Genomic DNA, 57,096 nt, shown 5'->3' with positions numbered 1-57,096 from the left:
TTAGCAGAAAGAGGCCCGAGCCGACCTGCAGGAGGAAGACGCGATGGCCGGGCTCACCTTGGGTTCCCACCGTGAAGTGGGTCACTGAACCAAAATCGATCAATTCGCTCAAACTGGTGCTCCTCCAATCATCACTCCGGTGTTGAGAGAGTCCAAGTTTATGCCCGACTCCCCGATAACAATGACCGTCATCGATGCGGTAGCGACGGAGATGCGATGCATCTGGTCGAGATGCATGCCCAGAGCTTCGGTGGCAAGGATCTTGATGGGATCGGCATGGGTGAATCCAACCACGGTCTCTCCGCTGTGCTGGCGGCGAATCTCGTTCACGAGATCGAGCATACGGTCGAGGACCTCCCGGATAGACTCGCCGCCGGGGAAGCGAAAGTTCCCAGCTTGAGCCATGAGGTCACGCCAGGCGGGTTTGCGGTAGAGTTTGGTCAACGTCGCTCCCGTCCACTCGCCGAAGTCACATTCGATCAGCCGTTCCTCGACGACGAGTGGTTGGTCGAGGTGTCTGATCAGTGGTTCCGCCGTCTCGCGAGCTCGTTCGAGTGGTGATGCGAGAACGACATCAACCGCCCCGTACCTTGGGCCGAGTTGCTCGCTGACCGCGTTGGCCTGTTGGAGGCCATGTGTGGATAGGTGGAGACCCTCGGCCCTGCCGGGGAGGATTTTGCCGGTGGTCGGAGTGGTGCCGTGGCGGACCAGAATGAGTCGAGTGGGGGTGGTAGCCAGGTTCCTAGAGCCTTTCGACGATCATTGCCATGCCCTGCCCGCCCCCAACGCACATGGTCTCAAGGCCATAGCGGCCCTTCGTGCTGGCGAGACCATTCAGCAGGGTCGTCATGATGCGAGCACCGGTCATGCCGAATGGGTGACCTAGCGCGATCGCCCCACCGTGTGGATTGAGTTGATCCTCAATCGAGATGTGGGTCTCGCGCGCCACCGGTAGCACCTGAGCGGCGAAGGCCTCGTTCAATTCGACGATGTCCATCTGCTCGATGGTGAGACCGGTGAGCGCGAGGACTTTTTTGATCGCCTCGATAGGCCCAACGCCCATGATCTCTGGTGCGATTCCGGTTACCGCACTCCCAACGATGCGAGCAAGCGGAGTGAGCCCGAGCTCATTGGCGAGTCGGTCTGACATCACCACCACGCCGGCGGCACCGTCGTTGAGAGGACACGAGTTGCCCGCAGTGACGGTTCCCTCTGGCAAGAAGACGGGCTTGAGTTCGGCGAGTTTTTCGATGGTGGTATTCGGACGAGGGCCATCGTCCTGGCTGATCACGCTCTGATCCGCTCGCGTGACTGGCAGGATCTCTCTTGCGAAAAAGCCGGAGTTGATGGCGGCACTCGCGCGATCCTGAGAGAGCTTTGCGTACGCATCCATCGCCTCGCGAGTGACTCCAAACTGCTTTGCAACGTTCTCGGCGGTGAGGCCCATGGGGATGTACATCTCGTCGATGTAGTCGGCGCGGGTCGTATCGGTAAAGCGCGGGTTCATGTCCTCGGGATCGAACCCTTTGAGTGAACACCGGGTCGTGCTCTCGACACCGCCGGCGACAAAAACGTCTCCCTCCCCGGCTTTGATCGCATGGAAGGCCATTCGGATCGCCTGGAGCGAGGAGGCACAGAAACGGTTGACGGTGGTTCCTGGCACGCTCTCAGGGAGACCTCCAAGCCCGGCGACGTTGCGCCCGAGGTTCATGCTCTGTTCCCCGTGCTGGAGAGCGGCGCCCCAGATCACGTCGTCGACGCGACTCGGATCAAGTGATGGCAGTCTCCGCATCAGCTCGGCGATCACGAGACCCGAGAGGTCATCGGGTCGTTCGTTGATCAACGAACCTTTAAAGGCCCGGCCAATAGGGGTACGCACAGCGGCAACAATGACGGCTTCGGACATTTTCGATTCTCCTTTGTGTAATTTCTTTGACGTACAAAGCTAGGTAGCTACCTCCAAAGTGACCCCAATGTAGCAAAGCGTGACTGTCGTAGTCATCGTCATCGGCGTCGTGGAGCTAGCGTGATGGGGCCATCGCCTCGCAGAGGCGCAGGATGCGTGTGGCATGCCCGGTGGCCTTGACCGCATAGAGGGCATGAGCGATCGTGAGATCTGGGTTGAGGATGAAGGTGGATCGAATGACGCCAACGACTTTGCGACCGTAGTTCATCTTTTCTCCGTAGGCACCCCAAGCGGCCATGACACCCTTGCTGGGGTCAGAGAGAAGATCGAACCCCAGATGAAAGCGTTCAGCAAAGTTCAAGTGACTCTCGACGGTGTCGGGAGAGATGCCGACGAGCTCAATGTTGAGCTCCCTCAGCCGATCACCCATCTCATTGAGGTCGGTTGCCTCAAGGGTACATCCGGGCGTCATGTCCTTGGGGTAGAAGTAGACGATACTGACCTTGCCAGCGAGTGACTCAAGGCATCGCTGTGTTGAGTACTGGTTTGGTAGACAAAATGACGGTGCCTTGTCGCCCGAGGCAAGTCTCACGGAGTCGGTCATTCCTCCAGGCTAGCGCATATCGAGCCACTCCGGTAGTCGGGGACCGGGTGTGGTGATGCGTCCCGCAATCTGGTGACCGAGATGAGCCATGTGGACCGGCCGCGATGCTCGGAGCCGTACTTGGTCCATCGTTCGTCAGAATCTGTTATACTCGCGGGCATGGTCTTCGTCTCCTGGATCAGCGGCATGGTGATGGTGGGGCTCGCCGTCGCTGTGATCCTGGGCATCGATAATCGTCGTAAGAGAACGAGCTATGCCCAAGTTTTGCGCGAGTATCCCCCCGCTCAACAACGTCGATGGCGCAAAACGGTGAAGCAACTGCATCGCCAGGGTGTTCTCGATGCAGCACCGCTGCCGCAGCCAGGGTTGACGATCGATGAAGTGCCGACGACCTTTCTCCTCGCGGAGAAGATGCGACTGGAGTCTTTGCGGCGAATGCAGCCGGTGATGATGGTCGTCCTTGGGGTCGAAATGCTAGGCCTCATGCTGGTAGTGTCTGGATCCAATGGCGACCGAACGCTAGCGATCGTCGGCCCGCTCATGGGCTTGTCGTTCTCCTGTCTTTGGGCGCTATGGCGGTGGCATCAGTTGCGCCGCACCTCTCCGGGGGTCGCGAGAGGAAGAGTGCCAAGGCTGATCAGATCCTACGAGTATGCGCTTGCGTTGCGCAACAGATGAGTGCGTATCGAGGGCGTGACACGATGACGGCAGGCGGCCGCGCGAGCTGCATGGGTGTCGGGAGTCTGTTCACCGCGTAACAGGCGTGATGGTGAGTAGCTGACCTCGCGCGGGCGCGTCTACTTTTTTCTTCCACACCAGCAAGTGCCTTCGTCGGGGGCTCTGTGGGGAGCCTACCTCGATCAGGGGAGTCTCCACCCTGGAGGTAGGCTAGAGGGAGAACAAACGGAGGTTATCTATGTCCCTAACGCCACTCGAGCCGGTAAAGTCGGTTTTGGTCATTACCGCTCACCCAGACGACGTCGATTTCGGTATCGCTGGTACGATTGCGGCATGGCGCAAACAAGGTACGGAGATCGCCTACTGTATCGTCACCGACGGTGATGCGGGCGGTTTCGATCCGAGTATCGCTCGTTCGGAGATACCTGCGATTCGTCGACGTGAACAGCGGGCTGCCGCGAAGGTGGTCGGCGTCGACACGGTTGAATTTCTCGGCTATCACGATGGATCGCTCGAGGTGTCGATGCCGTTGCGACACGACATCACCGCGATGATCCGACAGTTTCGGCCCGAACGGGTGCTCTGCCAATCTCCGACGCGCAATTTTGCTCGCATCGGTTCATCACACCCCGACCATCTCGCGGCTGGTGAAGCGGCGCTCTGCGCGGTCTATCCGGATGCTCGTAACCCTTTTACCCATCGTGACCTCTTAGAACAGGGCCTTGAGGCGCATACGGTGCTCGATGTGGCGCTGATGGCGTACCCTGACCCGACGCACTACGTGGATGTGACCGATACCTTCGATGCCAAGCTTGAGGCAATTGAACAACACAAGAGTCAGCTACCCGATCCCGAGGGGATGCGTACGATGGTTCGAGGCTGGCTCGCCATGGGTGCTGCCACCGCGGGTCTCGCGGAGGGGCGCTTGGCGGAGCTATTCTTTCTGGTAAAGACTGCGTAATTACAAGGGGGTAGGGGTCAATGGTGACACAACTCGGTTCTGATCTTCTCGCGCACATTGGATCGACTCCGCTGGTGCAGGTAGAGGAGGGGATTTTTGCCAAGCTTGAGTATCTCAATCCATCGGGCTCGATCAAGGCACGCATCGCGAAGTACATGATCGAGCGGGCAGAGGAACAAGGCCTGTTGGAGCCCGGGATGACCATCGTCGAAGCTTCAAGCGGGAACACCGGTAACGCGCTCAGTATGGTGGCGGCGGTCAAAGGCTACAAGATGCTGGTGATCATGCCAGAGGGTCTTAGCAGTGAGCGAGTAGCGATATCTAAGGCTTTTGGAGCTCAGGTCCGTGAGATCGGGGACTTTCATGTCAACAATGCACTCGAGGAGGCGCGACTGCTTGGAGCGCAACCGGGGTTTTTTTGCCCAGGGCAGTTCGACTCTGAGCTCAATGTAGAGGAGAATCGAGAGATTTTTGGACCTGAGATCCTTGCCGATCTCGGTGACGGACGCCTACCAGACGCCTTTGTCATGGGTGTTGGCACGGGTGGTACCTTGATCGGAGTCGGGCAATGCCTGCATGCCGCCAATCCAGCCTGTTGGGTGGTCGGCATGGAGCCCGATGAGTCGTGCACAATCCTCTGTGGCGAGGTTCATCACCACAAGATCGAGGGTATCGCCGATGGTTTTGTCCCCGGCATCTTTGCGCGCCACCATGATGAGGTGAACGAGTTGGTGGCGGTGACCAGTTTGGATGCCATCACGGAGATGTATGCACTTGCGCAGCGGGGTTATTTGGTTGGTCCGAGTTCTGGTGCCAATCTCGTGGCGGCCAGACGGTTGAAGGAGCGCCATCCCGAGTTTGGAACGATCGTCACAGTCCTCTGCGATGAGGGTGAGAAGTACTTGAGCGAGTACTACCTAGGTCAGTAGCGTCCACCATCATTGATGTGATTGTGGCGAGGATGAGAAGAGGGCGGTGCTGTTGCACCGCCCTCTTCTCCTTGATCGGTTGTGGGCTCGAAGTCCTCGGTCTCCCAACGGGCCAAGGACTTCTCCCGATTAGCTAGTCGGCGAGACTCGCTTCACCATTTTGGACTCCGCGACGGAGCTCAGCTGCCCGGGCGAAGGCCTGCTCAGTGTCCTCGCTGTTACGACCCGAGGCAACGGCCCAGGTGTAGAAGACAATGGCGACGATGATATCGACGACGATGTCATAGGGGTAGTGGATGAATCCCTTGTTATGGTTGAATGGAGCTCCAAACCGTGCCGCACCAAAATAGGCGATGGCGAGCATGGAGAGGAGATAGACCGGCAACCAGATGCCGGACTTCCAGTCCTCACGCGTGATTTTTTCGACAGGCGCTCCCACGGCAGAGGCGATGAGGTAGATAGCGGTTCCACCGAGAATACCGACGACGAGCTTCCAATCGACTCCCCAACCTGACCAGTAGATGATGAGGGTGCCACCGATGAAGGCTAGCAGGCCAAAGACTTTGGCTCCACCCAACCGGAAGGGACGGTGCTTGTCGTTGTGGTACTTGCGGAAGACCGCGAGCGAGACTGGACCCATCACGTAAGTGAAGGCAGTCGCCGAGGAGATGACCCCCACTAGGCTCTGCCAGCTTGGGAAGGGCAGCAAGAAGATAATGGCAAAGAGCACGGTGATGGACATGGCCCAGATTGGGACGCCGAAACGTTCGGAGACGCTACGGAACTTGTTGCCGAGGTAGTTATTACGAGCGGAGCCGAGCACCACGCGTCCACCAGAGGAGAGGTAGACCAATCCGGTTCCTGACGGTGAGAGCACGGCATCGGCGTAGAGGATCGATGCAAGCCATCCCAGGCCAATGATGGTCGCTACCTGGGCGAATGGTGAGGTGTAGGCTAACGCAGCCCAACCCTTGGCAATCGCGTTCGGTGGAAGAGCGGCGATGAACACCACCTGGACGAGGGTGTAGACCAGCGCCCCAAGCAGGATCGCGGTGAGGATGGCACGTGGTACGTCGCGCTGTGGATTCTTTGCCTCACCAGCCATATCGACCGCCTGCCGGAAGCCGAGCAAGGAGAAGATGATGCCTCCGGAGGAGATGGCGATGAAGACACCAGCGGTACCATAGGGCATGAAGCCCGATCCATGGGCCGTGGTCGCCGTGTAGTTGCCCCAGTGCTTTGCGACGAAGAGAATCACGATGATCGTCAGTGTCGGTGTGATGAACTTGAGGAACGTAACCACGCTATTGATCTTGGCAAAGACCTTGACCCCGTAGATATTGATCGCGTAGAAGATGAGGAGAATGATGGCCTCGACGACGAAGTCTAAGGTCTTGTTGTTCTGAAACGAGGTGATGTAGTGCTCGGCGTACTGGACGACCGCTTCTGCCTCGATAGCCGGTACTGCCGCGTATCCCAGGAATGCACCCCAGCTCATGATGAAGCCGACGAGCGAACCGTGGGAGAAGTGCGGAAATCTCGTGATTCCACCGGCCTCGGGCAACATGCCAGAGAGCTCGGCGTAGACGAGCGCGATGAAGGTGACGATGATCGCTGCGATGATCCACGCCAAGATGGCGGCTGGACCAGCGTAGTTTGCTGCGTAGAGCACACCGAAGAGCCACCCAGACCCGATGATCGCACCGAGCCCAGCGAAGCTGAGGTCGATATACGACATCTCGCGTCGTAAGCGCCCTCCTTCGGTAGTTTTGTTTATTTGCATTGAGTAGGTCCCCCTGACTTCCCATTTTGTTGTCTCTGGCCTTGTCGTTAGCCCTCGAAGCCATTGTGGACTTCGATTGTGCTAAACCTAGTACCATTCGAAGGGAGAGGTCGACAGTTTTGTTAAATTTGTGACGTTTCCAGGTTGGTGGGCTCCGGTTAGGAGTCGAGATGCCAGGCGCTGCGGCACCCAACGGCGCTAGTCGATCCTTTCAGGAGTAGGCATCGGTAGGTCGGTAGCCGCTGGGGATCGAAACTGCCGCTCGAAGACACTTGCGTAGAGTCCTTGCTGACTCAGTAAGTCCTGGTGCGAACCGACCTCAGCGACCCGGCCGTGATCGAGGACCACGATCGTATCGGCGTCCAAAACCGTGGAGAGTCGGTGGGCGATGACGAGCGACGTCCTGCCTCGCAGGGTACGTTGAATTGCCCCCTGGATGAGCGCCTCGTTGGTGGAGTCCAGGCTCGAGGTGGCTTCATCGAGGACGACGACTCTCGGGTCCTTCAACAGGACTCGGGCGATCGACAGGCGTTGCTTCTCGCCACCTGAGAGCCGATAACCCCGTTCGCCTACCAGCGTGTCGAGCCCTTGGGGAAGACGGTCGATGAGTTCGGCTAGTTGGCTCGCTTCGACCGCGTGAAGGAGATCTTGGGTGGTCGCGTGGATGTTGGCATACAAGAGGTTAGAGCGTACGGTGTCATGGAAGAGAAAAGGGTCCTGGGAGACGACACCGACGAGTGCTCGTAACTCCTCCAGATCGAGCTGGCGTAGATCAACACCGTCGAGGGTGATTGACCCATCGATTGGGTCATAGAGTCGAGTGATCAGGTTCGTCACGGTGGTTTTGCCAGCGCCTGAGTGTCCCACGAGCGCTGTCATCGTCCCTTCGGCCAGGGTGATGGTGATGTCAGACAGCGCATACTCCTCAGTGGCGGCCTTGGTCAATGTCGGGTTCTTGGCAAGACTCGCCAACGGGGTTGCGCTTGGGTAGCGAAAACTGACATGGTCGAAGACGATGCGTCCCCTTGGATGGGCAAGATGGATGGGATGGGTCGGGTTCTGCACCTCGGGCGTGAGGTCGAGCACCTCGTAGACCCGGTCAAAGCTCACAAGCGCCTGAAGAAGGTTGACACGGGCCGAGGAGAGATCGGTGAGGGGCGCGAAGAGCTTCGTCACGTACTGTGCTAAGGCCACCAGAGCACCAAGCGTGAGCGCATGGTGTAACGCCTCGTCTCCACCGATGGCGTACACCGCTATCGTCCCGATGCCACCCATGAGTGCCAAGGTGCTATAGTACAGCCGTCCAAAAAGTGCAAAACGGATGCCAGCCTCTCGGACATCGGCTGCCTGGGTCCGAAATTGCTGCGATTCCCGGTTCCGATTGCCGAATAATGAGACCAGTAACGATCCAGAGACGTTGAAACGTTCCTGTTCGAAGGCGGTCATCTCCGCATTCGCCTGCATCTGAACCCGTGCATACTGGGTGAGACGCTTGCCGAGTAGGCGATCGAGGAGGATCAGTACGGGTACGATCAGCAATGCGAGAGCGGTCACCTCTGGTGAGAGTTCGAACATGAAAAAGAGCGTAAACACGAGGGTGGCGACGTCCGAGACCAGCGAACCGAGTGTGCCAACAACCTGCTGTGAGGCTACGACATCGTTGTTCACCCGCGAGATGATCGAGCCGGTCTGCGAATGGGTGAAGAAGCTGAGGGAGAGAGTTTGCATGTGCTCAAAGAGACGGATTCTCAACCGGTAAATAATCCCCTCTCCGATCACGGACTGAAGGTAGCGGCTCAGCACTCCGACTCCCGTCTGGGCGAGCGTTAGGGCGCCGAGGATGACCGTGTAGATGATCAACAGGTGCAGTGAACCTCGGGGGATGGCATTGTTGATGAGGTCTTTAAAGAGCAGAGGGGTGAGGGAACCAAAGAGTGCGCCGAGCAGAATCGCCACAAGGTAGGCGACGATGCCAAAGCGAAACTCCTTAGTCACCTGCCACGCACGACCGAGTGTCCTGCTATCGATATCCTTCGCTGATACAGGATTTGAAGTCCTGTTCCGAAGGCCGCGCATCGTATTCACCGGCGTCGTCTGATTGTCTGCACACCAAAAAGGCTAGTAGCCTTGGGCGAGGTTTGTGAAAAGAAGGGATATTCATGGACAAGGACAGCTTCTACGAGGTAGTCTTCGGGCGTCGGGACGTCCGGGGGCAGTTCAATGGGGAGGCGATGGATCCCAAGGTGCTCGGGCGGATCTTGACGGCAGCGCATAGCGCACCGAGCGTTGGGATGTCACAACCCTGGGATTTTGTCTTGGTCGAGGCGGACGAGACTCGCCAGGCCTTCCATGCTCATGTTGAGAATGAACGGGCTATTTTCGCGGCGAGTCTTGACGGCGATTCGCAAGCGCGTTTCCGTGGAATCAAGATCGAAGGGATCCTCGATGCCAGCCTCGGTATCGTGGTAACCTACGATCCAGAGCGTGGCTCTCCTCACGTCCTTGGGCGCCATGCGATCGCTGATGCGGGACTCTACTCTGTGTGCCTAGCGATTGAGAACCTTTGGCTTGCTGCAACTGCGGAGAGGATTGGCGTCGGGTGGGTCTCCTTCTATCGCGAGGAGTTTCTCGCCGATCTTGTTGGGCTCCCTGCTGGCGTGCGGCCAATCGCTTGGCTCTGTATTGGTCCGGTCACGCACTTTGAACAGGTGCCTGACCTCGAAAGACTGGATTGGCAGGCGCGACGTCCCCTGTTGCCTTACGTGCATGTCGATCGATTTGGCAGCCAGTCAGGTTCTGAACGTCTTGCTGCGGTGCCCCGAGATGGGGCCGACTGAGACGCAGATACTCCGAAGAGCAGGCTCGCACCATCGGCGTAGCCACCGTTCACTCAACGATCCCGATGACAGTACTATGGTTGTTAAAACTTCAGACTTTCCAGGAGGGCCTGAAGCATCTCCCCTCGCTCAAGGTTGTCAGCGACGTGCGCCACCGCCTCCGTAATGGTTGCATCGAGCGGTTGCCCCAGAAAGATACTGCGCGAGAGGTTGTTCAAGCGATCCTGTACCTGCTGCTGTGCGAGTACCGAAGCGAGGTCAGAGGTAGCAACATTGGAGAGTAATTCGCGGGTGTTGATGATCCCACTGTCGAGCTCCAGACGGTAAAGCCGATCTGCGAAGCTCTCAAGGTCGTCCACCGTGTGTTCCTGATCGACGAGCAGCGAGAGGTAGAGCGCCAGCGCTCGTCCGGGAACAAGGAGGTCGGTTGCTTGGGTATCGAGCTCCGACTCGGACATCCAAGCTCGTCGCTCTTGCCAACTCGTAGGCAGGTCATCGCGTAGGCTTAATTGGTGTGCCACCGTCTTGACATCGGCGACCAGTGAACTGAGATTATCGGCGTCGAAGAGACCTTCTGGCTCACCGACGACGAGCCGCAGTTCGAGGGCAGAGGTGCAAACCAGATCCTGGAACCCGAGATAGGCCGACATCCGTGCGTCAAAAGAGGTTCCAGTGGACCACAAGAGCCGACGCACGGTCGTACGAGCATCCGTGAGCAGGAGTGCCAAGTAGACGTATTCGGCGGCCTTCACGATCGAGATGTTTGCGGCCGCAGCGATGGCTTGGACACCAAAGACTCCGACATGGTTGACGATGACGTTGGCGATCGTGGTAGCGATCAGCTCGCGCCGCAGTGGGTGCCGAAGCGAGAGCTGTTTGATGCGCTGTCGAACCGGCAATGGGAAGTACTCCTCATAGAGGCCATCGGTTAACGGATGGTCTAACAGGGAACTCTCCATGAGTTGTTGGTTGAGGTCCAACTTTACATACGAGATGATGATGGACAACTCGGCCCTTGTCAACTTCCTCGTCGGTGGATTGGCCGCGATGACCGAAGGATCGGGTAGGTGTTCAACCGCTGGAGCAAGGCCCGCGGACTGCACAAGATGACCAAGTAGTCGGGTGATCTCGCCCCAGGAATGGTCGTAGCGCGCCTCAGCGGCTGAGAGTGCCCAGTTCTGGTAGACGTTATCGGCAAGCACCTGCGTCTCAACTTCAGAGACACATTGGGTTAGTATCTCGTTGCGCTGGTCGACGGTGAGCGCACCCTCATGCACGAGCGCATCCAATGCGATCTTGATGTTCACCTCGTGGTCGGAGGTATCGACGCCAGCGGAGTTGTCGATGGAGTCGGTGTTACACCGACCGCCGCTCAGACAGTATTCGATGCGACCGAGTTGGGTCATCCCGAGGTTGCCGCCTTCACCGATGACTCGAGCACGGACCTCATTGCCGTTGACACGGACTGCATCATTTGCCTTGTCGGCGACCTCTACATTGGCCTCCGATGTGGCTTTGACATAGGTGCCGATGCCTCCGTTGAAGAGGAGATCGACCGGCGCTTGGAGGATATGCCTGATGAGCTGATTGGGCTCGTAGGTGGCTACTGGTATTCCAAAGGCCTCTGCGGCCTGGGCTGATATTTTGATACCTTTGACGTTGCGCGGATAGACACCGCCGCCGGTGGAGATGGCGGATTCAGGGTAGTCCTCCCACGTGGTGCCAGCCCCCTGTGAAAAGATGGCGGAGCGTGCCTGCCACGAGACCTCTGGCTCTGGATCGGGGTCGAGGAAGATATGGCGGTGATCGAATGCTGCGATGAGCTTGAGCTGGTGGGAACGTAGTGTCCCGTTGCCAAAGACATCACCAGAGAGATCGCCAACCCCTACGACTCGAATCGGAGTCCGTGCGATGTCGATGCCGACGGCGTCGAAGAGATGCTCTACCGAGACCCAGGCGCCCTTGGCGGTGATGCCCATTTCTTTGTGGTCAAAGCCATGAGAACCACCCGAGGCAAAGGCATCTCCGAGCCAGTAGCCATGAGCTACGGCGATTTCGTTCGCGATATCGGAGAAGGTCGCCGTTCCCTTATCGGCGGCGACGACGAGATAGTGGTCAGGCCCATCGTGGCATACCGTGTCCTGGGGAGGAACGATTTTGCCGGCCACAAGGTTGTCGGTCAGCGAGAGCAACGTCTCCATGAAGATGCGATACGAACGCTCGATCTTGGCGGCATTACGACTCTTCGGATCGAGGTCTTTCACGATAAAGCCACCCTTGGACCCGACTGGCACGATGACCGCGTTCTTCACCGTTTGCGCCTTCATGAGACCTAAGATCTCGGTCCTAAAGTCCTCCATGCGGTCAGAAAATCTGATACCACCTCGTGCCACCGGTCCACCACGCAGGTGCACGGCCTCGGTGGTCTCGTTCCGTAGATAGATTTCGTAGCGTGGCTTTGGATCAGGAAGGAAGCTGAGGTGTCGGGGGTCGATCTTGAAGGCTACGGCTTTGCGTTCTGCTTGGAAGAGGTTGGTGCGAAGCATCGCACGAATGAGTTCCTCCATGCCTCGCAAGACTTTGTCCTGATCGAGCGAACTCACATTGCTCAATTCTTCCTCCAGTGAGGCGATCAAACGTTCACTGGACTCGTCGCGGTCAAGCTCGGAGATCTCGGGGTCAAAGCGGGTGTAGAACAGACGCACCAATGTGCGCGCGAGCGTCGGCTGATTTACCAGAGCCTGTTGGCAGTAGGTTTCGGAATATCCCAAGTTGGTGAGCCTCATGTAGCTCGCTAGCGCCCTTGTGACCGCGATCTCATCTGGTTTGAGTTCAGCGGTAATGGCAAGCTGATTGAGCTGATCGTTTTCTTCATCGCCGCGCCAAATAGCAGCCAGCGACTGCTCTACCCGTTCGCGGACCCGTCCATGGCCAAGACGTTGCAGTGCCTCATCGCTTTCGACGACAAGACCTAGATCGATGATCCAGAGCTCTCGGTTCCCGGTCCGGCCTCGGTATGGCTGTTCATCCGAGACCTTCAGCCCGAAATTCTCGATGACCGGTAATATCTGCGACAGCGAGAGTCGACTCCCTATCAGAATTAAGTGGAGTCGTAGCTCTCCATTGACATCGACGAGGAGCCGCGTCGACAGTCGGCGATCGGACTCTAAGAGTTCAGCGATGGCGGTGAGGTCGGAGATGATGAAATCGTCGTTTTCTTCCTGTTGATAGCTCTCCTCGACGGATTCAGCGACCAGGTCTAAGGCACCGAGTACGCGCGGCAATACGTCTTGGTCAACCTCCTGGCGAAGTTTCGTGCGGATTCTTGTCCTCCACGGGGTCGTGATTCGGTCAAGCTCTTCGGCGAGCTTGTCGAGCCCCTCAGGAGTCATTGAGCCAAGAAGGATGTACTCTAAGACGAGGCGGCGTTCGGAGAAGAACCGGCCGATTTGCTTCGGGACGCCGTCACAGAAGTTCGCGAGCGTGTCGTCGATGCGATCCTCAATGCCAAACTCGACTCTGTCACCTGGAACCAAGACGAGCAGGCGACGCGGACCTGTCGGTGTTTGGCTCAAGAAGACCTGGGTGCGTGAGACCTCTTCGACCAAGAGGCCCGCTCGCGCGAGTTCAAGAAAGTCGTTCATCGGTAACGCCAGCACCGTGTCGATGTTGAGCGAGGTGACAAAGTCCTGCAGGACACGGTAGGAGTGACTTGTGGGGAGGAGATTCAGTCGCTTGCGGGCGGTTTCGAGACGGTCAGCGACCTCTGGGACGGCGAGCCCAATAGACCCAGTTCGTTGGGGGCGGAAAATCCCGACAAAATCAACCTCTCCTTCAGGCGCCTTGAAGGAGACGGCGCGGAGCTGCGAAAAGTCGAGAATCTCGGATCGTGCCGGAAGCACCTGGATGTGATAGTTCGTGCCGATATTACGTGGCCAGTGGCGATCGATGGCGACGTCCTCACGGGTAATGCCGAGGTCAAGCCGTTGCCCTTTCTTTGGACGTCGAATCTCGGCAAATGGTAAAAAGTGAGAAAAGGCAGAGCTGCTGATGGGAATCTCAGTCTTGCCGTTGATAGGAAACTCCTGCTCCTCGATGAGGTGAAGGAGATCAGAGAGCATACGATCCCGGTCTCTGTTGAAGTGGTGGAGTTGTTGATAGCGTTTGGCCAGCGTGCGCAAAAGTTGCTCGGCCTCAACCTTGGTCACCGTCATCGGGATCTGGGCGGCGAAAAACGAGACGAGCTCGGTTGACTGTGCTGAGGCAACGTTGCACCCACAACGGGCGAGATCGGCGCGCTCGAGGATGGGGTGAATCGTGGTGAGCCGATCGGATTTCTCACGGATGGTCTGAAGGAAGGTGTCGACAAGGAACTCCATGTCGTTACTGACGATGGAGATCATGGTGCCTGGGGCGCGCATCGTCGAAAAGACGGATTCGAGCTCAGAGACTCCCTCAGGTCGACAGCGTATGCGCAGGACATCTGACCCACGGACAATCTCCATCACACACATATCCTCGGCCGTAACGGTGTCCAAGGTATGGAGCTGGGCCGTGAGGGCCGCGATGACAAAATCGGTAGAAAAGGCCGTCTCTTCCTCGGGATCGATGTGTGCGGTGAACGAGCGAGCGAATCCGAGAAAAGCTTTGCGTTTCTCAGGCGAACCCAATTGAGATTCGAGTTCTCGTAGACGTTCCTTCAATCCGCTAAAGACCGGATTTTTTCCAAGCTTCTTCGTTGTAAGTGTCAACTTCGACTCCTTTGTCGAGTAGATCTCCCTCTAATTTAGCGCGTTCTAGACTGAGATCGTCACGTTCAAGAGTTCTGGACTTGTTCTTTGAGGTTGTGGTGGGCCTGTCTGCCGTAGTGTTTCGGCACAAAATCTCGAAGACTTGATGCCGATGCTGGGCGTGTGCGCGCTAACGGTGTTAGGTTGGGGGGGAGGAAGGACTGTAAGTTATGCGTCGATCCGTCTACTGGGCCTTGGCGTGGCCGTTCTATCTTGCCCTCGCTCTGCTCTTCGTTGTGCTAGTCGCACTCCTTGGTCTCGATCTTCTCAGATTTGCGTATCAGCGGATTGGCATCGCGCCCGGTTGGCTGCTGCTCATTCTTGTCGCGACGATTCTCGGGAGTTTTATCAATATTCCGGTGGCGAGACTTCAAAACCCGATCGAGGAACCGGTGGAGCGTTCGATCAGTTTCCTCGGTATCCGCTATGTCATCCCGACTCCGCCCCGCCCAAGCGAGACCTCGATTGCGGTCAATGTAGGTGGCGCGGTTATCCCAACGGTCCTTTCGATCTACTTAGCCGTGCACGACCATCTCGAGCTGCTGGCGCTCATCGGGGTCGTTATTGCAGCAGTCGTGGTCCGATTCGTTGCTCGTCCTATCCGTGGCGTAGGTATCGCGGTCCCGATCCTCCTGCCAGCCCTAATGGCGGTCATCCTGGCCTCGTTGCTAACGATTCACTACCTCGCCGCACTGGCCTACATCATCGGTGTGATGGGTGTTCTTATCGGCGCTGACCTCTCGAATCTCAGCAAGACGAGGACGCTTGGCGCATCCATCGTCTCCATAGGCGGCGCGGGGACCTTTGATGGGATCTTCTTGACGGGGCTCCTGGCGGTGCTCTTGGCTTCGATCTAATGGGTGCGCTAGCACTGACCTCCTAGCCGACACCCTGTGTGTCTATTGCCCTTGGCTCAGGGAATACCCTGGTACGCCGTTAAAGGCGTAGAGCCCCTCCGTCTTGATGAACGGGAGCCCTGCTGTGTCGAGTCGATTCAGCTGGTCGATCAGATCCGCTGTCGTGATGGTAGCTCCAGGCACACGAGCCTGGAACCGACAGCGCCAGTGATCGACGCAAAACGTCTCAGCAGCTCCATTTGGATAGACTTTTTGTCCACGATTGCTGATCATGACCAACGTGAGGTTCGGGTTGAGGTGCGCTTCGATCTGCTGTCCAAGCTGGTTCACGTCACCCCGATACTCCAGAAAAATATCGATTCCCTCAAGCGTCTTGATCTCTATTGGACGTTCCTTGAGCTTGACGATGATCGGCTCCTCTGATGCTGGGTAGTGAGCGGCGGGGAGTCGCTCCGGCGTCTGGCCCAGTCGCTCGATGACGGCATCTGCGAAGGCATCGGTGCCCACCTTCTTTGCCGATACCCCATCGGTATAGATGTCAGGGGTGTGAATGCCGTCTTCGATCGTGCAGAGCCATGCGTTATGGACCCGAGTCGCGATTGACCCGAGCCCCAGATGTACCAGCATCAGCACGGCGCCCATTAGAAGACCAGAGGGGTTGGCGATGTTTTGGCCAGCTAGTGGGGGTGCCGAGCCATGAATAGCCTCGAACATGGCGATCTCATCGCCGATATTGGCGCTACCGGCCAGCCCGACGGAGCCGGTGATCTCGGCGGCTACGTCAGATAAAATGTCGCCGTAGAGGTTTGGCAGGACGAGGACATCGAACTGCTCGGGTGCGGTGGCAAGTTTCGCCGTGCCAATATCGATGATCCAGTGCTCGGCCTCTATCTCCGGATACTCGGCCGCCACCTCGTCGAAGATCTTGTGGAAGGTGCCGTCAGAGAGCTTCATGATGTTGTCTTTGGTGAAGCTTGTCACCTTGTGGCGATGGTAACGGCGCGCGTATTCGAAGGCATAGCGAATAATGCGTTCGCTGCCGGGTCGAGTGATGAGTTTGAGGGTTTGAAACACATCTTGGGTCTGACGATGCTCGATGCCGCCATAGAGGTCCTCTTCATTTTCACGGACGATGACGAGATCCATTCCCGGATGTTGGGTGGGTATAAAAGGAGAGTAGGAGATGCAGGGTCGAATGTTGGCGTAGAGGCCAAAAGTTTTGCGAATGGTGACGTTGACGCTTTTGAATCCACCACCTTGTGGAGTCGTGATCGGCGCCTTTAGGAGAACCTTGGTGCGCCGCAGCGAATCCCATGCCTTTGGTTCGATCCCAGACGTAATCCCTTGGTCAAAGACCTGTGCTCCAACCTTGATCCGTTCGATCTCGAGATCCGCCCCCGCCTCGGCGAGAATCCGCAGGGTCGCCTCCATGATCTCTGGGCCGATCCCGTCCCCTTGAGCCACAGTGATGCGTCTTCTACTTTCAATGGTCACGTCCGCTCCTCGCCAACTCGTTGATCCATCGCCAAGACCGGTCTATTCGGGTATCTCAAGAGAGAGCGGTCATTGTCGCGACAAACAGATTGTAGACGACAGTGTCATGGGCCACCAAATGGGAGCATCTCGATGCCTGATGACTGGCTCGCGCGAGGTGGCTGAGGAGCATCCCAGACGGGTGCGGACCCAGATCCTGGGGCCAAGATGGATCTTGCCGCGAACCATGGGTGGTCAATTGCGATGCCCGACCGCACATGTCCCTAGATCAGCCTGGGCGGTGCTGGAACGAATGCACTGTCAGATATGTATGGATCGTAGTGTCCGAAACCACTCAGGCTGATCCTCCCTAACGTCTCGCACCCACAGTTGTCACCCCCCTTGGGGTGCCGTAACGTGGGCTCACGCCAGAGGTGAGGTCGGTGAGTGCGCTCATTCCAGGTGTCTTGTGATAGTCGTGCTGACGCAGTGAAGGTATCGATTACGGGAGGGCGGATCGATTGAATTGGGTCCGTGTTAGCCTTAGCGGGAGGATCCAAGCTTGACGAATCTCATCAGATCGGAGACAGGTATGAACACGGAACAGCTTGAACAGATGACCCATGGCGCTGGCTTTATAGCCGCGCTCGATCAAAGTGGTGGAAGTACGCCTGGCGCCCTCGAGCTCTATGGCATTCCTCGCGAGTCCTACGATTCGGATGAACAGATGCTATCGCTGATGCACGCCATGCGGACGAGAATCGTCACCAATCCGAGTTTCGGCGGTGATCATATCCTCGGAGCTATCCTCTTTGAGGACACGCTCGATCGACAGTTTGCAGGGGTCGATGCCGCGACCTACCTGTGGGACCACAAGCAGGTGGTTCCCTTCGTGAAGGTCGATAAGGGTCTGGCACCTGAGGCCAATGGGGCTCGCTGTATGAACCCGATGCCCGGCTTGAATGCCCTGTTGGACAAGGCGATCACAAAGGGAGTCTTCGGGACAAAAATGCGGTCGTTTATCCAGTTGGGGGATCCTGTTGGCGTACAGGCGGTGGTGGATCAGCAGTTCGAGATCGCCACGAGCATTCTTGCCAAGGGCCTCATCCCTATTCTTGAGCCCGAGATCGATATCACTAGCCCGGACAAGCAAGTGGCCGAGAGCCTGCTTCGAGACGCTCTTCTGAAGGGACTTGATGCGTTAGATGATGATCAGTTGGTCATGCTCAAGCTTACGCTACCCGAGCGTGATGATTACTATGCCTCACTGATAGAGCATCCTAAGGTGGTGCGCGTCGTGGCGCTCTCTGGAGGGTACACCCGCCAACAGGCGATCGAACGACTCGTCCACAACCATAAGATGATCGCGAGTTTCTCACGAGCACTTACCGAGGGCCTCCACGTCGACATGAGTGACGAGGCGTTTACTGCGGAACTCAAGAGCGCGATTGAACAGATTTACACTGCCTCGATTAGCTAAAAAGTTCCTTGTGTCTCGTGATGGTCACTTGCCGCCTCGGTAATCGATCACCTCGACTTGGTCTCCTCGTCCGATGATCGCTGTAGTCACCATCTCTGGGGGAAAGAGACCGTGTTCGATGAGGCCAGGGGTGCCAGAAAGTCGAGCAGCTGTCTCTCTTGGATTCACCAGTGGTCCATGGTAATCGGCGATGATGCCGCCATCAGGGCTAGATGGCACCGCTCTGAGGGTGACGTCGCCCAAACGGCGAAGAGTCGAGCCAAGACCAAAGGCGAGCAGCTCGATCGGGATCGGGCCTTTGAGCACAGCAACCGGTTTCGTCGAATCAGCGATCACGATAAAGCGATTGGCGGTGATGGCAACGAGTTTTTCGCGAGTGTGGGCGGCTCCTCCTCCTTTGACAAGCCAGCCATCTGGGGTGATTTGATCGGTGCCGTCGATTGCTAGATCGAGGATGGCGAGCTCTGTGAATGGTGCCACATCGATGCCGAGCTGTTGCGCGAGATCGGCGGTATGAGGGGAGGTCGCAACGCAGCGGATGTTGCGATGGCGGCGTGCGAGTGCCGGCAAGAGAAAAGCGACGGTTGAACCCGTCCCAAGACCAACGGTCATACCGTCTTCGACAAGATCTGCAGCGGCCTCAGCTGCAAGCTGCTTTTCTCGGTCTACCTGATTGCTTGTACGCACCATTGGCCTCCCAAGAAGATCACTTCCATCGCTCAACATGACCTAGGCACGATTCTATCATGCACCTAGCTGATGTGAAGTTTCCATCGTTTGGCCTGTACTAGAGTAACCCTTTCTCCGTGCACCCCGTAGGAATACAGAGCATCGTGGCTGTTCACTTTTCCCAGCGAGCAGTGATCCAATGAGTCGATGGCCATGCATGGGCGACCTTGGTCGGCGGCGATAATGGTCGCGTGGTTTGTCTCCCATCGCCTGGTCCCCCGTCTTACAGCACCGGGCGCTTCTAGATGCTTGCGTGTAGAGATCACTTGATGGGCGAGCATGCCCTGGACGCATAGAAGGTGCGGATAGGTCGCAGATGGATTCAATGACGGGATTGCTTTCGGGCAAGTGAGTTGGCGACGGGGTGCACTATCGAACGGGAATGGCCTCCTCGTCGGTCGTGATAGAGCTCATCAAGCATGTGCGAGGTGCGCTGACTCAGCGGCACCTCCATTGGGAGACCATAGGCACTCCAGCTGCACGTTCTCCGTGCAACTGAGTATCGCCAGGAATGATTTCTACGAAGACCTGACCGCTTGCGAGCCGTGTGCGGAGCAGCCCAACTACACGTCCGATAGCGGGTGAGTTATTGTGAGCAGAACGATCTGGCCCACGGCCTCGCGAGGGCGATGCTGGCGACGTCGCGAATTGTGCGGCGACGGGTGACAAGATTTGCCCAACAAGAGTCTTCATGGCAGATGAGCGACGTTGGCCGCCGCGTCGTTGAGTCGGAGCCGACCCCACGACGATAAAGGCGGGTGCTGGGCTCACCTGCGTGAGCATGATGGGATGGTTGCTGTTGGGCAGAGGCGAATGGCGACGCGAACAATCATGCATGGTCGAGGACGGTGGCCCGCAACTAGGCGGCAGGTTCGTATCTTGCCTAAAGGATGATAGGCAGGCGGGCTACTCGTAGTATTTCGGTCGGACACGACGAGTGGAGGTGAAGGGACTCGAACCCTCGGCCTCTACATTGCGAACGTAGCGCTCTACCAGCTGAGCTACACCCCCGCGTGCACCAGTCTATCCGGTTCTCAGGCGATCGCTCGCTCTGATGTGGTGCCACGAGAACTCGCCAAGCCCTGTCGTGACGTGGCATAGGTCGGACGAGCACGAGTCGCATTGTGGCTTGCTCTCGCAAGGGTGAGGAAAACCGCTATTGAAACCAGGCTGATGGTGGTGAGCAGCAACCCGATCGGCGCTGCGACGACGATCAACAAAAGCCCAATAAGCAGTGAACCACCAAGAGAAGCAAGCGTTCTCTGCCTTCGACGATACGGCGGTACTGAAGCAGCCGTCGAGGGGCGTGTCGGACGATCTGTGCTTCTTTGCTGAACAAGCGGCCGACTCTGGATGCCGGTCTCAAGCGCCCACAGCTGTTGGCGAAAGGTCACAATAGATCGGAGGTAGTCTTTGCGCCTTCGAGCGCTGAAGAAAGGTTGCATTAGCACCAAGGACCAACCGACGATGAGAATCGCCACTACTCCAGCCTGCATACGCTCATTTCCCCTCTTCGCGTCGCCAACTACCTGACTTCCCTCCGGTTTTCTCCCACAGTGCGAGTTCACCGATGACCATCGACCGATCGTATGACTTGCACATATCGTAGATCGTCAAGGCGGCAATCGATGCTGCAGTGAGAGCCTCCATCTCTACACCAGTTCGATCCACCGTCTCAACCTGGGCCTCGACTTCAACGAAGGTGTCCCCCAGGGTGAAGTTAATGTAGACCGATCCAATCAAAAGAGGATGACATAGCGGTATGAGATCTGGCGTACGTTTCGATGCCTGGATGCCGGCGATTCGCGCAGCTCCGAGCACATCGCCTTTGTTGACGGCGTTGTTTGCCACCAGCGCTGTGGTCTCTGGCTTCATAAAAACCTTACAGCGCGCAAGTGCGCGCCGGTGTGTTGGCTCTTTGGGGGTGACATCAACCATTCTTGCCCGACCCAGTGGGTCGAGGTGGGTGAACTCTCGATCTGCCATCCCTACACTTTAGGTGACTCTCTCACCGCGTGGCGGCAGTTTTTTGATTACCCGCCGATTTGACTCATGGATTTTCGTGGTCGGATGAAGTTCACCCGGCCAATGGAGTGTCCGGCCCACTTTGTGGCGATGATTGCCTCGATCTCGGTGGTGAGTTGTTCCGGGGTGGCATTGTCTCGGACAAGGCCGCGGAGGTCGTGCTCATCGAGGGCGAAGAGGCAGGTTCGAATCTTTCCCTCAGCGCTCAAGCGCACACGGTCACAGTCGCCGCAAAATGGTTTCGTGACGGAAGGAATGATTCCGAATGATCCCTTACCATCTCTGTACCGGTAGGTCGTAGCGGGAGCATGGGTCCGCTCGATCGGATCGACAGGGTAGACGCTCGCGATCTGGGCAAGAATCTCGTCGGCGGTAAGCACGTCCGCCCGTTCCCAGGCATTTGCCCCGTCGAGTGGCATAAATTCAATAAACCGTACTTGTAGGTCATGTTCGCGGCCAAAGGCGGCAAAATCAACGATCTCGTCGTCATTGATGCCCTTCATCGCGACCACATTGAGCTTCAGCGGGTGAAAGCCCGCAGACTGTGCGGCTTCGATGCCTTCGAGTACTCGTTCAAATTGGGGACGTTTGGTGATTTGGAGAAAGCGATCCGCTCGAAGGGTGTCGAGGGAGATATTGATGCGGTCAAGACCGGCATCACGCAACGGTTCAGCGATCAACGGGAGTGTCACTCCATTGGTCGTCATAGAGAGGTTGACCTTGCTCCCTTCGTGGGTGGTTAATGAGGCGAGCATTGCAACAAGACGTGGCAACTGTGCTCGAACCGTTGGTTCCCCACCGGTGAGCCTGATGGAGTCGATATAGAAGCGCTCTACGAAAATTCGACTGATCGCCGTGATCTCCTCGAAGGTCAGCAGTTCACTGCGCGGAAGCCACTCGATTCCCTCCGCCGGTAAACAATAGGTGCAGCGGAAATTGCACCGGTCAGTGATGGAGATGCGAAGGTCTCGAATCTCACGACCGTAGCTATCTATCAAGTGCTTCCGAGGATCCATACTCTAGTAGCGTAGTGACAGTGGGCAATGGTGAAACCTTTAGGTTGGGTACATGACCCCGCTGGTATGTCTTCTGACTGGCGGACGCTCGCGTCGGATGGGGAAGGATAAGGCTGGCTTATATCGTGATTGCGCGACACAGGCGATCTGGCTCTCACTGTTGGTCAGGCAAGCGGTTGGTCCTCGGGTGATTGAAGTGGGCGGTACGTGGACACACGGGGATGCGTATCTCGATGCAGGCCTCGGGCCAGCTTTCGCGCTCCACGAGGCAGCACGAGCAGGGGCACTTGGGCACTCCGGAACAGTTATCGTGCTCCCAATCGATCTCTATCGTCTCGAGGCAACGGGTCTTCGCTGGTTTGTGCGCGAAAGCCTGCGTATGCCAAGCGTGCTCGTTGTTGACCAGACCCCAAGTTGGGTAACTTTTGGGGCGCCTGTGGAGATCTTGCTACGCAGACCACAAGATGGGTCGTTGCGCGCACTGACGTCACAACTACGACCTCTTCGGGTTCCGCTGCCGCTGGAGGAACAGTTTCGTGATAGTGACTATCCATGGGAGCTGCCTACGACCGTTTCAGCACCTTAGACCGCTTCTACAAGATCTGTATAGCGTCTCAGGGCCGCATCCTCGCACGCCGCTGAGTGCAGAAGATGTCGTTCGAAGAGCAAGCCCACCACCATCGTTCGTTTGGCTCGATCGCCGTTGGGGAGCAAGAGATCGAGAAGGTGGCCAAACTGCTCAGCGCCTCGCTCCCTAGCGTCGACCATACAGATCATGAGTGCCGTGATCCATAGTGCCGCCGATGGTCGGTCAAAGATGGAGAGCTTCCACATCAGATCACGAGAGGGATCTGCCAGTTCGGCCTCTACCTCCAACGGTATATAGGTCACCTCCTGGAGCAGATCCGCCTTCGAGCTAAAGTAGTGATAGATCAACGCAGGGTCCACACCAGCGGCTTTTGCGACACTACGAATCGTTAGGCTGCTAGCTCCGTCGTTGACGAGAACATCCATAGCTGCTCGCAGGATCTGCTCTCTGCGTTCGCGCCAGGTTTCTTGAACATTTCCCATGATCTGATCCACCTTTGCAAGTTGCAAGAAGGTATCGGAGCGATTTGTCGATTCTAAACTTTCTCGCGCGTGCGCGTGATCCTCAGGTAGTGGGAACAGAGGTCAACGAGACGAGATAATGGACAAATTGCGATCGGGAGATACTCTCGTCGGCGAGGACAGATAGCTCAGTTGGAGACTGTTCGGAGGCGATGGCAAGTCCACACGTCGGCATGTCGAACTCTTGGAGTGCCTTCATGGCCGGGATATCACCTACATCGTCACCCGCGTACAACACAGCGGAATGGCCTCCAGCTAGTCGACGCAGTACCGTTCCTTTGTCGGAGCGATCACCGACGCTCACTTCCACCACAGATTTTCCAAAGTCGAGGGCGACGTCGTACTCACGCTCTTGTCGACGACTCCAGGCCAGGACCTCAGATGCTCGATCGGGAGCGCGACGATAATGCAGCGCGAGCGAACTCGGCTTTTCCTCCACCAAAATGGCGGTGGGCAACTCTTGGCGAGCACGTCTAACGAGCGCTTCGAGCAGCGTTTGGTCCGTTGGTTCCAGCGTTTCTGGACGGCCGTAGTTGCCGATGAGATGGATCCCAATACCAGCGAATTGCTCCTCAAGATAGTCAGTTGGACGACCGGAGATGATGATAACGTTTGTTTGGTTGCTCAGCCTCTCTAGAGGTTGACGCAGCTGGACATCAAGGCGGGCTTGGCCAGGCGTTGACACGATGGGAGCAAGCGTTCCATCGAAGTCGAAGACAAGCAGGGCAGTCGTGGGGTGCTGGAGATAGACCTGGCGAAACTCAGCGAAGAGCACGGTTGATGGTCTCCAACCACCTTGTCCACGTATTCTGGTTGGTCCATGATCGGACAGGGTCAAGATCGCCACCCTCGAGCGCTCGGTCGAGTGCTCCCGCCGTGCCAGCGATGTCGAGCGGGTTGATGAGTTCAAGCCATTGGCCAACGTGCTCGGCGGCGCCAGCTTCGGTAGAGAGCACAATTTGTGCAGTCGGCTTGGCGACGAGAGCGGCTTCAAAGACGACGAGATTGAGGCCGTCGCGCAGCGGGTTGACCAAGAGGGTATCAAAAAGCTGGTAACTTGCAAGGCTTCTGGCGGGATGGTCGGAGAGGTCGAGGTAAATGGGGTTCCAGCCTTGATGAAACCAGCGTTCATTGACCTCTTTGACGAGCGTCTCGAGTTCAACGGTCAAACGGCGATACTTGGGAATGGTGCTTCGCGATGGGTAGGCAAAGAGGAGGGCTCGGAAATTGCCGCGTGTCTTCGGGTTCTGGCGCAGCATGCTGTCGATGGCGTAGACGCCCCGTAGGAGGTTTTTCGACGGTTCAATTCGGTCGACTCTCAGGATTGTGGGGAGCCCCATGGCAAGCGGTTCGAGCCGATCACGCTCATAGGCGACCCCTTCGTCGGAGAGTGAGTTCACCATGCCAAGCGTGTCGGCCGGGAGGGGAGCCACTACCGTTGGGGGCAGCCGGAACCCGCGGTGGCCGAAGGAATCGATAAAAAATTGCTCCCAATGATGAGCATGGAGACCGATCACGTTAGCGGCAGCGAAGTTACGGAGCAGTTCGTCGCGGATGATTGACGGGATGAGTTCGGATTCTGCCGCCGTGCAGATTGGAGTATGAAAGAACAGAACGATCGAACCACTGAATCCGCGATCGCGTAAGAGTTGGGGCATCAGCATCAGGTGATAATCGTTAATAATGATTGTGGTAGCGGTCAGATCAAGTTTCGATACTGCGTTGGCCATCTGGTCATTGAAACGACGATACTGATCGTAGGCGTCAAAAAAGGCCTGGTCAAAGATTGGCTCGAAGCTGAGGTCAAAGAGCCCATGGAAAAGATACCAAAAGTATTCGTTGGCGATCACTTGATAGGCGACCCTGTGGTCTTGCTCGTCGACGGGAGCAGGGCAGAAACCTGGCTGGATGGCCTCATATCGATGCTCGCGCGCCGCGATTACTTCAGCTTCGGAGGAGATAGGAAACAACCATCGAATTTCGTCGTGCCCCGGTTGGTCCATCAGTCCAAGCAAGCCACTCGCGAGTCCACCTCCCGAGCGGATAAGGGTATGGCCGTCGGCACCGACCTGCATCGGTCCTCTATTGGTGACAAAAAGATATCGTGACTTTTGCTGCATAATGGGTGTCGCGTTTTAGTGTAGTGTCAAGTGGTAAGGCGGGGTGCGTGAAGGTTCTAGCCGCTTTTGACAGCTTTAAGGGTACGGCGTCGGCACGAGAGGTCTCCCATACCCTTGCGCGAGCACTTCGCGCCGACGAGGTAAGAGAGTGCCCCCTCTCTGATGGTGGTGATGGCTTTCTTGAAGTCCTCGCGGACCGATGGGAACAGGTGGCGACCGTCGATGCTCTTGGTCGTCCATGTCGTGCGCGTCTTGGTTATCGGGCCTTCGATCAGGACAACGTTGAGGTGATCCTTGAGACGGCGGAGACGATCGGATTAACGCGTATCGGTGGCGCTGCGAACAATGATCCGATACGTGCGGACTCGACCGGCGTTGCGATTCTGCTTGAAGAGGCGCTACGAAGATCGGAACCACACCGGATTCTTATTGGTTGCGGCGGTTCTGCGGTTACCGATGGTGGACTTGGTTTTATCCGAAGGGTGCGACAGCGTCGTCTTGCACCTGATCCCAGGTTGTTGAGGGTTGCGCTCGATGTGCAGACTCGGTTTAGTGACGCTGCTGCCGTCTTTGGCCCTCAAAAGGGAGCGAGTGTGGAAGCGGTAAGACTACTCACGATGAGGCTCGGCGCTGCGCGAAGCTGGTATCAGCGTTGGTACGGGATCGATCTTGACCATTTTGTTGGTACTGGGGCGGCAGGAGGCTTGTCGGGGGCCTTGTTGGCGATCGGAGCCGAGCTCACCTCTGGGTTTGATGAGGTGGCCGGCCGAGTCCAACTGGCGCGCCAGATCGGCGATGCTGATCTGGTTGTTACTGGCGAGGGCCGGCTCGACGATACGTCGCTTGGTGGGAAGGTGGTAGGCGGTGTTCTCAGGCTTGCTGAGAGTCAAGGTACGCCAGTTTGGGTGGTTGTCGGCTCTGCGGCACCCGAGACGGTACGGGCCGTGCGCCAGCGAGGACACCGGGTATCGGTGTTGAGTGAGCTTTTTGGTCTCGATATGGCGTTGGCCAACCCGCTCGGGCTGCTTACTCAGCTAGCCACGGCGGTAAGCGAGGACTAAGTGAATCAGGCTAGAGGAGTTGTGTGATCAGAGATTCTGGGATCGGCTCCTGCGCATCTATCTGGAGCCGCTCGACGCGCTCGAGGAGCGCACGGATGACCTGTCGCGATTGAATGCCGAGCGACGAAAGCGGTTGGTGCGGGTGATCTTTCATGCCAAAGGGGACTTCGGCGATGGCGCTGCGCCCATAACGCTGCGCAAGTTCTAACAGAATGGCGATGTCGATACCGTAGTCATCTGGAAGATCCAGAGAGATGGCGTCGTCACGATAGAACGCCATCTCGCCGCTGAGTGGAGACTGCAAGTCGGCACACGACGGGAAGAAAACCTCCAGTAGTGGCTTTGCAGTGAGTTCAGTCACCCGTCCACTGTCATCAGCAGAGTTACCGTACGCTGCTTTCGTGAGCCGCAACTGTCGTTGGCTTGTGAGCGTCCAAACAAGACGACTCAACTGTTCGTGCTGCAGCGAGCCTAAGTCCGCATCACAGGTCACGACAATGTCGGCCATGGACCGTTCCCAACCGGCCCGCAGCGCCTTACCCTTGCCGGGCCTCCCGTCGCGAATAGCGACAACGCGTACCTGTGGGAACTCATGGGCCACCTCTTGGGTGGCGTCAGTGGAACCATCGTCTACAACGATGATCTCGTCAAAAAGAGCGGCTTGATCAGAGGTGACGATATCGAGCACATGCGAGAGTCGTGGAGCCTCATTTCGAGCTGGTATGATGAGCGCCACGGTGTTCCTTGGGCTCAGGGAGTTTTTGACGACCACGACGTATCATCCTAGAAGTTTGTGTGGCCCTATGCGCAGACGGTGTCTGAGTCCTGGCTTGCCGAGGCCCAAGTTCGTGGTTTTTCCGCAGTCGCAAAGCGGACCGAAACGAGGATGTCAGACGAGGGCCGGTGAGTTCCCCGCGGTTGAACGGAATTTTGAGGAGCAGAGCGTGCGTGAATGGTGCGCAGTCTGGCTAGGATTGTTAGCACTCTCGTATGTAGAGTGCTAGTTTCGGTAAACACGCTAGTTTCGGTAAACACAATGGAGGAAAGTGGCTATGGCTAAGCTGATTCTGTTCGATGATGAGGCTCGACGTAAGCTCGAGTCAGGGATGAACCAGCTCGCTGACGCGGTGCGGGTAACCCTCGGACCCAAGGGACGTAATGTGGTGCTCGATAAGAAATGGGGAGCACCCACCATCACCAACGATGGAGTGTCCATCGCCAAGGAGATTGAGCTCGAGGATCCGTTTGAGCGACTTGGTGCTGAACTGGTGAAGGAAGTTGCCAAGAAGACCGATGATGTCGCAGGTGACGGCACAACGACGGCGACAGTTTTGGCGTGGACGATGGTCCGCGAAGGCCTTCGCAACGTCACCGCTGGGGCAAACCCCATGTTGTTGAAGACGGGAATTGAACTCGCAGTAGAAGAGGCTGTTCTCTCGTTGAAGAATCTCGCTCGTGAGACAGAAACGCGGGAGCAGATTGCCCAGGTTGCCTCGATCTCGGCGGCCGATCCGGAGGTCGGTCAGATGATCTCCGAGGCTATTGAGCGCGTCGGTAAGGACGGGGTCATCACGGTCGAAGAGTCGCAGACCTTTGGGATGGAGATCGATCTGGTCGAAGGCATGCGTTTCGATAAGGGTTATATCTCTCCATACTTCTCCACCGATCCGGAGTCGATGACGGCGGTGCTCGAGGATCCTTACATCTTGTTCTACAGCTCCAAGATCTCTGCGATTCGTGATGTCTTGCCGGTGCTCGAGAAGATCATGCAGGCTGGCAAGCCATTGTTGATCATCGCCGAAGACGTCGATGGCGAAGCTCTCGCCACGCTCGTGGTCAACAAGATCCGCGGAACGTTCCGTTCTGTTGCAGTCAAGGCCCCTGGTTTTGGTGATCGACGCAAGGCGATGATGCAGGACATGGCGATCCTCACCGGTGGTCAAGTGATCTCTGAAGAGGTCGGTCTAAAGCTTGAAAACACAACGCTTGATCTGCTGGGTCGGGCGCGACGTGTAGAGATCTCAAAGGATGAGACCACCATCATCGAAGGTGCTGGCGATGAGACCGAGATCAAGGGTCGAGTCGCGCAGATCAAAAATGAGATCGAGACGACAGACTCTGACTATGACCGTGAGAAGCTGCAGGAGCGGCTTGCCAAGTTGAGCGGCGGAGTTGCCATCATCAAGGTGGGCGCAGCGACAGAGGTGGAGCTCAAGGAGAAGAAGCACCGCATCGAGGATGCGGTCTCGACCACGAAGGCAGCCATCGAGGAGGGCGTCGTTCCTGGCGGCGGCGTTGCACTTCTGCGCGCACAGGAGGCCGTCTCTCAGTTGGCCGATAAGCAAATCGATGCAGACGTGGCTACTGGCGTCCGGTTGGTGGAGAAATCCCTTGAGGGTCCACTGCGCCAGATCGCCACAAATGCTGGCCTGGAAGGCGGTGTTGTGGTCGAGAAGGTGCGTTCTCTCAAGAATGGCTCCGACGGCCTGAACGCGGCCACCGGTATCTACGAGGACCTGTTTGCTGCCGGCGTGATTGACGCGGTGAAGGTGACTCGCTCGGCGCTACAAAATGCAGCATCGATTGCGGCGCTCTTCCTCACAACAGAGGCTGCGATCGTTGATAAGCCAGAAGAGAAGTCGGCGGCGATGCCACCTGGAGGCATGGAGGACTTCTAGTTGCGAGTTCTTTAAGGCAATGGGCGGCACACTACGTGTCGCCCATTGCTGTTTTCTGCCCAGCTGTAGACAGGTTGGCCAGCGAGCGATTGTTGCTACCGCCGGTGGGGTCCCTAAGGTAGAAGTAGCGAATTTGCCCCGCAGGTGTGGTGGCTGGGCAGTGCGCGGTTGGACACACAAGGAGAGGATAGCATGGTAAGGGATGAGGAAATGATGCAGCCAGAGGAGCTCAGCCAAGGAGCGGATGAACTGGAGGTTCCGTGTTCGGAGGTTACCGAAGGGCTCAACGTTTTGCATCTCTTTGGGGACGCTACCAAGGATTTCGATCCGGAACTTGCGACAGCGAGGGTCAAGCAGGCCATAGAGCGCGGCACCCAGGTATTGACGGTTGCTACATTGGGCCATCGTTGTGAGGTCGCCATCATGGCACTCGATCGGGATCTTCTCGGGCTACGACGTCTTCAGTTGGATTTACGACGTGCTGGCCTGGTCTTTAGCGATTCATTTTTCTCCATCACCGAAGTCTCTGAGTATGCACGTAATATCACCGAGGAGCGTAAGCGACCGCGTCTGTACCCAAAATTGCCGCCCAAAGGTAAGGATGCGTGGTGTTTCTACCCAATGGCTAAGCGTCGCAACGTTGATCAAAATTGGTATGCACTTGGCTTTGATGAGCGCGAGCACCTCATGGGAGAGCACGGTTCGTCGGGGAGAAAATTCGCTGGCCGTGTCACCCAGTTGGTGACCGGTGCGACCGGCGTGAGTGATTGGGAGTGGGGTGTGACGCTATTTGCTCGCCACCCAGATGATTTGAAGGACGTGGTCTATACGATGCGCTACGACGAGGTGTCGGCGGTGTATGCAGAGTTTGGTCCGTTCTACGTCGGAGTTCTCCAGGATCCTGAGGTAGTCTTCTCCTCCCTCTTTGCTGAAAATTAGTCCTTTGGGGCACGCGAAAGCGCTGGAAGGAGGATGCCGAGCATGGCGGTGGATGTAGACACGTCCTTGGTCGATGATAAAATCAGCGAAGTTCGACGCTGGTTTTTAGGTGTCGGCAACGTGGTGGTGGCCCTCTCTGGTGGGGTCGATTCTGCTGTCCTTGCGGCGATGGCGAACAGGTCGCTCGGTGATCACGCGTTGGCGGTGACGGCGGTTTCTCCGTCGTTATCGCAAGAAGAACTCGAAGGCGTTCGAGGCTTTGTGCAGCGAGAGTCGTTGAACTTCATGGAGGTTCACACTGATGAGATCCAAGACCCGAACTATGTCCAGAATGCACCAGACCGATGCTACGTCTGCAAAAGTCATCTTTTTGAGGAGCTTTTGCCCATTGCGCTTCATCGGAAGGCGACGATTGTCGTCGGGACCAACCTTGACGATCTGGGTGACTACCGTCCGGGCCTGCGAGCTGCGGATGAGTTTGGAGTCGCTTCGCCCTTTGTGGAGTGTGGGGTAGACAAGTCCATGATCCGGTCGATAGCTCGCTCGTTAGGGCTCGGGGAGCTTGCGGATAAGCCAGCTTCGGCTTGTCTAGCCTCACGCATTCCCTATGGGGTGCCCGTCACGATCCAGCGGCTGAGTGCTGTGGAGCGCCTTGAGCGATTTCTTCATCGTCTTGGCCTCTCGGTCGTTAGGGTACGCCACCATGGCGACATCGCGAGAATCGAGCTACCCCCGGAGATGTTCCAGCGGATGTTGGCCAATCGTGAGCAAATTGTCGCCGAAGCCGAGCGACTCGGATTTGTCTATAGTACGCTCGATTTAGGAGGATTCCGGAGCGGTTCGTTGAACCGGGTGCTCAAGGGGGCAAGCGGCGATGAAGGTGATCGTCAAGCTGTGGTATGAGGGCGCGCTCATCGGTCAGCCCATTATTGCGGAACTGGTGGAGAACTACGGCGTGATTGCCAATATCAAGCGGGCAAACGTTGAAGACGATCTCGGGTGGATCGTTTGCACGTTGGAGGGCCATGAGAACTCAGTGGCTGCTGCGACTGATTGGCTGACATCTGTTGGAGTTGAGGTGGAGATGATTGAGGGGGACGATGACGCTCAGTGAACCGGTGACCCAAGAGGAGTTTGGGAGAATTTCAGCAGCATTCCTTGATGGTCTCACGATGGCGATGCCGGCGTACTTCGCGAGAGTCGAGGCAGAGTTGGTGCGCGAAGGTGAGGTCGATCTCGACTGGCTCACGGAGCTGCAGCGCCAAGTTGAGTCGGAGTTGGCGCTGCTCCTTGGAGCGCCGGCAGAGACACAGCGAGAGCCCCCGGTGGGGCTGATTCGCCGTCGGATCATGGAAGGGCTGGCCGAAAACGGTTGTGCTGCGAGCACGCCAGCCCTGCAGCGGCGTGGCCTCCTGCCTGCTAGTGCAGTGGATATCGATTCGGATCTGTCCGCGTTGCACCTCGCCTGGGGCGTAGCCAAGGCCCGCAGATTGCGCGCCCTGACTGAAGAACCGACGCGCGGCTAATCATCCTTGCGTTTTGGGATCTCCCAGCCAATTTTGGTCACTCGCGTACGGGCCTCATAGAAGAGGCAATCAGGTGGACAGGCGAACGGGAGATCAAGGTTGGCTTTGAGCCTGCACCTTTGAATGCGCTCTCCTGAAGGGAGTGTTTGTAGAACATAGTGTTTGCAGGTCTCTTGAATGGCCACCCCTGTAGCGTACCAGTCCTAGGCTTATGGTGAGCGAAGGAATATGTTGAGTGGGTGAAATCGACCGAGGTAGTCAGGGGGCGACAGACGACCCTCGAGGTCCAGCATCAGTGAACGAGCTGGCGCAGTGGATCCTGTCGCTGGCCGCCATTGCTCAGACGGGGCTAGCATTCAGTGATTCACTCTATGAGCGTGAACGTTACGACGAAATCCTTAAGGTGGTCGGCCGAATGCAACAGGCAGGTCTCTCCCAAAACGCCGGAGTTGATGCATCAGTGTTGACGGAGGAGGGGCCACGAGGGGTTCCAGGCTATGTGACGCCAAAGACCGCGGTTGGCGCCATTGTACTCGATTCATCGCAGCGCATGCTCCTCGTTCGCCGAGCAGATAGTGGAGTCTGGCTTTACCCCACAGGTTGGGCCGACGTTGGATACTCGCCAGCTGAGGTGGTCGTGAAGGAGGTCCAGGAAGAGACGGGGATTCGCTGCACGCCGACGCGTCTACTCGCGGTCCTTGATGGCATGCGACTGGGGTTCACCCGGGTCGCAATGTATAGCTCAATCTTCCTCTGTCAAGCCGACGGTGGTGAACTGCGACCGCACCCGCTCGAAACATCGGGAGCGGACTGGTTTGCTATCGATCGACTGCCACCTCGTCTCGAAGCGTTATTGGAACTACCATGGTTGAGTTGGATCCGAGACGGCGAGGAGCCACCACTCACTACGTACTTTGACCCTGTACGGGCTGATCACGTCTGAGTCCTACTGCCTCTGAGTCCTACTGTGTCGAGGGATAGGGTTGCACCTTCTTTGGTTACTCTCCCTGCTGTCTGCGAAGAAAGCGTTCCGCCTCAATGGCGATGGTATCGATCGATGATCGTACGTTGAGTTCCTGTTCGTAGTTGGACTCCAGCGACGAGATATAGGCGACGAGATCGGGGTCCCGAGAGACGAAGTCCTTCACTTCTTGATCAGTGTCGCCAAGGTCCTCTCTGAGCTCGCGGAAGTCCTCTTCCATGCCGAGGAGGATCTCAAGTTGACGTAGGAGGGCAAGTGCTGAGCGTTGCGCCGGAAACTGGCTGAGATAGTGCGGCACTTCGACCCAGAGGGAAACGATCTCCGTGCCATAGCTCACTGAGGCTGACTGGAGCACACTCAGAAAGCCAGTGGGCCCCTCGTAGCGAGGACTGTCGAGTTGGAGCAGGTCGGCGACGTCTGGAGTACTCGCATAACCAAACAGCCGTGGTGGTTTCGTGTGCGGTGCAGGCGCGAGGAGCGAACCAAGGGTAATGACCCGGTCAACAGCCAGCAGGTTAGCTACCGCAAGCAGTTCTGCCGATGCGGTCTTCCACCGAAACTGTGGCTCGGGTCCAAAGAGGAAGAAGACCGGTCCATAGCGCTTTGTGGTCGCCTCGCCGATGACGAGCGTACTCCAACGTAGCTCGGAGATGCCGCGGTGGTCAATGGTTACCATGGGTCGGACCATGGAAAAGTCATAGAACTTCTCTGGATCGAGATACGCAAGATCGACGAGTCCAAGAGCCGTACTGATCTGATTATAGGCAATTGTTGCGGCATCACCTGCATCGGTCCACCCAGAAAGCGCCGCGATGAGCGTCGCGGGCTTTCGGCGTTGGCCTACCCGCCTATGCCAGACGATATCTCTCATCGTATCTATGCTAGTTGCCAAAGGTGAAAACTGAAGGTAAACGAGAGGAGTTTTGATGATGGCTGTGGACGAGTGGCAAGTCATACAACCGAAGGAGGGAAACTTCGAGCTCCTCCAGGCAATCAATCTGCTCTTACCACAGCTTTCGCAGCGAGCTGGGTCGCTCACACTGGAACGGCTCGACGAAGTCCTCGCCGCGCCTTCGTCGCATCTCTTCGTTGCCGTTAACCGGCAGGGTCAGATCGGCGCCATGTTGACCCTGGTTGTTTTCCCGATACTGACCGGGCAGCGGGCATGGGTAGAGGATGTGGTGGTAGATACCTCCTTGCGAGGAAAGGGGCTGGGTCGGTTGCTGACCCAACGAGCCCTACGAGCCGCGGAGGAACTCGGCGTAGCGACCGTCGACCTGACGTCAAGGGCCAGCAGGGTCGCTGCTCATGGCCTGTATGAGTCGGTTGGGTTTGTAGTTCGCGACACAAGTGTGTACCGTTTTGTAGTGGAGGCAAGTTAAAAGCCACGAGACAAGAAGAGGAGAAAATGGCTGATTCAATTACGATCACAGACAACCGTACGGGCGAGGCGTTCGAGGTCCCGATCGTTGACGGGACGGTGTCCGCGGAACAGTGGAACAAGCATTTGCCTGGTATCTGGTTCCTTGATCCGGCTCTCGCGACGACAGCGATGTCAGAGAGTAGTATTTCGTATCTTGACGGGGAGGCGGGGATCCTCCGCTATCGCGGTTACCCAATCGAGCAACTCGCCGAGAAATCGACCTATCTTGAGGTCGCCTATCTCCTCTTGAATGGCGAACTGCCGACCGAACAGCAGCTGTCGGCTTGGGTCGACGAGGTTACCCACCACACCTTCATCCATGAGAACGTGCGTAAGCGTTTTCTTGAGGGTTTTCACTACGATGCTCACCCGATGGGCATCCTGGTCTCAGCGGTTGCGGCGCTCTCTACCTTCTATCTGGACGCCAAGGAGATCTTCGACCCCGAGGCTCGTCATCGCCAGATCGTACGATTGATTGCGAAGATGCCGACGTTAGCGGCTGCTGCCTATCGTTTCTCCCAGGGCATGCCTTTTGTCTATCCTGATAATGCGCTAAGCTTCCCTGAGAACTTCCTCTCCATGATGTGGAAGATCGCTGAGCCTCGGTATGAGGCAGATCCTAGGCTGATCCGAGCGGTCGATGTTCTCTTCATTCTCCACGCTGATCATGAACAGAACTGTTCAACAACGGCGATGCGGGTGGTTGGTTCTGCTCACTCCGATCCCTACTCCTCAGCTGCCGCTGCCTGTGCGGCTCTCTATGGACCACGTCACGGCGGTGCGAACGAGGCGGTAGTGAAGATGCTGACCGAGATCGGCAGTATTGAGAATGTTCCAGATTTTGTTCGCTCAGTCAAAGAGGGCCACGGACGGCTGCAGGGTTTTGGTCATCGGGTCTATAAAAATTATGATCCTCGTGCCAAGATCATTAAGAACGTTGCCTATGACGTATTTGATGTGACTGGCAAGAATCCACTCCTCGATATCGCCTTGAAACTGGAGGAGGTGGCACTCTCGGATGAGTACTTCATCTCGCGTAAGCTCTATCCGAACGTCGATTTCTACTCCGGGCTGATCTATCAGGCTATGGGCTTCCCGGTGGACATGTTCCCGGTATTGTTCGCGATCCCTCGCATGTCCGGCTGGCTCGCGCACTGGCAGGAGTTGCTCGATCAGGACGCCAAGATCGCCCGACCTCGCCAGCGCTATATTGGTGCCGACAAGCGCGACTTCGTGCCGATTGCAGATCGATAGATAGTCACCGACAGCTTGCTGCTCTCTAGCGAAGCAGTAGAGCAGCAAGCCATCAGGGCTTCACCCTGATGAGGCCCTCTTGGGCGACCGACAGGAGTAGTCGGCCTGCTTGATCATACATCCTCCCCTGGGCTAAGCCTCGGGAGTGTTGGGTGGTGGGGCTGATCATGTCATAGAGAAACCAGTCATCGGCTCTGGCACTGCGGTGAAACCACATCGCATGGTCCAGGCTGGCAGCAAAGATTCTCTGGTCCATCCAAGACAGCTGATGGGGGAGCAGCGTGCTGTCGAGCAAGGTCATATCTGAGGCATAGGCAAACAGACATGCGTGGAGTAGGGGAGAGTCTGGAAGTTGACCATCGGCTCGCAGCCAGATCATCTGCTGGGGTTTCCGGGGTTGTGGCAGTTTTGCCATAGTGGGTGGCAAGACATAGCGAATATCGAAGGGCCGTGGCCGGTCGTACCACTCTCCCATCAGCTCTGCCCATGGTGCCATCGTCTCTTCGAAATCAGGGAGGCTGAGTGGGTCAGGGACTTGGGGCGCCTCGATTTGGTGCTCGAGCCCTTCCTCTTCGACTTGAAACGACGCGGAGAGGTTGAAGATGGGCTTGCCGTGTTGGATCGCAAGCACGCGGCGTGTGCTGAAGCTCTTTCCATCGCGGATGCGTTCTACCTCATAGAGGAGGGGAATGTTTGGATCTCCGGGTCGGATGAAATAGGCGTGAAGGCTGTGCACGGCTCGATCGCTGGCAACCGTTCTCCCGGCGGCCACGAGTGCTTGTCCGGCAACTTGGCCACCGAAGACTCGTTGGCGGTCCTCTCGCGGGCTTTGCCCGCGAAAGATGTTGACTTCGATCGATTCGAGATCGAGCAGGGTGATGAGATCATCAAGGGCTTTTGACACCATTCTCCTATCTATGCCCTCTGCCAAGGGCTATGGTTATCAACCGCTGCAAAACGACTAGGATTGTCCCGTGCAGTCTCTCTATCGCACATTCTATGGCTGGTTGGTCGGCAAGGTCGGTCTCAAAGCCATTAAGTATGCACTTGCTTCAGTGGTCTCGGTGATCGTCACCGAAGTCGTACTTTTTTTGGTCTTCGGCGCTTTTCGGCTCTTCTCCGCCGAGGTATCCAATATCGTGGCTACCGCCGTCGCGGCCGTGCCTTCGTACTACCTCAACCGGAATTGGGCGTGGGGCAAGTCTGGCAAGTCCCATTTTCTCCGCGAGATCGTTCCCTTTTGGACGCTTGCGTTTATCGGGCTCGCCCTCTCTCTCGTGACGGTTGGTTTGGCGCAATCGTTTGCACAGACCCATCACCTCTCGCACCTCACCGATGCCCTCTTTGTGAACTTTGCATCGCTGGTGGCATTCGGCGTAGTCTGGGTCGGCAAGTTTTTCATCTTCAATATCTGGCTCTTTGTAGAGACAGCAAACAGTGAGACAGCAAACAGTGAGGTAGAGCCACTATGAACCCACCTGGAGAGGAAGCGAGTCGGTTCCTCGACCGCGATGCGATGGAGGCGGCGTTACAGCTGCAGGGTCGACTCACGAAGCCGGCCGGATCACTGGGTCGTCTGGAGGATCTGGGTGTACAGCTAGCCGGCATCAGTGGTGCCTGCCCTCCTCGTATCCCAAGCAAACCGATGGTCGTGATCGCGGCTGGTGATCATGGCGTATTGGTTGAAGGAGTGTCCCCATGGCCGCAGGAGGTCACGACACAGATGATCCACAACTTTCTTGCCGGAGGCGCTGCCATTAATGTGCTTGCCGATGAAGTTGGTGCCCAGGTCGTCGTCGTTGATTGTGGTGTCCACGCGGAGTTTACGCCAACCCCCATGTTGTACAGCGTTAAGCGAGCGCAGGTCACGGGCAACATCCATATCGAACCGGCGATGACAGAGGCTGTTGCTGCTGCCCTGATCGAGGAGGGCAGACACTTTGCCGCCCAACAGGCATCGCAAGGCATCGATCTCTTCGTAACAGGAGATATGGGGATAGGCAACACCACACCTTCAGCGGCACTGATCGCAACCGTCTGTAGCGTGAGTGCCGTCGATGTGACAGGCCGTGGCACTGGAGTTGATGATCATACGCTCGCAAAAAAGACGGCCATCGTCACCCAGGTCGTCGATTCGTACCATGGTGATCGATCGAATGCCGTGCAACTTCTAGCGCGCATGGGTGGATTCGAACATGCCTTTCTTGCCGGTCTGATCCTTGGTGCAGCGGAGGCACGAGTGCCGGTGATCCTCGATGGCGTTATCGCCATCGCTGCCGCATTGATGGCTGCCGCGGAGGACCAAGCGGTCGTTGACTACCTTATCGCCGGGCATCGTTCGGTTGAGCCAGGCGCCTCGGTTGGGTTGGCACATCTTGGGCTGGAACCTTTGCTCGATCTTCATCTGCGCTTGGGGGAGGGAACAGGGGCCGTGCTGGCGGTTCCGATGGTTCGAGCAGCCGCCCGGGTACTCGCTGAAATGGCTACCTTCGATGCCGCAGGCGTAACGGAAAAAGGTTAGTGAACCAGTGGTCGCGGCCAGTCAGCCGCGAACAACCGGTAGCTACGCTGACACCAGCTGTTGTGCACGTGACCTGGCGGTGGCGATACACGTTGGGATACCTGAGCCATTGATGTAGGCACCAGTGACGCCAATATCCCCATGAAACCGATCGAATAGATCGGCATCCAACTTGGCGATCAACTGTGCATGGTAGGGGCGAAAATGCGGGAAGGAACGGTTCCAACGGACGATACGGTTCCACGTCGTGGGCAATTGATGGTCGAGGATTTGATTCGCCTCAAGGGTCAGTGCCTCCAGTAGCTCGGTATCTGCCATGCGTAGGTGGCGGCGATCATAGAGCGAACCGGTTGATATCCGCAAAAGGGTTCCAGCCTGAGCGGTCCAACCTGGCCACTTGTTCGAGGCAATTGACACCGCAGTGGTGAGAAGGCCGAGGTCACGCGCTACTAAGATGCCGCTGACCTCGAGAAGGCGTGATGGCAATACCTCCTTGGAGTAGCTGATGAGCATGGAAACTGATGAGTAGTGGATGGTGCTCAACAGACTGTGCCCTTCGTTGAAGAGGGGACCGAGCAGTGAAGCGCTTTGGTCGGCAGGCAGGGCGAGGAGCAGCCGTTGGCTTGCGTAGGATGCCGCCGGAGTCGTGATGAGCACATCGGATGGGCCACGTCGTTCGATCGACTGTACCGGGGAGCCGGTGACGATCGTACACCCTCCAGCTAGCAATGCGTCCTGCAGCTGGTTGATGAGTATGGACAGTCCCCCTGACGGTGCTCCAAAGGCTGGTGTGGCTGCTGCTCCCGACGACGGTGCAGGTGGAGGGGCATGCAGAATGCTTGGTGCGCTGGTTTGGGCGCTCAGTCCGTAGATGGTGTTGGCGTTGATACCTCCGACGAGGGGTTCAACATTTGCGTCCGCCCATCGACGTCCATAACGGTTCGCGACGATAGCACCGAGGTCGTCGCTGGGACCAGAAGGCCAAAGCGAGGGCATGAGCGCCCCGATAGCGGCTCGTAGACGAGCGGAGGGTGGCACCAGGTGATTGGCCATCGCCTGCTGCGGTCGCAGTGGAGTGCCCAGATTGAGACCCGCTGGAATGGGCTCGGTCCCGGTAGACGTATAGAGGAGTGCTTTGCTGGCTGCTGGAGAGATCTCGGAGAGGGCTAAGTGATCGAGGAGCTCGTTCGCAGACGGGTTTCGACGCAGATAGGAGTCGGGCCCCAGCTCTACCTGAACCGTGTCGATGGTGGTCGTCTGTAACTTACCGCCAAGTCGCTCTTCTTGCTCAAAGACCGTTACTTCGTGGCCGTGTTGCATGAGCTCCCAGGCGGCCCCAAGCCCGCTGATGCCACCGCCAACGATGGCGACCTTCATCGGCTGGCTCCGGCCGCTCGGTCGGGTGTGGCTGGCAGACCAGCTGCACCACGTAGGCTTGCCCCACGTTGATGGACAAGCTCCACGATGGCGGCGAGCGTGTCGGGATTTGTCTCAGGCAGGACTCCGTGGCCAAGATTGAAGATATATCCCTTGGCCTTTGCGGAAGCGGTCAGCACATTTTCGGTTGCCGCCAGCACCGTCTCCGTGGGCGCGAGGAGGATCGACGGATCAAGGTTGCCCTGCAAGGCCACCTGTGAGCCCAATCGTGTCGCTGCGTTCCCGAGGTCGATGCGCCAGTCGAGTCCTAACGCCGGGAAACCGAGATCGGCAAGGTCCTCAAGCAGCCCTGCGGTTTCGACCCCGAAATAGATCACTGGTACTCCCAGTCGTGCGGACGCCTCTGCGAGGCGTTGGAGATGCGGTCGCACCCACGTGCGAAACATCCACGGGCTCAGCGTTCCGATCCATGAATCGAATATTTGTACCACGCTGGCCCCCTGATCAACCTGGACGGTGAGGGTAGCAATAGCGATATCCACCAGACGTGAGGCGAGTTCATGGAAGACCTCAGGCTCTTGGAGCATCAGTGTCTTGATGGTGGCGTGTGTCCGTGATGGACGTCCTTCGACGAGGTAGCTTGCGATGGTGAACGGCCCACCACAGAATCCGATCAACGGAACAGTGAGCTCCTGGACACAGAGCGCGACGGCGGCCGCCATTGGTGCTAGGTCGATCGAAGGGTCAACTGCCCTGAGCCGCTCGACATCGCGCATCGACCGCATGGGCTCTTCGATGACTGGTCCCACTCCAGCGACAATATCAATCCCGATCCCCAGGTTCGCCAGTGGGGCCATGATGTCGGAGTAAAGTATTGCGGCATCAACTTGGTAACGTCGCACAGGCTGTAGCGTGATCTCCGCGGCCAACTCTGGAGACTGTAGCACTTTGAGGATCGATTCCACCCCGCGCACCTTCCGATACTCTGGCAACGAACGGCCAGCTTGGCGCATAAACCAGACGGGCGTTCGTTCTGTTGTCTCCTGGTGGAGTGCTTTGAGGAGCACGGAGGAGCTGAGGTCGGTGGTCTGTGTATTCATAGAGCTACTCATCGAGTCTACTGGCACGACACCTGAAGGGTCAGCTATCGATGTCGAGTGACGCCCACGATGGCTCTTGTGAACCTATGTCTGGGGACCGGGTAGAGTGGATGGTCGGGATAGGCAAAACGTGTGCGAAGGTCACCAATGGCGATAGGTGTAGTTTGGGATATGTAATCGAGTGGCGAATGGTCACCTTGAAGTTGGTTGAATCCGATGACGCCTGACCAACAGGAGCACGCTGTCGGTGCTGAGCTGGACGCCTTTGAGCTAGAGCGGGCCTATGTTGAACGGGCGTATCGGACACTCGATGAGCTCAAGTCAAGGATCCAAGGATCTATGCATCAGGCACTGGAACTCCCCAGAGGGGGGACTCCCCAGGCGCGGCTTGAGCGCGATGTGACGATCGAGACCTCCCTCACCCGTCTTGGACGACTAGAGGTGGGTGCGCATCCTCTACTCTTCGGGCGAATCGACCTCGACGACGTCGAGGGCCCAGCGTCGTACCACATTGGACGCATTTCTCTCTCCGATGATACCGGCGACCCGCTGGTGGTTGACTGGCGAGCACCAGTCGCCGAAGCATTTTATCGAGCGACTGCACTCCACCCGATGGGGCTGCAGCGACGATGGCATCTCGCGATTGCACAGCGAAGCCTTGTCGGTCTGGAGTGTGAGGATTTGGTCGCCTCGGATCGAGGAGACCGGGAAGATGCGTTGGTGGGGCGAGCATCGCTCTACTCTGCCCTGGAGCGTCCACGCACACTGGAGATGGCCAACATCGTCGAGACGATTCAGGCCGATCAAGATGAGCTGATTCGAAGGCCACTGAATCGGACCATTGTGATCGAGGGATCGCCCGGAACCGGCAAGACGGCGGTGGCGCTACACCGAGCAGCCTACCTCGTCTACACGTACCGTTGGAGGCTAGAACGCCAAGGTGTACTCGTGCTTGGTCCCTCCGAGTCGTTTGTTCGTTATGTTCGTGCCGTCCTGCCTTCCTTGGGTGAGAGTGGTGTGGAGGTGCGATCCATCGCTGGGTTGCGCGAACCGCGCATGAACTCGGCCCCCACCCGTGATGCCTTGGTAGCACGGTTGAAGGGTGACCCTCGCATGGCCCGTGTACTACGACAGGCGGTCAAGGACCGCGAGCGGCCACTGAAGCAGACTGCAAGTATACCCTTTGGGTCCAGAATTCTTGTGGTGTCACCGGAGCTCACGCAGCGAGCGGTCCTGGCTGGAGCTGCGGCCAAGGGGCGTCATAATCAGCGGCGTAAAGCGGTTGAGGCCTATCTTGCAAGGGAACTGGCCATCGAATTTCTTCGTGGCGGGCAACTCTCCATGAGTCCTGCTGATTTAAGTGAGAATGTCATCAACCTCTTCGATGATGACCTCGATCTGCCGTTGCGACTTCCCGAGGACACCGAGGAGGACATCATTGGTGATGTGGTACTCCAACTCCGCCGGGTAGAGCGCTTTCAACGGATCGTTGAGCGGATTTGGCCAGCGCTCAAGGCGGAGGAGCTGCTTTTCGATCTCTTCACCCATCGTCCGTTGCTGCAGCTTGCCGCCAGATCGACCCTTCGTGAAGATGAGGTGGCTGCCTTGTCGTTACCACCAGATCTGGTACTGGCAGAGGTGCAATGGACCGACGAAGATATCATGCTTCTCGACGAGATTGACACGCTCGTTGGGGTACCTCAACCGAAGATATTCGGTCATGTTATAGTCGATGAGGCTCAAGACATATCGCCGATGGCTGCGAGAGTGATCCGTCGACGAACTTCTAAGGACTCTCTTACGGTGCTCGGTGACCTCGCACAGGCGGTTGGCCCCTATCGCGGGAGATCGTGGAGGGAGGTGATGGGTCCTTTTGGGGTATCTGAGTTCGAGCTCATACGACTCCCGATGAACTACCGTTCTCCACGGCTGCTTGCCAGGGTAGCGGACCGTCTTCGACGTCGTATACTGGGCGATCAGGCACTTCAGGAGGTCCCGGTCCGGACGCTTGTCGGGACACTTACGACCACTGTGATCGATCATGCCAGCCTCGTTCAGCACCTCGAGGACCAGGTTCGTACTTGGCTGGCCGAGGCCGAGGGTACGGTCGCGCTCGTCGTTCCAGATGAGGTCCCGGAGTTGCTCCAATTGATTTGCAATTGCAAAGTCGATGTCGCTAGAGTGTTCGTAGCTAGTGTGTCCGGGGTCAAAGGGATGGAGTTCGATTCAGTAGCGCTTGTTGGGTTCGATGTGCCGGAGGAGGGTGATCTTCTTCGACGGTCGATGTATGTGGCCCTTACTCGCGCGACTCGCTCTGTCTCGATGGTTTTCCTCAACTCGATACCTGGATGGGTCGAGTCCATGCTTGTGTGATGGAGCGATATAGTGGCGTCAGGGTTGGTCTGACAAGGTTGGTCTGACAAAGGAGTGCTGGGAGTGATGGGTAACAATGGCTGAGACGACTGTCGCAGCGCCGACGAGACGAGAACCGATCCGATTCTCAAAGCCATCCATACTCGGGTTAGGTACCATTGTCTGGCTTGGCTCAGAGCTAATGTTTTTCAGCGGTCTCTTTGCTGCCTATTTTACTATCCGGGCCCATGATGGTTCGCCTTGGCCACCAGCGGGAACCCACCTCGATACCGTGCAGGCAGGCATCTTCACCGCCATCTTGGTGATGTCGAGTGTGACGATGCAGAAGGCAGTTTTTGAGGCTGAGCATGATCGTCCCAGGAGCGCGATGTGGTGGATCGTGTTGACCTTCATCATGGGAGGATCGTTCATTGCGAACCAAGCGGTTGAGTGGTCCACGTTGAAGTTTGGTCCGCAGACCAATGCCTATGGTTCATTGTTTTATGTCATGTCCGGAGTTCATGGCCTGCACGTGATTCTTGGTTTGGTGGCCATGCTGTTTCTTCTTTTTCGGCTCAAGGGCATCAAGGGCGGCTCCCGTCACTTGCCAGGCCTGCAGGCATTGTCCTACTACTGGCACTTCGTTGACATTGTGTGGGTTGCGCTCTATGCCTGTCTGTTTCTGGTGCACTGAGTGTGCGGTATTTGAGGTGGTTGATGATGAGGGGTTGGTGTGGTGAACGATCACAAGAGGCGTAAGAGCAAGAGACAGTCTCAGCTCAAATGGGCAGTGGGTTCCGTGGCATCCGGTGCGGCGGTGCTTGCGCTCGCTACGATTGCGTTATATCCCCATCAAGGGCATACGGAGGCGCTGACGAGCGCCAAAGTGGCGTCGCACGCCAAAGTTGGGGCCAAGCCAGTGGCTCATGGTACCGCATCACAACAACCGATTGTCTACAAAAATCCACCTAGAAGTCTGATTCCACAGGGTAGGGAGCTTTTCGCTGAGGACTGCCAGACCTGTCATGGTCCTGACGCTGAGGGTTCGGTGCGAGCTCCTAACCTGCAGGGACTTGGGGCGGCGACTGTCGACTTTTGGGTAGCGACTGGGCGGATGCCGTTGGCAGATCCGACGGAGCAGGCGGCGATCAAGCCGCCGCGGTTGTCGCATGAGCAGCAGTTGGCGGTGTCGGCCTATGTGGCGTCGCTGGCTCCAGGGGGTCCTGCTATCCCCTCTCCGAATCTCGGATTGGCGAACTTGCCAAAAGGAGAGTCACTCTTTGCCGAGAACTGTGCGGCGTGCCATACCATCACGGGAGCTGGTGATGCATTGGCAAACAATATCTATGCGCCGTCGCTCTGGGCGGCAACGCCGACGGAAGTGGCCGAGGCCATACGAACAGGACCTGGCAATATGCCGCGTTTTGGTCCGGGTACCTTTTCGAACCAGGAGGTTGATGATATCGTCCGCTATGTCACCTACATCCAGCACCCCAATGATCGGGGTGGGCTGGCACTGGGCGGTGTTGGTCCGGTGGCTGAAGGTTTTGTAGCCATTCTCATTGGATTGGGTTCGTTGATGGTGGCGGGTTATTGGATTGGGGGACGGGCGCAATGAGCGATACCCAACTCTTTGAGGGTGCCGGAGATGAGGAGATTCGACGTCCTTTGATGGAGAAAGTCGTGGCGATCAGCTTTATCGTCTCCGTCGTCGGCACCATTGGCCTTGGGGTGACTTATTGGGTCGGGGGCCAACCTCAGGTTGAAGGTGGTTTCTTGTTTCTTGCACTCGGCGGTATCGGGGTCGGTATCGTCTCTTGGGGCAAGTATCTCGTCCCACAGGGGCCCTACGTGCAAGAGCGCCATGAGATGAGGAGTGCTCCTGAAGATCTGGATGCGATGCACGCATCGTTGTCACGAGGGCTGGGGCAAGTGGGTCGGAGAAAATTCCTGCTGCGCCTCCTCGGTGGAGCGGTGGGCGTCTTTGGCATTATCAACCTATTCCCTTTCCTTCGCTCGCTCGGTCCAGTTCCTGGGAAGTCGCTCTTTGTGACCAACTGGAAGCATGGCTCAGAGCTTGTGACTGCTGATGGCCGAACGGTGCTAGCGAGCGATCTTGAGGTCGGTGGCGTGATGACCGTTTTCCCCAAGGGGTTCGAAGGCGAGCCATCAAACGCGATCGATCAGGTCATTTTGGTCCGGGCTGCTGATTACGACTTAGTCACTCGGCCGGGGAGGGAGACATGGGGACCACAGGGGTACCTCGCGTTCTCAAAGGTCTGTACTCATGCGGGCTGTCCGGTGGGGTTATACCAAGAGTTGACCCAGCAACTCCTCTGCCCCTGTCACCAGAGCCTGTTCGATGTCCTCACTGGCGCGACAAATGTGTTTGGCCCGGCTCCGCGACCGTTACCGCAGTTGCCGCTCTATGTCGGGACTGACGGGGTGTTGCGATCACAGTCTGGCTTTGATGAACCGATTGGTCCTGGATTTTGGGAGCGTGGAGCGTGAGTACGCTAGAAGAAAGGGCGGTTGAGGCCGCTGATTTTGCTGATGAGCGCTTAGGGGTTGCGAAATTTGCACGGAGCTCGTTCAACAAGATCTTCCCTGATCACTGGTCGTTCATGTTGGGCGAGATCGCGATGTACTCCTTTGTGATCCTGATCTTTACTGGTGTTTTTCTCACGCTGTTCTATGTGCCATCCCAGCATTTGATCACTTATCATGGATCGTACGCACCACTACGCGGCCAGAAGGTATCAGAGGCCTATGCCTCGACGCTCAATATCTCCTTCAACGTCCGTGCGGGTCTGGTCATGCGCCAAATCCACCACTGGGCCGCGGATGTCTTCATCGCCGCGATCGTGGTCCATCTGCTGAGGATCTTCTTCACCGGCTCCTACCGCAAGCCTCGCGAGCTGAACTGGATTATTGGGAGTTCTTTGCTGATCCTCGCTATCGTGAATGGGTTTATCGGGTACTCCCTGCCCGATGACTTGATCTCTGGTACCGGTATTCGTATCGCCTTTTCCATCATTCTCTCGATCCCCGTGATCGGGAGCTATCTGGCCTTCTTTGTCTTTGGCTCGAACTTCCCTGGAACCTCCATCATTCCAAGGTTCTTCATTATTCACGTCTTGATCCTCCCTGCCATCATCGCAGGTCTGATTGGGGCACATCTCGCCATTATGTGGCACCAGAAGCACACCCAGTACCCAGGGCGGGGACGAACGAACCGCAATGTCGTTGGTATTCCGTTCTGGCCCGCGTACGCGCTTCAAGCTGGTGGTTTTTTCTTCATCACCTCAGCCGTGATCGCCGCGCTCGGTGGCTTTGTCCAGATCAACCCCATTTGGCTCTATGGCTCCTATATTCCTTACAAGGTCTCCTACGCGGTACAGCCGGACTGGTATATGGGTTGGCTGGATGGCGCCTTGCGTTTGATGCCGAGTTGGGAGGCGGTCTTTGGGCCAACCTACGGGGGCCATATGATCCCAAATGTCTTCTTCCCGGCGGTTCTGCTCCCGGGCGTCACCTTTGGCTTGTTGTTTGCATGGCCGTGGATTGAGAAGAGATTCACCAAGGATGATCGTGAGCACAATATCTGTGATCGTCCAAGAGAGCATCCCGTGCGGACCTCGGTTGGCGTTGGTATCTTGATGTTCTACATCGTGTTGTTCCTCGCAAGCGCTACCGATGTTCTGGCGAACACCTTCCAGACTTCACTGAATCTGGTGCTTTGGACTCTACGCATCATGCTCTTTGTGCTTCCGTTGGTGGCTGGTCTCGTCACCTACCTTCTGTTGCGAGAGATGGCGGCGATCCCGACGATTGGCGATCCCAAGATTCCAGTAGAGATTCGGCGTGACTTCGACGGATCGTTTACCTTGGCTGAGCTGAGTATCCACGGGGAGGAGGAGGAGATCCGAGAACTGCCCGAAGAGGTCGCTTACCGTAGTTTGGTGGGTGGTAATGGTCATTCGATGAGTTCTCATGATGCAGCCCCAGGAGATAGTTCGGCGGAGACATCTGGGGTCGAAGATGACCATGGTGTCTTTGAGGTTCCGAGGGATTGAGGTGGAGTGTGGATAGGTCTAATCAGCAGGGATTGATGCAGCGTCTTCTCCACGGTCGTCGCCGACAAGGTGGCCTTGCACCAAGGGTGGCGAGGCTGCTGGCACCCGTCGCGGGCGTGTTGGGAGCGGGTTTGGTGTTGTCCGCGTGTAACCTCCCGAGTTTCGGGGCCTTTAAGGGCAACACGGTGCAAGGGAATAGCACCTATCATCTCTTTCAAGGTTTCTTTGTGGCTTCGATCTTTGTGGGTGGCATCACCTTCATTCTCTTGGCATTGGCGATCATTCGTTTTCGGCGAAAGGGAGATTCGATTATCCCTAAGCAGATTCATGGCAACACCAAGCTCGAGGTGTTTTATACTGTTGTCCCCGTGCTCATCGTTGCCGTGCTCTACTTCTTCACGGTTCGCGTCGAGAACAAGGTGGATACGGTGGCTCGTAACCCCAACTTGCGGGTCGACGTGACTGGGTTTCAGTGGGGTTGGAAGTTCTACTACCCCAAGTATGGGGTGACCACCATCACCAAAGGCGTCGATCTGTATCCCACACTTGAGTTGCCGGTCGGCGAGACCGCTACGTTCCGTTTGGTCTCCAACGATGTGGTCCATGGGTTTTATATGCCGGAGTTTGATTTCTCAAGGTATGCACTCCCAGGCGTCACCAACTATTTCGACTTCACGCCGCAGCACACGGCGAACTTCCTTGGGCGCTGTTCGCAGTTCTGCGGTCTGTACCATGCCGATATGTTGTTCTATGTTCATGTGGTCTCCCCGAGTCAGTTCCAGTCGTGGATCCATGCACACCAGGGAGCTTAGGATGAGTTATATATGCAAGATAAGGGTTAAGGTGGAACAATGACGATTCTTCAGGAGCCGCAGGTTCAAACTGGGGCTGTTCTGCACGAGCAGAAGGCTCCCGGCGGGTTCTATAAGTGGATCACCTCGGTTGACCATAAGGTCATTGGCAAGAACTACATGTATACGGCGTTGGCGTTCATGTTCATTGCTGGTGCGATGGCTCTGTTGATACGCACTCAGCTCTTTAATCCGAATGGTCATGTGGTCTCACTACAGACCTACAATGAGCTGTTTACGATCCATGGTTCGATGATGCTGTACCTGTTTGCAGGGCCTTTTGCTTTCGGTGGATTCGCAAACTTCATCGTTCCGCTCCAGATTGGGGCGCCAGATATGGCGTTCCCACGGCTGAACAACCTCTCGTATTGGCTCTTCCTCTTGGGGGGCGTCACGATGCTGTTTGGTTTCTTCACCGCTTCGGGTGCAGCGGCTTTCGGATGGGTCGCCTATGCACCGCTCTCGACAGCGCCGTACTCTCCCGGTCCCGGTCCCGATCTTTGGATCGTCTCGATCGCGATGGTGGGTTTCTCTGGTATCTTTACAGCCGTCAACTTGGTGACGACCATCTTCTATCTCCGTGCGCCGGGCATGACGATGTTCCGTATGCCGTTGTTCAGCTGGAGCATGCTCGTCACCGGAGTGCTTATCTTGATCGCCTTTCCAGTGTTGACCGCGGCTCTGGTCCTGTTGTACGCGGACCGACACTTTGGTGCGCATTTCTTTAGTGTCGCCGGGGGCGGCGTGCCGGTGATGTGGCAGAACCTGTTTTGGTTCTTTGGCCACCCGGAGGTCTATATCCTGGCCTTGCCCTTCTTCGGAATCGTCTCGGAGCTGATCCCAGTGTTTTCGAAGAAGCCGATCTTCGGCTACAAGGGTATGGTTTTTGCGACCCTCGCGATCGCTGGTCTCTCCACTGGTGTTTGGGCGCACCACATGTTCACTACCGGTACCGTGTTGCTCCCCTTCTTCTCCGCGATGTCGCTGTTGATCGCGGTTCCAACCGGCATCAAGGTCTTTACGTGGATTGCCACCATGTGGGGTGGGCAGATTAAGTTCAATACCTCAATGTTGTTCGCGGTCGGTTTCATCTTTGCCTTCGTGATGGGCGGGATCACTGGAGTGATGTTGGCATCGCCGCCGATTGACTTCTACACCCACGATACCTACTTCGTTGTCGCTCACTTCCATCAGGTGTTGATCGCCACCACGGTCTTCGCTGGCTTCGCCGGAATTTATTACTGGTACCCCAAGCTGACCGGCCGGTTTATGCATGAGGGGCTCGGCAAGTGGAACTTCTGGGTGACCTTCATCGGATTCTGGCTAACCTTTATGCCCCAATACCTGCTCGGTCTCCGAGGGATGCCACGACGGATCGCCATCTACTCGCCAGCTGATGGTTTCACCTTCCTGAATCGGATGTCGACTGTGGGTGCCTACATGATGGGCATTGGTATGTTCCTGTTCCTGCTGAACTTCATCGTCTCTTGGCGCCGTCCACGCCCCGCAGGAGATAACCCTTGGGATGGCTTTACGTTGGAGTGGGCGACAAGCTCTCCGCCGCCTCCGCACAACTTCCACTCCCTTCCGGCCATTCGATCGGCTCGTCCGACGTGGGATATGAATCATCCCGAGCACGCTGATGCGGTCCCAGTTCTTACAGGAGGTGACGAAAGTGCGGAATGAGTCGCGAGTCTATCTCGGTATTGGTAGCTTCTTTGTCGTTGTTCTGATCATCTATTTCCTGTGGAGCCATGAATCAACTGGTTCTGTGCTGCTCTTGGCGAGTGCCGGCCTCGGCCTGATGCCTGGTCTTTATTTGGGCTGGTGGTCTCGGAGGATGCAGCCACGACTTGAGGATACCGAGGTAGAACCAAAGGATATCACCGGGGTGATCGGCCAGTTTCCTGAGAATACAATATTCCCGTTCACGCTCGGAGTCGGTGTGTGGTTGGTTGGATTGGCCTTTGTCTTCGGGCTGTGGTTCGCCATCATCGGCATGGGTTTTGTCTTCGGTGCTGCAATCGGGGCGACGCAGGAGTCCAAACGGGCGTCCTACTCCGAAGTGGAGAATGTGCACCATTCCTGAGACCTGTCGTTCTTTCTTGGGCGACTAGTTTCATGAACGCTCGTCGTTGCCAGGTTCGAGTTCATACCGGCGTATGCCCTGCCTCAGATTGGCAATAGCGCAACTCTGGGGGATCCTGCTAGGTGGCGGTTGGGGCTAGTGCGCCGGGGTCCGGTTGCTTAGCCGTTGGTCACGGTCAAAGGCGAGATGAAGGCAGGCTTCTATATTCCCTGCGTCAATCTCGGTAGTCGGGGCGCCATTCATGCGACTGGCAGTGCCGTTGCGGGAGTTGTGCGGTTCTTGCCTCACCGCTGGGAGCTACGGGGGTGCGGAACAGGTTGTCGATCGGGATGTGAGCCGTTGCGCGATACCTTCGAAGTGGTCGTTTGCGCTATGTGAGTATTGGTAGGCACTGGTCCGCCATGCTTTGGTCTATCACCGGGGCTGTGGCGGGTGTCGAGGCCATCGTGGACTCTTGGAAGGGGGCCGACGAAGGTGCGATTGTCGGGCAGCGGTCGTGTAGATGAAAACCACGGAGTAGAAATACTCGGTTGCAGTTGCGGGAGTCCAAGACTGCCATGATCGAGTGGGTTCTCCCCCGTGGCATACAGGACCGGTAGGACGTCGGCACCTCCAGGGATGCTCGGTGCGTTACCGTGTGTGCGGTATCGCGGCATCCCCGGGGTTCCGGTGAGTTCACAGCGGGACAGGACTCGATAACGTCCCGGTGTGACGCGAGCTACTCTGGGTTAGTGCTCTCGTCGGGCTTTGTTGCCTCGGCACGTGGCTGCTCGTCGGGCTTGTCCGCAGTGGAGCGGGCGCCTTCGTCGACGCCTTTCTTGAACTCAGAGGTCGCTGACCCAATCGAACGAGCGAGACCGGGAAGCCGCTTACCTCCAAAGATGAGGAGGAGCACGACGACGACAACAATGAGGTCGGTAGGACTGAATATATCTGCTAGTAACATGGTACTCCTTCGGTACTTCTCCATTAACTTAGCACGAGAGGTTAGACAAAATGAACTTTCTCGTCTCCCGGCTATTATCTGTTCCTTCGTTACTGGCGTTGGTTCTGGTTTTCGCATTCCCTGCATTGGAAGCCTCTATTTTCCTGGGTTTCATCTTCCCTGGTGAGACTGCTGTCGTGTTGGGGGGCGTGCTGGCCGCTGAAGGTCGTTTCCCGGTATGGCTCGTAGGGGGGATTGCGGCTGCGGGTGCAATTATTGGTGATTCGGTTGGGTATTGGGTCGGCGCTCGATACGGGCCGCGGGTGATGAAGAAGATTCCGCGCCGACTGCTAAAGCCAGAGTCGCTTGACAAGGCTATTGACCTATTGCGTCGGCGGGGAGGCCTCGGCGTATTTGTTGGCCGGTTTACGACGGTCCTTCGTGTGCTGATTCCAGGGGCTGCGGGGATTGCCGAGATGCGCTACCGGCGGTTCCTGGTCTTTAATGCGCTCGGTGGCATCTGTTGGGCGGGACTCTACACAGGGCTTGGGTATGTCGCAGGAGCGAACTATGCATCCGTGTTGAAGGATGCAAGTCTGACGAGTGAGATTGTGTTGGCGCTTGTGGTTGTCTTATTCTTCGGTGTTGGGCTATATCGACACTTTGGTCCGTCCTTGCGGAAGCCAAATCCTGCTGCTGAGGATTGATGCGTGCCGTTTTGGGAGTGTGAGAGTGGTTGGAAACCTCAGATCTCCCTCCTTCGACGAAGTCGCTCGGTGAGGAAGGGGATGGTGAGTGTCCTCGTGGCGTGCAGCTGGGCGATTGGCGATACCCGTAGGCCGCGAAAGGTGATCTTGGTGAGGAGCGATAGGTCACGTTGCAACAGTGCAGCGACAAACATGCGTTGGACGTGCCAAGCGATGATGCGTTCACGGTCACTGGCGTCAAGGAGCGCCATGGCGTCAGTGGTGTGGATCATCCGTTCGAGAGTCGTCCAGAAGCGATGCAGGTCCTTAGAGACGCCGTCAGGTGAATCACGGTAGAGAACGAGGTCCTGTTCAAGAACGGCCAAGGTACCCTTCTTGGCACAGGCAATCCAGAACGCCCAATCTTCCACGGTGTCGAGTGTTGAGTCAAACCCGCCGACCTCGGCTGCGAGTTGGCTGCGCATGAGGACCGTTGATGTCTGGAACTGATTCATCAAGGTGAGGTCTCGATAGCTCAACCAACGAATCGACAAGTCCTGGCGTGGCACAGGAGATGTTCGCGACCAGCGGGTGGCGATAAGGTCGAGGTGTGGGTGTAGCTCTAAAAGTCTGATCTGGCGCTCGAGCTTGGTTGGATGCCAGACGTCATCGTCGTCGAGGAATGCGATAACGTCGCCATTGACATGGGCTAGACCTTTGTTACGTGCTGCAGAAACGCCCTGGTTGGCCTGTTCGATGATCGTTGCTGCTGGCATGACGCTGCGCGCAATCGCTACAGAATCATCGGTGGAGCCATCATCGACGATGATGATCTCTGACGGTGGGTATGACTGCACCGCCACGCTCGTCAGAGCAGCGGCGAGGGTAGCGTGGGCGTTGTAGCAGGTGACGATGACTGAGATTTGCATTGACTCCCAGGATTCTGTTGATGGTTGCGGCTGCTAGCCTAGCATCTCATGAGTGACGGCTTTTCGGCGAGACGATCCTATTGCCTGGACTAGCGGAGCTCGCTGACCTTTTGCCCTCGGCGCAGCTGATTGGCGAATCGGTGTCGTTGACGGATCTGACACTTGACTCGCGGGCGGTTCGCCCTGGGTCGCTGTTTTGTGCAACCCGGGGCAGTCGTTACGATGGACATATCTTCATCGATGATGCGATCGAGGCCGGAGCGGCGGCGGTGATGGTCGCGCATCCGGTGAACGTGAAGGTTCCCCAACTCATTGTCCCCTCGGTGCGCCACGCGATCGGCCGTGTCGCGAGTTATTTTTTCGGTGAGCCATCGAAGTCGCTAGAGGTGATTGGGATCACGGGTACCAACGGGAAGACGACCACCTCGTATCTGATCGAGTCGGTGTTGAATAGGACCGAGCGCAGCGTTGGTCTAATCGGAACGATCGAATCGAGATTTGCCGGGCTCAATCGGCCGAGTATTTATACGACACCGGAGGCCCCTGACCTGCACCGTCTCCTGGCTGACATGCTCCAGGATGGGACGCAGTCCGTAGTCATGGAGGTCTCGTCGCATGGTATCGATCAGCATCGGATTGATTCGATGCGTTTTGAAGTGGCCGTGTTCACGAATCTGTCGCCCGAGCATCTCGACTATCACGGCACGATGGAGCAGTACTATTACACCAAGGCGCGACTATTCGTGCCGACCCTCACCAATGTCGCTGTCATCGGTACGGATACCGAGTGGGGGCGTCGGCTAGCCAGTCAAGTGGCGGTTGAACATGTGACCTACGGACCAGGGCCGAGCAACGATTTTGTCGTCTCAGACATCGAGCTCCTCTCGATCGGCACCCGTTTTCTCCTCCGTCACCATGGACAGACAACCCAGTTGACCGTTCCAATACTTGGCGCCCACAACGCGTACAACGCAGCAGCGGCAGCAGCAGCCGGTTTTGTCCTAGGGGTGGACCAAGACGTCGTCTATGCGGGCATAGAGAATTGTCATGCGGTGGCTGGCCGTTTTGAGTCAATCACAATGGGGCAGGATTTTCAGGTCGTGGTGGACTATGCGCACACCCCAGATGCGATCCGATCGCTTATCGAGACGGTCAGGCTTCAGTCCTCGGCCGGCAAAGTCATTTTGGTGGCGGGAGCCCGAGGGCGACGCGATCGGCTCAAGCGTCCAGAGCTCGGCCGGGCTGCGGCGACGAGCGATCTTGCGATCTTGACGGCAGATAACCCAGGTGATGAAGAGCCTGCTGAGATTGTCGCTCAGTTATTGGCTGGCACCCTCGACGTCGCTACCTCTCGCATCGTGGTTGAATTGGACAGGCGCAGGGCGATCGAGTTCGCTATTAACGAGGCTGAACCGGGAGATACGGTGCTCATTGTGGGCAGAGGACACGAGCAAAGCTTGAGGGTTGGTCCTGCAGTTGTCTATCTGGACGATCGCGAGGTGGCGCGGTCGGCGTTGATTGCCCGCGGTAGCCGCTGAGACTTACACCCTCTTACGGTAGATATTGACCGAAAGCGGAATCATGATGATCAGGAGGCCGACGCACCAGATGATCGCGGTGATGGTCAAATCACCGGTGGCGGATTGGGCTGCACGGGCTGCGACCGGGCCGTCCATGAGGCTCCTTGCTGCATTGACCGCCACACTCAGCGGCTGGTGATTGGCAAACCCACGCAGCCACGATGGCATACTCTCCACGGGAACGAAGGCAGATGAGGCGAAGGTGAGTGGGAAGAGCAAGGGGAAAGCCATCACCTGCGCGGTTTCACTGTTAGGCGCGGCCAGTCCGATCAACGCAAAGAACCACGAAAGCGCATAGGCAAAGAGGAGGGCGATGCCGATTCCCGCGAGAAACTCCCCTACGTTGGTTCCGATGCGAAAACCGACTAAGAAACCGACGATCACCATGATAACGATCACCACCAGGTTGCGGATGAGATCTGCGATCGTTCTTCCTGCCAGAACCGCAGAGCGTGTCATGGGAAGGGCATGAAAGCGTTCAATGAGCCCTTTCTGGAGGTCCTCGGCCAAGCCAACGCCGGTCTGGACTGAGCCAAAGGCGATCGTCTGGATGAAGATTCCTGGCATCAGATAGTTGACGTAACTCAGGCCAAGCTTGGAGGTCTCTGAGCCGATGGCACCCCCGAAGACGTAGCGGAAGAGGAGTACGAACATTACTGGTTGGATCGTAGAGAAGACCAACGACTGGGGTATACGGACATAGTTCAGGAGATTACGCTTGGTGATCGTGAGGGCATCGGCCACCATCCAATAGAGACGAGAGCGGTGCGGACTGGTCGTAAGTTCTGCGAGTGCCATGGGCCTATCCCTCCATTGTCGCTGGTTGTTCGGTGAGCGCGAGAAAGACATCGTCGAGGCTCGGTTCGCGAAGGTTGATTCTGGTCGGGTTGATCTTCTCGTTGAGCAGACGCTCAAGGACCAGTGCGGTGGTCGCTGCACCATCAGCCACAGGAATCTCTAAGCGATTCTCAACCTGTTGTACGGCCGCCGAGGCCAGCGAGGTGACGGCTGCCTTGGCTTTGTCGGTGACCTCTTCGTCCTTGAAGGAAAGTTCTAGCACCGTTGCTCCAAAGTTCGCTTTAAGCTGATCTGGCGTACCCTCGGCGATCACGAGGCCATGATCGACGACAGCGATCCGCGATGCCAGTCGATCCGCCTCCTCGAGGTATTGCGTGGTCAACAGTACGGTTGTCCCATTCACGAGGAGTTTTTCGATGATCTCCCAAAGGTCGTTGCGACTTTTGGGATCGAGGCCGGTAGTAGGTTCATCGAGGAACAGCACCGGAGGCCGTGCGACGAGGGCCGCAGCGAGGTCAAGTCGCCGTCGCATCCCTCCTGAGTAGGTGCTGAGCACGCGTTTGGCCGCGTACTCAAGGCCAAAGTCATGGAGGAGCTCAGCGGACCGGTCCCTTGCAACTTGTTTCGGGAGGTGGTTGAGCCGGCTAATCATGAAGAGATTCTCCTCACCCGTTAGCCGTTCGTCGACCGCCGCAGCCTGACCCGCAAGACCGAGGTGTTCGCGGACCTGCTGGGGGGATTTGGTGACGTCGATGCCCATAATGGTCGCCTCGCCATTGTCGGGAGGGATGATGGTGGTGAGAATCCTGACGATGGTCGTCTTCCCAGCCCCATTAGGACCGAGTAGACCAAAAACGGTTCCAGCCTCCACCTGAAAGCTCACATCCTCCAGGGCAGTAACGCCTCCTTTGAACGTTTTGCGCAGGTTGCGCACCTCGATGGCTAGGGTCATCTCACCTCCGATGGGCTTGATCAAATGTTGTGTTGCTAGGGGTCTCAGCTGACGAAGACGTCGTCGTTATGAGCTCGCTGTCCTCAGGTTAGTTGTTTCTCTACAGATCTTCCTATCTCAACACAGGAACGATGCCTGATTAATCCCGAGAGCAGGGAACAAGTCCGCTTCAGGCCTTATACTTTGCCGAGCCCATACTTGAAGCAGGACTTGTGGTCGTAGTCCTCCTGGCCTCAAATAGCTAGGGAGCGTCAGGTAACTGGCTTGCTCTACCGTCTTTGGGCGACCGTCTTTGTTGGACGGCCGGGCCCGGGCCTCTCAGCGTATCGGGAGATGGCCTGAGCGCCCCCGGTAGGATTCGAACCTACGCACCCGGCTCCGGAGGCCGATGCTCTATCCCCTGAGCTACGGGGGCTCAATCAGGCGAACCCGAGTCTAGCGTTCTCTGAGGTCTGAGACGCCGAGTGCATTGTCTGCGCTGGTAGCGCTGATATGCTTTGCTCAAAGCTCTTCGTTGCCCGGCGATAGCTGTATTCGATACGTGAAGGAGTAAACAGTGGCGATTGCAGACCGGCTGTTGACGTTGGTGCACACCACTGCACAGGATAGTTTTGCGATACTTCAGGCTGATCCTACGCCTTTAGGGGCGGTTGCGATTGATGAACCGGCGATCCCTGATCATGGCGATTACGCGACAAATGCAGCGATGGTGCTCGCAAAGACACTGGGAACGCCTCCTCGGATCATCGCTGAGCAGCTTGCCGAGCGACTTCGTGCCGATGCGATGGTGGATCGGGTGACCGTCGCTGGCCCTGGCTTCTTGAACTTTTGGATCGCTCCCGAGGCGTTGGGTCGAGAGATTACGGCACTGCTTGACGAAAAGGTTGAGTACTTTCGCCCTGACCTAGGCCACGGTGCCACTGCCCAGGTCGAGTTCGTGTCGGCGAACCCTACTGGTCCGCTCCATGTTGGCAATGGTTGGCTTGCGACCTACGGTGATGCGCTGAGTCGGCTGCTTGAATTTGTGAACTATCGGGTGACTCGAGAGTACTACGTGAACGATACCGGGGGGCAGATTCGACAGCTTGGTGCCTCTATCATTGCGGTCCGGCGCGGAGACGAGGTGCCTGAAGGTGGATATCAGGGGGCGTATATCTCTGATCTGGCGCTTCGTTATCAGGGCGCAGATGATGTGGTGGAGGCTGGCAGCTGGGCCGTCCCGATCATTCTGGAATTGATCCAAGCAACGCTTGGTTCACTCGGCATCGAGATGGATAGTTGGTTTTCGCAGGCCTCGATCGAGGAGTCGGGGGATGTCGCCGAGGTGGTGGCCAAGTTGGATGCACAGGGAGCGACCTATGAGCGTGACGGCGCGCTCTGGTTCGCCTCTGAGCGCTTTGGTGATAGCCGTGACCGGGTGATGCGTAAGTCCAACGGGGACTTCACCTACCTTGCCGGAGATATCGCCTATCACTATAACAAGCTCGTGGTTCGATCGTTTTCGCTGGTGATTGACGTTCTGGGGGCCGATCATCATGGTCAAGTTGCCTCCATGATGGCTGCGGTGCGTGCGCTTGGCATCGATGAACATCGGTTGGAGATCAAACTTGGTCAGATGGTGTCCCTGCTCGAACAGGGCCAAGCGGTTAAGTTCTCCAAGCGTGCTGGAACGGCGATTCCTCTTGACTGGCTGATCCAA

Annotated in this window: 53 protein-coding genes and 2 tRNA genes (2 of these 55 running past the window's edge); 29 read left to right on the top strand and 26 right to left on the bottom strand. The window is 57.1% G+C overall.

Features of this window, described 5'->3' with window-relative positions; genetic code table 11:
- The 4 genes from M7439_RS12260 to M7439_RS12245 form a co-directional block, all read right to left on the bottom strand.
- On the bottom strand, positions 1-112 hold the beginning of the coding sequence (locus M7439_RS12260; RefSeq protein WP_298336480.1) for a DUF3090 family protein. Its footprint begins 386 nt before the window's first position; 112 of the gene's 498 nt are visible here — the first part of the coding sequence; its start codon is at positions 110-112; its stop codon lies beyond the left edge, outside the window.
- On the bottom strand, positions 109-675 hold the full coding sequence (locus M7439_RS13170; protein WP_374045756.1) for a histidine phosphatase family protein: 567 nt from the start codon (positions 673-675) through the stop codon (positions 109-111). The genes M7439_RS12260 and M7439_RS13170 overlap by 4 nt, the downstream gene beginning before the upstream one ends.
- A gap of 67 nt (positions 676-742) precedes the next feature.
- Positions 743-1,906, bottom strand: coding sequence for an acetyl-CoA C-acyltransferase (locus M7439_RS12250; protein ID WP_298342499.1), 1,164 nt, complete (start codon positions 1,904-1,906; stop codon positions 743-745).
- Between the two features lie 115 nt (positions 1,907-2,021).
- A complete protein-coding gene (locus M7439_RS12245; RefSeq protein WP_298336486.1) occupies positions 2,022-2,510 on the bottom strand; it encodes a peroxiredoxin in 489 nt (162 codons plus the stop codon).
- 159 nt (positions 2,511-2,669) lie between these two features.
- On the opposite strand from M7439_RS12245, the gene M7439_RS12240 reads away from it, so the two are divergent.
- From M7439_RS12240 to M7439_RS12230, 3 genes are all read left to right on the top strand, one after another.
- A complete protein-coding gene (locus M7439_RS12240; protein ID WP_298342496.1) occupies positions 2,670-3,188 on the top strand; it encodes a hypothetical protein in 519 nt (172 codons plus the stop codon).
- Positions 3,189-3,426: 238 nt separating this feature from the next.
- Positions 3,427-4,149, top strand: a complete 723-nt coding sequence (locus M7439_RS12235; RefSeq protein ID WP_298342493.1) for a PIG-L deacetylase family protein — start codon at positions 3,427-3,429, stop codon at positions 4,147-4,149.
- Positions 4,150-4,169: 20 nt separating this feature from the next.
- Positions 4,170-5,078 carry a PLP-dependent cysteine synthase family protein gene (locus tag M7439_RS12230; protein WP_298342491.1) on the top strand — a complete coding sequence of 303 codons (909 nt, stop codon included), beginning with the start codon at positions 4,170-4,172 and terminating at the stop codon, positions 5,076-5,078.
- Between the two features lie 133 nt (positions 5,079-5,211).
- On the opposite strand, the gene M7439_RS12225 is transcribed toward M7439_RS12230, so the two are convergent.
- Positions 5,212-6,861 carry an APC family permease gene (locus tag M7439_RS12225; RefSeq protein ID WP_298342488.1) on the bottom strand — a complete coding sequence of 550 codons (1,650 nt, stop codon included), beginning with the start codon at positions 6,859-6,861 and terminating at the stop codon, positions 5,212-5,214.
- A 198-nt stretch (positions 6,862-7,059) separates the two neighbouring features.
- Positions 7,060-8,856 (bottom strand): ABC transporter ATP-binding protein, encoded by a 1,797-nt coding sequence (locus M7439_RS12220; protein WP_298342484.1) that lies wholly within the window; start codon positions 8,854-8,856, stop codon positions 7,060-7,062.
- Positions 8,857-9,020: 164 nt separating this feature from the next.
- Here M7439_RS12220 and bluB point away from each other — a divergent pair, with 164 nt between their 5' ends.
- On the top strand, positions 9,021-9,698 hold the full coding sequence (gene bluB, locus M7439_RS12215) for a 5,6-dimethylbenzimidazole synthase (RefSeq protein WP_298342481.1): 678 nt from the start codon (positions 9,021-9,023) through the stop codon (positions 9,696-9,698).
- Between the two features lie 83 nt (positions 9,699-9,781).
- Here bluB and M7439_RS12210 read toward each other — a convergent pair whose 3' ends face one another.
- Positions 9,782-14,449, bottom strand: coding sequence for an NAD-glutamate dehydrogenase domain-containing protein (locus tag M7439_RS12210; protein WP_298342478.1), 4,668 nt, complete (start codon positions 14,447-14,449; stop codon positions 9,782-9,784).
- Between the two features lie 209 nt (positions 14,450-14,658).
- Here M7439_RS12210 and M7439_RS12205 point away from each other — a divergent pair, with 209 nt between their 5' ends.
- Positions 14,659-15,345, top strand: coding sequence for a DUF1614 domain-containing protein (locus M7439_RS12205; RefSeq protein ID WP_298342475.1), 687 nt, complete (start codon positions 14,659-14,661; stop codon positions 15,343-15,345).
- Positions 15,346-15,387: 42 nt separating this feature from the next.
- Here the strand turns inward: M7439_RS12205 and M7439_RS12200 are convergent, their stop codons facing one another.
- Positions 15,388-16,833, bottom strand: a complete 1,446-nt coding sequence (locus M7439_RS12200) for an NADP-dependent isocitrate dehydrogenase (RefSeq protein WP_366525251.1) — start codon at positions 16,831-16,833, stop codon at positions 15,388-15,390.
- 577 nt (positions 16,834-17,410) lie between these two features.
- Between M7439_RS12200 and M7439_RS12195 the strand changes: the two genes are divergently transcribed.
- Positions 17,411-18,298 carry a fructose bisphosphate aldolase gene (locus tag M7439_RS12195; RefSeq protein WP_298342470.1) on the top strand — a complete coding sequence of 296 codons (888 nt, stop codon included), beginning with the start codon at positions 17,411-17,413 and terminating at the stop codon, positions 18,296-18,298.
- A 24-nt stretch (positions 18,299-18,322) separates the two neighbouring features.
- On the opposite strand, the gene rpiA is transcribed toward M7439_RS12195, so the two are convergent.
- The 5 genes from rpiA to moaA all read right to left on the bottom strand — a co-directional run bounded on the left by rpiA (position 18,323) and on the right by moaA (position 22,068).
- Positions 18,323-18,988, bottom strand: coding sequence for a ribose 5-phosphate isomerase A (gene rpiA / locus M7439_RS12190; protein WP_298442578.1), 666 nt, complete (start codon positions 18,986-18,988; stop codon positions 18,323-18,325).
- 977 nt (positions 18,989-19,965) lie between these two features.
- Positions 19,966-20,038, bottom strand: a tRNA-Ala gene (locus tag M7439_RS12185).
- Positions 20,039-20,061: 23 nt separating this feature from the next.
- Positions 20,062-20,523, bottom strand: a complete 462-nt coding sequence (locus M7439_RS12180) for a hypothetical protein (RefSeq protein WP_298342466.1) — start codon at positions 20,521-20,523, stop codon at positions 20,062-20,064.
- A gap of 4 nt (positions 20,524-20,527) precedes the next feature.
- A complete protein-coding gene (gene moaC / locus M7439_RS12175; RefSeq protein ID WP_298342464.1) occupies positions 20,528-21,013 on the bottom strand; it encodes a cyclic pyranopterin monophosphate synthase MoaC in 486 nt (161 codons plus the stop codon).
- Between the two features lie 47 nt (positions 21,014-21,060).
- Entirely contained in the window at positions 21,061-22,068 is a 1,008-nt protein-coding gene (gene moaA, locus M7439_RS12170) for a GTP 3',8-cyclase MoaA (RefSeq protein WP_298342462.1), read from the bottom strand.
- 52 nt (positions 22,069-22,120) lie between these two features.
- Between moaA and M7439_RS12165 the strand changes: the two genes are divergently transcribed.
- The gene (locus M7439_RS12165; RefSeq protein ID WP_298342460.1) at positions 22,121-22,654 is read left to right on the top strand and encodes a hypothetical protein; all 534 of its coding nucleotides are present in this window, start codon (positions 22,121-22,123) and stop codon (positions 22,652-22,654) included.
- Here the strand turns inward: M7439_RS12165 and M7439_RS12160 are convergent.
- The 3 genes from M7439_RS12160 to M7439_RS12150 all read right to left on the bottom strand — a co-directional run bounded on the left by M7439_RS12160 (position 22,651) and on the right by M7439_RS12150 (position 25,298).
- Positions 22,651-23,139 carry a TetR/AcrR family transcriptional regulator gene (locus M7439_RS12160; protein ID WP_298342458.1) on the bottom strand — a complete coding sequence of 163 codons (489 nt, stop codon included), beginning with the start codon at positions 23,137-23,139 and terminating at the stop codon, positions 22,651-22,653. The genes M7439_RS12165 and M7439_RS12160 overlap by 4 nt on opposite strands.
- Before the next feature lie 82 nt (positions 23,140-23,221).
- A complete protein-coding gene (gene otsB / locus M7439_RS12155) occupies positions 23,222-23,953 on the bottom strand; it encodes a trehalose-phosphatase (RefSeq protein ID WP_298342456.1) in 732 nt (243 codons plus the stop codon).
- Positions 23,940-25,298: a trehalose-6-phosphate synthase gene (locus M7439_RS12150; protein ID WP_298342454.1), complete on the bottom strand. Its 1,359-nt coding sequence runs from the start codon at positions 25,296-25,298 to the stop codon at positions 23,940-23,942. The genes otsB and M7439_RS12150 overlap by 14 nt, the downstream gene beginning before the upstream one ends.
- A 47-nt stretch (positions 25,299-25,345) precedes the next feature.
- On the opposite strand from M7439_RS12150, the gene M7439_RS12145 reads away from it, so the two are divergent.
- Entirely contained in the window at positions 25,346-26,359 is a 1,014-nt protein-coding gene (locus tag M7439_RS12145) for a glycerate kinase (RefSeq protein WP_298342451.1), read from the top strand.
- A 10-nt stretch (positions 26,360-26,369) separates the two neighbouring features.
- Here the strand turns inward: M7439_RS12145 and M7439_RS12140 are convergent, their stop codons facing one another.
- Entirely contained in the window at positions 26,370-27,095 is a 726-nt protein-coding gene (locus tag M7439_RS12140; RefSeq protein ID WP_298342449.1) for a glycosyltransferase, read from the bottom strand.
- A 316-nt stretch (positions 27,096-27,411) separates the two neighbouring features.
- On the opposite strand from M7439_RS12140, the gene groL reads away from it, so the two are divergent.
- The 6 genes from groL to M7439_RS12110 all read left to right on the top strand — a co-directional run bounded on the left by groL (position 27,412) and on the right by M7439_RS12110 (position 32,445).
- Positions 27,412-29,037, top strand: coding sequence for a chaperonin GroEL (groL, locus tag M7439_RS12135; RefSeq protein ID WP_298342446.1), 1,626 nt, complete (start codon positions 27,412-27,414; stop codon positions 29,035-29,037).
- A gap of 192 nt (positions 29,038-29,229) precedes the next feature.
- On the top strand, positions 29,230-29,976 hold the full coding sequence (locus tag M7439_RS12130; RefSeq protein ID WP_298342443.1) for a chlorite dismutase family protein: 747 nt from the start codon (positions 29,230-29,232) through the stop codon (positions 29,974-29,976).
- Between the two features lie 42 nt (positions 29,977-30,018).
- Entirely contained in the window at positions 30,019-30,879 is an 861-nt protein-coding gene (larE, locus tag M7439_RS12125; RefSeq protein ID WP_298342440.1) for an ATP-dependent sacrificial sulfur transferase LarE, read from the top strand.
- Entirely contained in the window at positions 30,851-31,090 is a 240-nt protein-coding gene (locus tag M7439_RS12120) for an NIL domain-containing protein (RefSeq protein WP_298342437.1), read from the top strand. Before larE ends, M7439_RS12120 begins: the two co-directional genes overlap by 29 nt.
- Positions 31,077-31,502, top strand: a complete 426-nt coding sequence (locus M7439_RS12115) for a hypothetical protein (protein ID WP_298342434.1) — start codon at positions 31,077-31,079, stop codon at positions 31,500-31,502. Before M7439_RS12120 ends, M7439_RS12115 begins: the two co-directional genes overlap by 14 nt.
- A gap of 235 nt (positions 31,503-31,737) precedes the next feature.
- Positions 31,738-32,445, top strand: a complete 708-nt coding sequence (locus M7439_RS12110) for an NUDIX hydrolase N-terminal domain-containing protein (RefSeq protein WP_298342431.1) — start codon at positions 31,738-31,740, stop codon at positions 32,443-32,445.
- A gap of 55 nt (positions 32,446-32,500) precedes the next feature.
- Here M7439_RS12110 and M7439_RS12105 read toward each other — a convergent pair whose 3' ends face one another.
- Positions 32,501-33,355, bottom strand: a complete 855-nt coding sequence (locus M7439_RS12105; RefSeq protein WP_298342428.1) for a PAC2 family protein — start codon at positions 33,353-33,355, stop codon at positions 32,501-32,503.
- A gap of 55 nt (positions 33,356-33,410) precedes the next feature.
- On the opposite strand from M7439_RS12105, the gene M7439_RS12100 reads away from it, so the two are divergent.
- Complete coding sequence (locus M7439_RS12100; RefSeq protein ID WP_298342425.1) at positions 33,411-33,866, top strand: N-acetyltransferase; 456 nt, start codon at positions 33,411-33,413, stop codon at positions 33,864-33,866.
- A gap of 26 nt (positions 33,867-33,892) precedes the next feature.
- Positions 33,893-35,161, top strand: coding sequence for a citrate synthase (locus tag M7439_RS12095; RefSeq protein WP_298342422.1), 1,269 nt, complete (start codon positions 33,893-33,895; stop codon positions 35,159-35,161).
- Positions 35,162-35,213: 52 nt separating this feature from the next.
- On the opposite strand, the gene tesB is transcribed toward M7439_RS12095, so the two are convergent.
- Complete coding sequence (gene tesB, locus M7439_RS12090) at positions 35,214-36,065, bottom strand: acyl-CoA thioesterase II (RefSeq protein ID WP_298342420.1); 852 nt, start codon at positions 36,063-36,065, stop codon at positions 35,214-35,216.
- Between the two features lie 70 nt (positions 36,066-36,135).
- On the opposite strand from tesB, the gene M7439_RS12085 reads away from it, so the two are divergent.
- Together M7439_RS12085 and cobT are read left to right on the top strand one after the other, a co-directional pair.
- Positions 36,136-36,633 (top strand): GtrA family protein, encoded by a 498-nt coding sequence (locus M7439_RS12085; RefSeq protein ID WP_298342417.1) that lies wholly within the window; start codon positions 36,136-36,138, stop codon positions 36,631-36,633.
- On the top strand, positions 36,630-37,682 hold the full coding sequence (cobT, locus tag M7439_RS12080) for a nicotinate-nucleotide--dimethylbenzimidazole phosphoribosyltransferase (RefSeq protein ID WP_298342414.1): 1,053 nt from the start codon (positions 36,630-36,632) through the stop codon (positions 37,680-37,682). Before M7439_RS12085 ends, cobT begins: the two co-directional genes overlap by 4 nt.
- A 42-nt stretch (positions 37,683-37,724) precedes the next feature.
- Here cobT and M7439_RS12075 read toward each other — a convergent pair whose 3' ends face one another.
- The gene (locus M7439_RS12075; protein WP_298342411.1) at positions 37,725-39,059 is read right to left on the bottom strand and encodes an NAD(P)/FAD-dependent oxidoreductase; all 1,335 of its coding nucleotides are present in this window, start codon (positions 39,057-39,059) and stop codon (positions 37,725-37,727) included.
- Positions 39,056-40,159 (bottom strand): uroporphyrinogen decarboxylase, encoded by a 1,104-nt coding sequence (gene hemE, locus M7439_RS12070; RefSeq protein ID WP_298342409.1) that lies wholly within the window; start codon positions 40,157-40,159, stop codon positions 39,056-39,058. The genes M7439_RS12075 and hemE overlap by 4 nt, the downstream gene beginning before the upstream one ends.
- A gap of 216 nt (positions 40,160-40,375) precedes the next feature.
- Here hemE and M7439_RS12065 point away from each other — a divergent pair, with 216 nt between their 5' ends.
- The 8 genes from M7439_RS12065 (at position 40,376) to M7439_RS12030 (ending at position 49,527) form a co-directional block, all read left to right on the top strand.
- Positions 40,376-42,532 (top strand): AAA family ATPase, encoded by a 2,157-nt coding sequence (locus M7439_RS12065; protein ID WP_298342406.1) that lies wholly within the window; start codon positions 40,376-40,378, stop codon positions 42,530-42,532.
- Positions 42,533-42,608: 76 nt separating this feature from the next.
- Positions 42,609-43,205, top strand: a complete 597-nt coding sequence (locus tag M7439_RS12060) for a cytochrome c oxidase subunit 3 (protein WP_298334099.1) — start codon at positions 42,609-42,611, stop codon at positions 43,203-43,205.
- A gap of 42 nt (positions 43,206-43,247) precedes the next feature.
- Positions 43,248-44,129: a c-type cytochrome gene (locus tag M7439_RS12055; RefSeq protein ID WP_298342402.1), complete on the top strand. Its 882-nt coding sequence runs from the start codon at positions 43,248-43,250 to the stop codon at positions 44,127-44,129.
- Positions 44,126-45,022: a ubiquinol-cytochrome c reductase iron-sulfur subunit gene (locus tag M7439_RS12050; RefSeq protein WP_298342399.1), complete on the top strand. Its 897-nt coding sequence runs from the start codon at positions 44,126-44,128 to the stop codon at positions 45,020-45,022. Before M7439_RS12055 ends, M7439_RS12050 begins: the two co-directional genes overlap by 4 nt.
- Entirely contained in the window at positions 45,019-46,587 is a 1,569-nt protein-coding gene (locus M7439_RS12045; protein WP_298342396.1) for a ubiquinol-cytochrome c reductase cytochrome b subunit, read from the top strand. Before M7439_RS12050 ends, M7439_RS12045 begins: the two co-directional genes overlap by 4 nt.
- 8 nt (positions 46,588-46,595) lie before the next feature.
- Positions 46,596-47,399 (top strand): cytochrome c oxidase subunit II, encoded by an 804-nt coding sequence (locus M7439_RS12040; RefSeq protein ID WP_298342393.1) that lies wholly within the window; start codon positions 46,596-46,598, stop codon positions 47,397-47,399.
- Between the two features lie 39 nt (positions 47,400-47,438).
- Entirely contained in the window at positions 47,439-49,124 is a 1,686-nt protein-coding gene (gene ctaD, locus M7439_RS12035) for a cytochrome c oxidase subunit I (protein ID WP_298342390.1), read from the top strand.
- Complete coding sequence (locus tag M7439_RS12030) at positions 49,114-49,527, top strand: cytochrome c oxidase subunit 4 (RefSeq protein WP_298334116.1); 414 nt, start codon at positions 49,114-49,116, stop codon at positions 49,525-49,527. The genes ctaD and M7439_RS12030 overlap by 11 nt, the downstream gene beginning before the upstream one ends.
- Positions 49,528-50,245: 718 nt before the next feature.
- Here the strand turns inward: M7439_RS12030 and M7439_RS12025 are convergent.
- Complete coding sequence (locus M7439_RS12025; RefSeq protein ID WP_298342387.1) at positions 50,246-50,473, bottom strand: twin-arginine translocase TatA/TatE family subunit; 228 nt, start codon at positions 50,471-50,473, stop codon at positions 50,246-50,248.
- A 50-nt stretch (positions 50,474-50,523) separates the two neighbouring features.
- Here M7439_RS12025 and M7439_RS12020 point away from each other — a divergent pair, with 50 nt between their 5' ends.
- Positions 50,524-51,159 carry a DedA family protein gene (locus M7439_RS12020; RefSeq protein ID WP_298342384.1) on the top strand — a complete coding sequence of 212 codons (636 nt, stop codon included), beginning with the start codon at positions 50,524-50,526 and terminating at the stop codon, positions 51,157-51,159.
- A gap of 38 nt (positions 51,160-51,197) precedes the next feature.
- Here M7439_RS12020 and M7439_RS12015 read toward each other — a convergent pair whose 3' ends face one another.
- Positions 51,198-52,067, bottom strand: coding sequence for a glycosyltransferase family A protein (locus tag M7439_RS12015; protein WP_298342382.1), 870 nt, complete (start codon positions 52,065-52,067; stop codon positions 51,198-51,200).
- Positions 52,068-52,147: 80 nt separating this feature from the next.
- Here M7439_RS12015 and M7439_RS12010 point away from each other — a divergent pair, with 80 nt between their 5' ends.
- On the top strand, positions 52,148-53,605 hold the full coding sequence (locus M7439_RS12010) for a UDP-N-acetylmuramoyl-L-alanyl-D-glutamate--2,6-diaminopimelate ligase (protein ID WP_298342380.1): 1,458 nt from the start codon (positions 52,148-52,150) through the stop codon (positions 53,603-53,605).
- A 3-nt stretch (positions 53,606-53,608) separates the two neighbouring features.
- On the opposite strand, the gene M7439_RS12005 is transcribed toward M7439_RS12010, so the two are convergent.
- The 3 genes from M7439_RS12005 to M7439_RS11995 all read right to left on the bottom strand — a co-directional run bounded on the left by M7439_RS12005 (position 53,609) and on the right by M7439_RS11995 (position 55,812).
- Positions 53,609-54,445 carry an ABC transporter permease gene (locus M7439_RS12005; RefSeq protein ID WP_298342377.1) on the bottom strand — a complete coding sequence of 279 codons (837 nt, stop codon included), beginning with the start codon at positions 54,443-54,445 and terminating at the stop codon, positions 53,609-53,611.
- Positions 54,446-54,449: 4 nt separating this feature from the next.
- Entirely contained in the window at positions 54,450-55,397 is a 948-nt protein-coding gene (locus M7439_RS12000) for an ATP-binding cassette domain-containing protein (RefSeq protein WP_298342374.1), read from the bottom strand.
- A gap of 343 nt (positions 55,398-55,740) precedes the next feature.
- Positions 55,741-55,812: transfer RNA gene (locus M7439_RS11995), tRNA-Arg, on the bottom strand.
- A 141-nt stretch (positions 55,813-55,953) separates the two neighbouring features.
- On the opposite strand from M7439_RS11995, the gene argS reads away from it, so the two are divergent.
- Positions 55,954-57,096, top strand: the 5' portion of a protein-coding gene (gene argS, locus M7439_RS11990) for an arginine--tRNA ligase (RefSeq protein WP_298342372.1). Its footprint extends 480 nt past the window's final position; 1,143 of the gene's 1,623 nt are visible here — the first part of the coding sequence; the start codon lies at positions 55,954-55,956; the stop codon falls past the right edge of the window.

It is taken from the genome of Ferrimicrobium sp., from assembly GCF_027319265.1.
Taxonomy (GTDB): Bacteria; Actinomycetota; Acidimicrobiia; order Acidimicrobiales; family Acidimicrobiaceae; genus Ferrimicrobium.
The sequence above is the reverse complement of the archived record's forward strand: the minus strand, read 5'-3'. Positions and strand labels throughout refer to the sequence as shown.

Coding starts and splice junctions, on each gene's coding strand:
- M7439_RS12205 (WP_298342475.1), top strand. CDS start 14,659: ATGCGTCGATCCGTCTACTGGGCCTTGGCGTGGCCGTTCTATCTTGCC.
- M7439_RS12075 (WP_298342411.1), bottom strand. CDS start 39,059: ATGAAGGTCGCCATCGTTGGCGGTGGCATCAGCGGGCTTGGGGCCGCC.
- M7439_RS12105 (WP_298342428.1), bottom strand. CDS start 33,355: ATGAGAGATATCGTCTGGCATAGGCGGGTAGGCCAACGCCGAAAGCCC.
- M7439_RS12130 (WP_298342443.1), top strand. CDS start 29,230: ATGGTAAGGGATGAGGAAATGATGCAGCCAGAGGAGCTCAGCCAAGGA.
- ctaD (WP_298342390.1), top strand. CDS start 47,439: ATGACGATTCTTCAGGAGCCGCAGGTTCAAACTGGGGCTGTTCTGCAC.
- M7439_RS12240 (WP_298342496.1), top strand. CDS start 2,670: ATGGTCTTCGTCTCCTGGATCAGCGGCATGGTGATGGTGGGGCTCGCC.
- M7439_RS12230 (WP_298342491.1), top strand. CDS start 4,170: ATGGTGACACAACTCGGTTCTGATCTTCTCGCGCACATTGGATCGACT.
- M7439_RS12000 (WP_298342374.1), bottom strand. CDS start 55,397: ATGACCCTAGCCATCGAGGTGCGCAACCTGCGCAAAACGTTCAAAGGA.
- M7439_RS12065 (WP_298342406.1), top strand. CDS start 40,376: ATGACGCCTGACCAACAGGAGCACGCTGTCGGTGCTGAGCTGGACGCC.
- M7439_RS12095 (WP_298342422.1), top strand. CDS start 33,893: ATGGCTGATTCAATTACGATCACAGACAACCGTACGGGCGAGGCGTTC.
- groL (WP_298342446.1), top strand. CDS start 27,412: ATGGCTAAGCTGATTCTGTTCGATGATGAGGCTCGACGTAAGCTCGAG.
- M7439_RS12060 (WP_298334099.1), top strand. CDS start 42,609: ATGGCTGAGACGACTGTCGCAGCGCCGACGAGACGAGAACCGATCCGA.
- larE (WP_298342440.1), top strand. CDS start 30,019: ATGGCGGTGGATGTAGACACGTCCTTGGTCGATGATAAAATCAGCGAA.
- M7439_RS12180 (WP_298342466.1), bottom strand. CDS start 20,523: ATGCAGGCTGGAGTAGTGGCGATTCTCATCGTCGGTTGGTCCTTGGTG.
- moaC (WP_298342464.1), bottom strand. CDS start 21,013: ATGGCAGATCGAGAGTTCACCCACCTCGACCCACTGGGTCGGGCAAGA.
- M7439_RS12165 (WP_298342460.1), top strand. CDS start 22,121: ATGACCCCGCTGGTATGTCTTCTGACTGGCGGACGCTCGCGTCGGATG.
- cobT (WP_298342414.1), top strand. CDS start 36,630: ATGAACCCACCTGGAGAGGAAGCGAGTCGGTTCCTCGACCGCGATGCG.
- M7439_RS12195 (WP_298342470.1), top strand. CDS start 17,411: ATGAACACGGAACAGCTTGAACAGATGACCCATGGCGCTGGCTTTATA.
- M7439_RS12150 (WP_298342454.1), bottom strand. CDS start 25,298: ATGCAGCAAAAGTCACGATATCTTTTTGTCACCAATAGAGGACCGATG.
- M7439_RS12235 (WP_298342493.1), top strand. CDS start 3,427: ATGTCCCTAACGCCACTCGAGCCGGTAAAGTCGGTTTTGGTCATTACC.
- M7439_RS12245 (WP_298336486.1), bottom strand. CDS start 2,510: ATGACCGACTCCGTGAGACTTGCCTCGGGCGACAAGGCACCGTCATTT.
- M7439_RS12225 (WP_298342488.1), bottom strand. CDS start 6,861: ATGCAAATAAACAAAACTACCGAAGGAGGGCGCTTACGACGCGAGATG.
- moaA (WP_298342462.1), bottom strand. CDS start 22,068: ATGGATCCTCGGAAGCACTTGATAGATAGCTACGGTCGTGAGATTCGA.
- M7439_RS12025 (WP_298342387.1), bottom strand. CDS start 50,473: ATGTTACTAGCAGATATATTCAGTCCTACCGACCTCATTGTTGTCGTC.
- rpiA (WP_298442578.1), bottom strand. CDS start 18,988: ATGGTGCGTACAAGCAATCAGGTAGACCGAGAAAAGCAGCTTGCAGCT.
- bluB (WP_298342481.1), top strand. CDS start 9,021: ATGGACAAGGACAGCTTCTACGAGGTAGTCTTCGGGCGTCGGGACGTC.
- M7439_RS12050 (WP_298342399.1), top strand. CDS start 44,126: ATGAGCGATACCCAACTCTTTGAGGGTGCCGGAGATGAGGAGATTCGA.
- M7439_RS12115 (WP_298342434.1), top strand. CDS start 31,077: ATGACGCTCAGTGAACCGGTGACCCAAGAGGAGTTTGGGAGAATTTCA.
- M7439_RS12100 (WP_298342425.1), top strand. CDS start 33,411: ATGATGGCTGTGGACGAGTGGCAAGTCATACAACCGAAGGAGGGAAAC.
- M7439_RS12120 (WP_298342437.1), top strand. CDS start 30,851: ATGAAGGTGATCGTCAAGCTGTGGTATGAGGGCGCGCTCATCGGTCAG.
- M7439_RS12020 (WP_298342384.1), top strand. CDS start 50,524: ATGAACTTTCTCGTCTCCCGGCTATTATCTGTTCCTTCGTTACTGGCG.
- hemE (WP_298342409.1), bottom strand. CDS start 40,159: ATGAATACACAGACCACCGACCTCAGCTCCTCCGTGCTCCTCAAAGCA.
- M7439_RS12005 (WP_298342377.1), bottom strand. CDS start 54,445: ATGGCACTCGCAGAACTTACGACCAGTCCGCACCGCTCTCGTCTCTAT.
- M7439_RS12250 (WP_298342499.1), bottom strand. CDS start 1,906: ATGTCCGAAGCCGTCATTGTTGCCGCTGTGCGTACCCCTATTGGCCGG.
- M7439_RS12015 (WP_298342382.1), bottom strand. CDS start 52,067: ATGCAAATCTCAGTCATCGTCACCTGCTACAACGCCCACGCTACCCTC.
- M7439_RS12160 (WP_298342458.1), bottom strand. CDS start 23,139: ATGGGAAATGTTCAAGAAACCTGGCGCGAACGCAGAGAGCAGATCCTG.